The organism is Anabaena cylindrica UHCC 0172, from assembly GCF_034931625.1.
Taxonomy (GTDB): Bacteria; Cyanobacteriota; Cyanobacteriia; order Cyanobacteriales; family Nostocaceae; genus Anabaena; species Anabaena cylindrica_A.
This window is the reverse complement of sequence record NZ_JAYGGY010000083.1, coordinates 1-57,671: the sequence shown is the minus strand read 5'-3', so window position 1 is coordinate 57,671 and position 57,671 is coordinate 1. Positions and strand designations below refer to the sequence as shown.

General features: G+C 41.1%; 40 protein-coding genes and 1 pseudogene (1 of these 41 running past the window's edge). 23 read left to right on the top strand and 18 right to left on the bottom strand.

From position 1 onward, the window contains the following. The 5 genes from VB713_RS17245 to VB713_RS17225 form a co-directional block, all read left to right on the top strand. Positions 1-545 carry the 3' portion of a class I SAM-dependent methyltransferase gene (locus tag VB713_RS17245; RefSeq protein ID WP_323312744.1) on the top strand. The gene continues 331 nt to the left of window position 1, outside the view, so only the last 545 of its 876 coding nucleotides appear in the window; its start codon lies off the left edge, out of view; the stop codon is at positions 543-545. Positions 546-702: 157 nt separating this feature from the next. After that, complete coding sequence (locus tag VB713_RS17240) at positions 703-2,091, top strand: aspartate aminotransferase family protein (protein WP_323312760.1); 1,389 nt, start codon at positions 703-705, stop codon at positions 2,089-2,091. Positions 2,092-2,251: 160 nt separating this feature from the next. Continuing rightward, positions 2,252-2,725 (top strand): hypothetical protein, encoded by a 474-nt coding sequence (locus tag VB713_RS17235; RefSeq protein WP_323312743.1) that lies wholly within the window; start codon positions 2,252-2,254, stop codon positions 2,723-2,725. After that, positions 2,722-3,309, top strand: a complete 588-nt coding sequence (locus VB713_RS17230; RefSeq protein ID WP_323312742.1) for a siderophore biosynthesis protein — start codon at positions 2,722-2,724, stop codon at positions 3,307-3,309. The genes VB713_RS17235 and VB713_RS17230 overlap by 4 nt, the downstream gene beginning before the upstream one ends. 17 nt (positions 3,310-3,326) lie before the next feature. Continuing rightward, positions 3,327-4,685: a pyridoxal phosphate-dependent decarboxylase family protein gene (locus tag VB713_RS17225; protein ID WP_323312741.1), complete on the top strand. Its 1,359-nt coding sequence runs from the start codon at positions 3,327-3,329 to the stop codon at positions 4,683-4,685. Between the two features lie 283 nt (positions 4,686-4,968). Here VB713_RS17225 and VB713_RS17220 read toward each other — a convergent pair whose 3' ends face one another. From VB713_RS17220 to VB713_RS17195, 6 genes are all read right to left on the bottom strand, one after another. After that, complete coding sequence (locus tag VB713_RS17220) at positions 4,969-6,261, bottom strand: MFS transporter (protein ID WP_323312740.1); 1,293 nt, start codon at positions 6,259-6,261, stop codon at positions 4,969-4,971. 117 nt (positions 6,262-6,378) lie between these two features. After that, entirely contained in the window at positions 6,379-7,380 is a 1,002-nt protein-coding gene (locus tag VB713_RS17215) for a sucrase ferredoxin (RefSeq protein WP_323312739.1), read from the bottom strand. Further along, positions 7,377-8,426 (bottom strand): iron-siderophore ABC transporter substrate-binding protein, encoded by a 1,050-nt coding sequence (locus tag VB713_RS17210; protein WP_323312738.1) that lies wholly within the window; start codon positions 8,424-8,426, stop codon positions 7,377-7,379. The genes VB713_RS17215 and VB713_RS17210 overlap by 4 nt, the downstream gene beginning before the upstream one ends. A 15-nt stretch (positions 8,427-8,441) precedes the next feature. Beyond that, positions 8,442-11,201 carry a TonB-dependent siderophore receptor gene (locus VB713_RS17205; RefSeq protein ID WP_323312737.1) on the bottom strand — a complete coding sequence of 920 codons (2,760 nt, stop codon included), beginning with the start codon at positions 11,199-11,201 and terminating at the stop codon, positions 8,442-8,444. 166 nt (positions 11,202-11,367) lie between these two features. Beyond that, complete coding sequence (locus VB713_RS17200; protein ID WP_323312736.1) at positions 11,368-12,381, bottom strand: AraC family transcriptional regulator; 1,014 nt, start codon at positions 12,379-12,381, stop codon at positions 11,368-11,370. A 202-nt stretch (positions 12,382-12,583) separates the two neighbouring features. After that, the gene (locus VB713_RS17195) at positions 12,584-13,552 is read right to left on the bottom strand and encodes an ROK family protein (protein ID WP_323312759.1); all 969 of its coding nucleotides are present in this window, start codon (positions 13,550-13,552) and stop codon (positions 12,584-12,586) included. A 202-nt stretch (positions 13,553-13,754) separates the two neighbouring features. Here VB713_RS17195 and VB713_RS17190 point away from each other — a divergent pair, with 202 nt between their 5' ends. From VB713_RS17190 to VB713_RS17165, 6 genes are all read left to right on the top strand, one after another. Then, positions 13,755-14,924, top strand: coding sequence for an IscS subfamily cysteine desulfurase (locus VB713_RS17190; protein ID WP_323312735.1), 1,170 nt, complete (start codon positions 13,755-13,757; stop codon positions 14,922-14,924). Positions 14,925-15,230: 306 nt separating this feature from the next. Continuing rightward, positions 15,231-17,699, top strand: coding sequence for an endonuclease MutS2 (locus VB713_RS17185; RefSeq protein WP_323312734.1), 2,469 nt, complete (start codon positions 15,231-15,233; stop codon positions 17,697-17,699). Between the two features lie 259 nt (positions 17,700-17,958). Next, on the top strand, positions 17,959-18,567 hold the full coding sequence (locus VB713_RS17180) for a DUF3038 domain-containing protein (RefSeq protein WP_323312733.1): 609 nt from the start codon (positions 17,959-17,961) through the stop codon (positions 18,565-18,567). A 59-nt stretch (positions 18,568-18,626) separates the two neighbouring features. Further along, the gene (locus VB713_RS17175; protein WP_323312732.1) at positions 18,627-20,210 is read left to right on the top strand and encodes a DUF4335 domain-containing protein; all 1,584 of its coding nucleotides are present in this window, start codon (positions 18,627-18,629) and stop codon (positions 20,208-20,210) included. 235 nt (positions 20,211-20,445) lie between these two features. Next, positions 20,446-20,730 (top strand): YiaA/YiaB family inner membrane protein, encoded by a 285-nt coding sequence (locus VB713_RS17170; protein WP_323312731.1) that lies wholly within the window; start codon positions 20,446-20,448, stop codon positions 20,728-20,730. Between the two features lie 166 nt (positions 20,731-20,896). Continuing rightward, a complete protein-coding gene (locus tag VB713_RS17165) occupies positions 20,897-23,731 on the top strand; it encodes an NACHT domain-containing protein (protein ID WP_323312730.1) in 2,835 nt (944 codons plus the stop codon). Between the two features lie 62 nt (positions 23,732-23,793). Here the strand turns inward: VB713_RS17165 and VB713_RS17160 are convergent, their stop codons facing one another. The 9 genes from VB713_RS17160 to VB713_RS17120 all read right to left on the bottom strand — a co-directional run bounded on the left by VB713_RS17160 (position 23,794) and on the right by VB713_RS17120 (position 35,431). Then, complete coding sequence (locus VB713_RS17160) at positions 23,794-24,249, bottom strand: ferredoxin (RefSeq protein WP_323312729.1); 456 nt, start codon at positions 24,247-24,249, stop codon at positions 23,794-23,796. Next, positions 24,249-24,635 (bottom strand): DUF1257 domain-containing protein, encoded by a 387-nt coding sequence (locus VB713_RS17155; RefSeq protein ID WP_323312728.1) that lies wholly within the window; start codon positions 24,633-24,635, stop codon positions 24,249-24,251. Before VB713_RS17155 ends, VB713_RS17160 begins: the two co-directional genes overlap by 1 nt. Before the next feature lie 39 nt (positions 24,636-24,674). Beyond that, on the bottom strand, positions 24,675-24,887 hold the full coding sequence (locus tag VB713_RS17150; protein WP_323312727.1) for a DUF2997 domain-containing protein: 213 nt from the start codon (positions 24,885-24,887) through the stop codon (positions 24,675-24,677). Positions 24,888-25,662: 775 nt separating this feature from the next. After that, positions 25,663-26,925, bottom strand: coding sequence for a bifunctional ornithine acetyltransferase/N-acetylglutamate synthase (argJ, locus tag VB713_RS17145; RefSeq protein WP_323312726.1), 1,263 nt, complete (start codon positions 26,923-26,925; stop codon positions 25,663-25,665). Positions 26,926-27,704: 779 nt separating this feature from the next. Beyond that, positions 27,705-29,180, bottom strand: a complete 1,476-nt coding sequence (gene gatB / locus VB713_RS17140; RefSeq protein WP_323312725.1) for an Asp-tRNA(Asn)/Glu-tRNA(Gln) amidotransferase subunit GatB — start codon at positions 29,178-29,180, stop codon at positions 27,705-27,707. 37 nt (positions 29,181-29,217) lie between these two features. Continuing rightward, positions 29,218-30,288: an agmatinase SpeB gene (gene speB, locus VB713_RS17135; RefSeq protein ID WP_323312724.1), complete on the bottom strand. Its 1,071-nt coding sequence runs from the start codon at positions 30,286-30,288 to the stop codon at positions 29,218-29,220. A 157-nt stretch (positions 30,289-30,445) separates the two neighbouring features. After that, positions 30,446-33,013 (bottom strand): CHAT domain-containing protein, encoded by a 2,568-nt coding sequence (locus tag VB713_RS17130; RefSeq protein WP_323312723.1) that lies wholly within the window; start codon positions 33,011-33,013, stop codon positions 30,446-30,448. Between the two features lie 95 nt (positions 33,014-33,108). After that, positions 33,109-34,266 (bottom strand): DUF1822 family protein, encoded by a 1,158-nt coding sequence (locus VB713_RS17125; protein WP_323312722.1) that lies wholly within the window; start codon positions 34,264-34,266, stop codon positions 33,109-33,111. 4 nt (positions 34,267-34,270) lie between these two features. Then, positions 34,271-35,431, bottom strand: a complete 1,161-nt coding sequence (locus tag VB713_RS17120; RefSeq protein ID WP_323312721.1) for a sigma-70 family RNA polymerase sigma factor — start codon at positions 35,429-35,431, stop codon at positions 34,271-34,273. Between the two features lie 223 nt (positions 35,432-35,654). Here VB713_RS17120 and VB713_RS17115 point away from each other — a divergent pair, with 223 nt between their 5' ends. The 9 genes from VB713_RS17115 to VB713_RS17075 all read left to right on the top strand — a co-directional run bounded on the left by VB713_RS17115 (position 35,655) and on the right by VB713_RS17075 (position 51,775). Next, positions 35,655-35,921, top strand: a complete 267-nt coding sequence (locus VB713_RS17115; RefSeq protein ID WP_323312720.1) for a mersacidin/lichenicidin family type 2 lantibiotic — start codon at positions 35,655-35,657, stop codon at positions 35,919-35,921. A gap of 104 nt (positions 35,922-36,025) precedes the next feature. Beyond that, the gene (locus tag VB713_RS17110; RefSeq protein ID WP_323312719.1) at positions 36,026-39,322 is read left to right on the top strand and encodes a type 2 lanthipeptide synthetase LanM family protein; all 3,297 of its coding nucleotides are present in this window, start codon (positions 36,026-36,028) and stop codon (positions 39,320-39,322) included. Positions 39,323-39,360: 38 nt separating this feature from the next. Further along, on the top strand, positions 39,361-41,589 hold the full coding sequence (locus VB713_RS17105) for a peptidase domain-containing ABC transporter (protein ID WP_323312718.1): 2,229 nt from the start codon (positions 39,361-39,363) through the stop codon (positions 41,587-41,589). 20 nt (positions 41,590-41,609) lie between these two features. After that, positions 41,610-43,106 carry an HlyD family efflux transporter periplasmic adaptor subunit gene (locus VB713_RS17100; RefSeq protein ID WP_323312717.1) on the top strand — a complete coding sequence of 499 codons (1,497 nt, stop codon included), beginning with the start codon at positions 41,610-41,612 and terminating at the stop codon, positions 43,104-43,106. A 668-nt stretch (positions 43,107-43,774) separates the two neighbouring features. Beyond that, positions 43,775-44,011 (top strand): hypothetical protein, encoded by a 237-nt coding sequence (locus tag VB713_RS17095; protein ID WP_323312716.1) that lies wholly within the window; start codon positions 43,775-43,777, stop codon positions 44,009-44,011. 70 nt (positions 44,012-44,081) lie between these two features. Further along, positions 44,082-47,627, top strand: a complete 3,546-nt coding sequence (locus VB713_RS17090; protein WP_323312715.1) for a filamentous hemagglutinin N-terminal domain-containing protein — start codon at positions 44,082-44,084, stop codon at positions 47,625-47,627. Between the two features lie 18 nt (positions 47,628-47,645). Beyond that, complete coding sequence (locus VB713_RS17085) at positions 47,646-48,506, top strand: Rpn family recombination-promoting nuclease/putative transposase (RefSeq protein ID WP_323312714.1); 861 nt, start codon at positions 47,646-47,648, stop codon at positions 48,504-48,506. A gap of 92 nt (positions 48,507-48,598) precedes the next feature. Next, on the top strand, positions 48,599-50,953 hold the full coding sequence (locus VB713_RS17080; RefSeq protein WP_323312713.1) for a CHASE2 domain-containing protein: 2,355 nt from the start codon (positions 48,599-48,601) through the stop codon (positions 50,951-50,953). A gap of 33 nt (positions 50,954-50,986) precedes the next feature. Beyond that, positions 50,987-51,775, top strand: a complete 789-nt coding sequence (locus VB713_RS17075) for a DUF928 domain-containing protein (protein ID WP_323312712.1) — start codon at positions 50,987-50,989, stop codon at positions 51,773-51,775. A gap of 123 nt (positions 51,776-51,898) precedes the next feature. Here the strand turns inward: VB713_RS17075 and VB713_RS17070 are convergent, their stop codons facing one another. The 3 genes from VB713_RS17070 to VB713_RS17060 all read right to left on the bottom strand — a co-directional run bounded on the left by VB713_RS17070 (position 51,899) and on the right by VB713_RS17060 (position 55,886). Continuing rightward, on the bottom strand, positions 51,899-53,383 hold the full coding sequence (locus tag VB713_RS17070) for a sensor histidine kinase (RefSeq protein ID WP_323312711.1): 1,485 nt from the start codon (positions 53,381-53,383) through the stop codon (positions 51,899-51,901). Continuing rightward, the gene (locus tag VB713_RS17065) at positions 53,380-54,063 is read right to left on the bottom strand and encodes a response regulator transcription factor (protein ID WP_323312710.1); all 684 of its coding nucleotides are present in this window, start codon (positions 54,061-54,063) and stop codon (positions 53,380-53,382) included. The genes VB713_RS17070 and VB713_RS17065 overlap by 4 nt, the downstream gene beginning before the upstream one ends. Positions 54,064-54,179: 116 nt before the next feature. Then, positions 54,180-55,886, bottom strand: a complete 1,707-nt coding sequence (locus tag VB713_RS17060) for a pentapeptide repeat-containing protein (RefSeq protein WP_323312709.1) — start codon at positions 55,884-55,886, stop codon at positions 54,180-54,182. A gap of 279 nt (positions 55,887-56,165) precedes the next feature. On the opposite strand from VB713_RS17060, the gene VB713_RS17055 reads away from it, so the two are divergent. The 3 genes and pseudogenes from VB713_RS17055 to VB713_RS17045 form a co-directional block, all read left to right on the top strand. Next, positions 56,166-56,414, top strand: a complete 249-nt coding sequence (locus tag VB713_RS17055; protein WP_323312708.1) for a hypothetical protein — start codon at positions 56,166-56,168, stop codon at positions 56,412-56,414. A 12-nt stretch (positions 56,415-56,426) separates the two neighbouring features. Continuing rightward, positions 56,427-57,164, top strand: a complete 738-nt coding sequence (locus VB713_RS17050; RefSeq protein WP_323312707.1) for an intradiol ring-cleavage dioxygenase — start codon at positions 56,427-56,429, stop codon at positions 57,162-57,164. Between the two features lie 117 nt (positions 57,165-57,281). Then, positions 57,282-57,671, top strand: a pseudogene (locus VB713_RS17045) (hypothetical protein); the annotation flags it as partial.

The window sequence follows — 57,671 nt, the reverse complement described above, 5'->3', positions numbered from 1 at the left end:
ATTCGGCTCTTAATCATATCATGAGTCTTGAAGAACTTAAATCTGTTTTCCATAATGTGTATGCAGCTATGAAGGAAAACACCATATTCTTTTTTGATTTAGGTTTAGAAAAACGATATCGTAATATACCCGTTAATGATGGTGAACTCCAAGAGAACTATGCCTGGAGCGTTGGCGAAACCTATAATTCAGAAACTAAAACAGGTACGTTCACTATCACCGTTTTTCAAAAAAAACATGGACAATTAGATAAAAGTTCTACACTCATTGACTCAATTTTACCGCAGATAAAACGCTTGGTTTACAATAAATTTTTGCGTTTTGTCAAACCCTCATTATTATTACCAATCCTAGCTAATCAATGGGATCATTATAACATTACTTTTTCAGTGCATCCCTATTCTCAAGCAGAAATAAAATCAGCATTATCAGAAATTGGTTTTACCAATATTAAAGTTTATAACTATTTTGGTTTTGCTAGTGAGAAAGAGAACAAATATGGCTATTTTGTAGCTCATAAATCTAAAACATTGATAAATGAATAGCTTCAGGAGGCAGGGGGCAGGAGTTAAGAGGAAGAAGGATATTTTTTTCTTCTGTTTCCTGCTAGATCAAATATTCTGTATCCTTACTTCAGAACTATTTAAGCTTTGATACCAGAATTATTTTTTTATTTGAAATAACTACAAGGATAGTAATGTGATGCAAGTAGAAACACCAAACCTTCAACAGCAACATTTGACAGCATTAATTGAGCGTTACACTAAACGGACAAAAACTTCAAAGCAAATGGGACAAGCCTATCGTTCAGTACTAGCTGATCCCAGAGTCCCAGAATGGTTTAATCTGGCCACAAAAGAAATGTGTTATTTAACTGTTGGCACAAAAGCTAAAGGTTCTCGAATTTGGGATATTGATGGTAATGAATATATAGATATAATCATGGGATTTGGCTCCAATCTTTTGGGTCATAATCCATCTTTTATTCAAGCAGCAATTATAGAACAACTGGAAAAAGGAATACCTCTTGGTCCTCAATCTGAATTAGTTGGAGAAGTAGCCCAATTAATTAGTGAAATGACAGGGATGGAAAGGGTAGCTTTTAGTAATACAGGTACAGAAGCCGTAATGACATCAATTCGTTTGGCTAGAGCGGCTACAAAGCGCAGCAAAATTGCTATCTTTTCTGGTGCTTATCATGGTCATTTTGATGGTACTTTAGCTCAAGCCCATGAAAATTCTCGTGCAGTACCTATTGCGCCTGGAGTTTTGCCCGGTATGGTTGAAGATGTCTTGATTTTAGATTATGGAAGTTCTCAGTCACTAGAGATTATCAAAGCTTATCAAGATGAATTAGCAGCAGTCTTGGTTGAACCTGTACAAACGCGCCGTCCAGATTTACAGCCTCAAGAATTTCTACAACAACTCAGACAACTAACAGAACAATCAGGCATAACTTTAATTTTTGATGAAATGATCACTGGTTTCCGTTTGCATCTGGGTGGCGCTCAGGCTTGGTTTGGTGTGGAAGCAGACATAGCCACTTACGGTAAAGTTGTTGGCGGGGGAATGCCAATTGGTGTTATTGCTGGCAAAGCTACTTACATGGATAAAATTGATGGTGGTATGTGGAATTATGACGATGCTTCTTTCCCCCAAGTAGAAAGGACATTTTTTGCTGGTACTCACTGTAAGCATCCATTGTCTATAGCTGCGGCCAGAGCAGTTCTTAAGTATTTAAAATTGCAAGGCTCCTCGCTACAAACAGAATTAAATCAACGTACTGCACAATATGTAGAACAACTAAATATCTTTTTTGCAGCCAAACATTTACCTATCCGTATGGGTAACTTTGGCTCATTTTTTGGCCCGATTTTTTTACCAGAATTTTCAGGTGCAGAAATTTCTTCCTTCATGACAGGTCTGAATTTATTACGCTATCACCTGTTTGACAGAGGAATTTTGTTGCGAGGAGAGGGTGGAGGTTTTTTATCCACCTCTCATACAGACGAAGATATTGATGACATTATTCAGGCTATGAAAGATAGTATCAATGAAATACAAGCAGCAGGTTTTTTCCCTAATTTGTAGTGATTAAAAACAAAATACGAAACTTTTTTTCCTAGATCAATACTGCGGATAAAAATTGAGTGCTTTTAGTTAAGGTGCAATACCAATACCTGATTAACAGTAATCTTTTCAGTCAATAGGGCTATGAACTCATCAACTCTAAAATAAACTCTGCCCTGACATGGACAAAAATGATTTTGCTGTGAAATTACATTTACTTGTTCCTTGGGACTTGCCCATTGAGCAAGAATTGAATGAAGTTGATAAAACTAAGTTATACAAGGCACTTAATCAGTTGTTACTGGCTCTCAAACAACCTGGAAATATAGAGGCGCTTATTACCATTAATCAAGCATTAGTAAACTTGGAAATAACAGATGTGATTACGGCAGAGATATCCTCTACAGAGACTTCTCTGAAAACTGTTGAGGTTGAAGATTTTGATAATTATTTTGGCGTGATGCATATAGAAAGTCAGGAACCTGCTATCTGCTTAGTGAGGAGTTTACTTTTAGCATATAGAAATTTTCTGGAACTCAGTCAAAATTTTGATGATTTCGACCCTATTTATATAGAAATGCAAAAGAGAGGATTTGAAACTTATACATATTTGTTATCAAGAGTTTTTAGTTTATGTCTGGAGGAAATTTCATGATTGATATTAAAAATGAGCCGCAACAAATTTGGGAAGGATTTCACTGGTCATTTTTTATCAATACTCAAGGTTTGATTATTTGTTTGAGCCGCTTTGAAATGAATCTGGCATTAGGTAATATTTCAGAGGCACAAATTGAGTTAGAAACGGCGGCTGAATTGATGATGGCATCGGGGGCAGCGATGGAGCTTGCTGGCAGTTTTAGTAGGCAAGAATATGAAAGCGAAGTGCGGCCAACGATGGCTCCTCCTTACGTTCAATCTAATGATTTTAGTGGACTTATGTCTTGGGAGCATTCTTGGCTGGTGAAGATATGGAAAAGACTCCGACCGGTGTTTGAGCGATTACCTGCTGATCTTGAGCCTCAACATCACAAATTAGTAGCTGCTTATTTTAGTTTGGCTAAGTCCCATAAGGCTGTTTGTGAAAAGTTTGGTGGTGGTGAAGCTGGTAGCTTAAGATGTGACAATAGTACTGCTGTGGATGTATTGGATCGATTTTCTCAAAATCGCTGGCGGTTGATTGATCCGAATTTTAAAGTATCTGCTGGTTGTCCGTTTCATCAAAATGAAAAAGCAAATTAATCAGTATTTTGAAATTGATGCTAGAAAAAGAAAGTTTGAAATTACTGTTTGAGGCACTTGAGGAATTGGAATTGGGTTTTCAAGGAATGCCAGAATTCAATTCTCCATGCCAATTAGATGCTATGCGGACTGTTTTGTTGGCAGTGGCGAAGCGGATGCAGGATAATTTTCCCTATCCTCATCCACTATATGTGGGACAAATGCTAAAACCGCCTCATGCTATGGCTCGTTTGGCTTATATGCTGTCGATGTGGATTAATCCGAATAATCATGCGTTAGATGGAGGACGAGCTAGTACTTTCATGGAAAAAGAGGCGGTTAAGGAAATTGCTCAGATGTTTGGATGGGAAACTCATCTGGGACATCTTTGCGGTGGTGGGACGATCGCTAATTTGGAAGCTTTGTGGGTGGCTGGAAAGGTTAAGCCTGGTTTGAAAATTGTCGCTTCACAGCAATCACACTATACACACGAACGTATTTGTGGGGTGCTAGGTCTGCCTTTTGCGGCTGTTAAGAGCGATCGCTCTGGTCGAATGGATGTTAATGCTCTGGAAACTCTGCTCCAGGCTGGTGATATTGGCACTGTTGTCGTCACTATGGGTACTACTGCTACTGGGGCTGTAGACCCTCTACCAGCTATTTTGGAGTTGCGATCGCATTACAATTTTCGCATCCATGCTGATGCTGCCTATGGTGGTTATTTTACTTTGGCAAATAACCTCGCTGATGCCACCAGAACCGCTTTTAATTGTCTGTCTGAGGTTGATTCTCTGGTGATTGACCCACATAAACACGGTCTTCAACCCTACGGTTGTGGTTGCGTGATTTTCTCCGACACCGCTGTGGGGGCTTTCTATAAACATGAGTGTCCTTTTACTTATTTCACTTCAGATGAGTTGCATCTAGGGGAAATTAGCTTAGAATGTTCTCGACCTGGGGCTGCGGCTGTGGCACTTTGGGCTACACAGCGTTTGCTTCCCTATACTAGAGACGGAGAATTTGCAACTGAACTGAGTAAATCGAGAACGGCTGCATTAGCTTTGTGGCAAAAAATTCAAGCTGATGGTAGGTTTGTTGTCCCATTTGCACCAGAACTAGATATCCTAGTTTGGACTCCCAGAGCGAAGAGTGCTAGTGTTGCTTCCCAGTTGGCGAAAGATATTTTTACTGAAGCAGCCAAAAAAAATCTACATTTAGCGATCGCTCATCTTCCCATAGAATATTTTATTGATGCCCATCCAGAAATTGAGCCTGACCAAGACCACCTGACTTGTCTGCGTTCATGCTTAATCAAACCAGAACACCTTGACTGGGTAGAGGATATCTGGCAAATATTGCAGCAAGTAAACAACCAAATACTACCCCCTACCCCCTAACTCCCAGGGCTGTTTCATTCCCTAAAAGGCTTGCAAATGCAAGAGTCTAGAAGATGAAAAATAAGCTTGGCATTCAATCTTAGGCATCAAAATGGTCACCAATTTATGACTTTTGCTCTGATATTTATTGCCAATCATATTGACAAAATACATACCTTATCGAATGAAACAGCCCTGCCCTAACTCCTGCCCCTGCTCCCTGCCCCCTGCCCCCTGCTCCCTGCTCCCTGCTCCCTGACTCCTGCCCCTGCACCCTGCCCCCTACCTCCTCCTACAGCAAACCCTACTTAGCATGATGATCAGGCAGAATATCCTCCACATTCCGCAGTTTTGGAAAAAAATAGCCACCAATTCCAACTGACACAACGCATAATGAAGTAATTACATACAAAAGAGCCATACCACTACCAGTTTCTGTACCAAAAATGGGACTCAAAGTAGATGACAACAGTCCTCCTGGTTTCATCGCTGGTTCAAAAAATTTGTCAGCTAGTGGTCCAGCAATTAAACTGGCAACTGTACCAATAATCATGCCCATTGTATGGTCAGCAGCAAAAATTCGCCCTTGCACATTTGGCTCTACTTTGGCATACCAGATGGCATTACTGGAACTAAATAATAGGGGCAGGTTGAAAGCAGAACAAAAACTAGTACCCACCCAAATAAATGGTATTTGAGCTATACCGAAAACAATTTTACTCAAGCCAGTCCCAATAAAACCAAGCAACATCCCGTGAATTCGCCGCTTAAATCCCCCCCAAATACTTAAAAATGAACCGCTAACTACACCACCCACTCCAGCCGCAGTCATAATAATACCTAAAATCTCGGTGTCACCACCTGTGCGGGCGAGAATCATCGGCTGAAATATAGTTTCTGCTATTTGGTGAGCAAACCAAAAACAGGAGAATGCGATCGTCATGGACAACAAACTCGGTTTTGACAGGATGTAGCGAAAACCAAACCCTAACTGTTCCCAAATTGTTTTCCCTTCTTTGTTGCTTGTCTCTGTAATAGCAGGTTGAGGTATGGAGAGAAAAATAACTGTTCCTGTGGCTATAGCAAAGGTAGCAATATCAATCACAATAATGCCTAATAAACCGATGGATGGATAGAGACTACCAGCAAAGGCTGGAGCAAAAATTTCCGAAGCATGAACAACCAAGGCACTCATACTACTAGCACGAGTGTAATGCTGTTTTGCCACTATCAAAGGAATAGAAGCGGAATAGGCCAGATTTTGGAGATGTCCAAAGCAACCAGAAAGGGCAATCAGAAAGTAAAGATGCCAAATTTGTAAATTGTTATTAGCGCACAACAATCCAATGATGATGGTACAGAGAATGGCGCTGGTGTCGCCCAAAATTATCAGATATTTACGACGATAACGGTCTACAAGAACCCCAGCAAACAAGGAAACAAAAATGAGTGGGAGTTGGTAAAAGAAACTGAATAAAGCTATGCTTGTGGCTTCTCCAGTTAATTGCCAAACCCAAATAGTCAGAGCAAAGCGAGTCATGGCGCTGCCGATCGCAGAGACAATCTGACCGCACCAAATAATCATGAAGGTACGCACGGCAAATATGGGGAATTACTAATCAGGCAGGGGGCAGGGGGCAGGAGGCAGGGGGCAGGGGGCAGGGGGCAGGAGGCAGGGGGCAGGGGGCAGGGGGCAGGGAGCAGGGGGAAAGAATTAGACAGTCATCAGTTGCTTAATGGCATACTGTTTGACAGGTTCTAAAGGCTGCTCTTTGCCAGAATTCAAAACAGTCATGACCTGACCGCAAGCTTCCACTCTTGCTAAATAACTACCTTGTCTGCTGTGATCTGGAGATGTGAAATCAATACGAACTTCTGCCCAATCTGCATTCCACTCATCGTTTGTTGTATCTTGAGCTAATACTTGACCAGATTTGTGGTATTCAAGCCATTCCCAGCCATGTTGCATCCAAATCTCGCGTTCGACTATTTGCTCAAATTTTGTCATTCCTGACCAACCTCGATAAAACTGACGCAGTTGTTTGACTGGGGTGTTACGCCAAACTAAGGCATCTAAAATATCTGGTTCAATATGTCCCCAAAACTGTCCTGTGGGTAGGTCAAACAGAGTTGGTGCAAATTGATGACCACCAATGTGAGAACAGCGCCAGACTCGCAACTTTCCCGCAGATGCGGCTGCATACTTATGGCGTAACTTTTGATAAATAGGATAGCCGAACCGAGAGCAAGCAACATCTACATTCCCGTGGGTACAAACCAGAATCTCACGGATCTGATTTTGAGGCTGTTGGTATGGTTGAAATTGATCTAGGTCATTGGGGTGTTCTAAAAAACCGCCAGTAAATTGACCAATTTGGCTTTCAGGGATTAAATATTCCTGCTTTTCAAACTCAGCAAAGTTTGTTGTAGGGCGTTTGTAATGTAGAGCGCGGACATATCCTGGTACAGAATATTCTCGGTCAGGTGCGATCGCAATTGGCATCACTGGTATGTGCCGATTTTCTAATTCATGAAATAAATCGTGAATTGGACTGAGAATTGGATTGCTGTGTAAGTTTTCTTCTGTCCAAGGTAGTAGCGCCTCTAAAACTAGCCAAGTATCGGCTGTATGCGCTGTACCAATGGGGTCTTCACCGTTGTTTTTAGAAACAACAGAGCAAAATTGACAATCGGATAAGAGTTTTTGAGTTGTCATGGGGAGAGTAATTGTTTTTGTAGTTCATTGACGTAAAGTTCTGTACCAATTGGCCCTGGTAATCCTAAACAAAGATAGCCGGGGATGAAATATACTCGATTCTCCTGACTCGCTGGCATAGTTTGAGCGATCGCATTTTCTGACCACTGTTGCTTGAGCTTTTTCACTTGAGGATCAAAGTAATTCTGACCACTAATTTGATGAAAATCACTAAAGTTAGCTCCTAGCAAAATAATTAAGTCTGCATCGTTGAATTGGGATAAGGTTTCTATAGAAAGTGGCGGCGGGAGACTCTCATGAGACTGAGACAAATTTTGAGGAAGTAATACTTGAAATCCCAAATTAGCAACCAGAGAAGTACAAAAACTTTTGGTATTGGGAAAACGCAGTTGTTGCTGAAGCGACTGACCCGCAGAGACTAAAATCAGCACTTGAGGATGAGCCGCAACAATGGGAGAAAATGCTTTCTGAGCAATAGCTAATCGCTGGTCATTATTAGCTAGTATTTGTTCTGCCTGAGCGGAACGTCCTAACACTTGAGCAATTAATCGCAGATTAGATTTCGCGTCAAACCATTTCAATAACAGCGTTGGTGCAATTTTAGAGAGCATCTCATACTGAGTTGTGTTAGCTTCAGTACCTAAAATTAAATCAGGTTTAATTTTCAGTAATGCCTCAATAGAAGGACTGTAAGCAAGACCTACATTAATCGGTTGACCAGTTATTCGCTCTCCCAAATAGGGAATTTGTTGACTAGGATTGTTATAATCACCATGATGAAATGGAAGTTGGTCGGCAAATCCTGCTGGCTGAACATCAAGAGCCAGTAACAGTTCCAGGATATATGGGCCAAATACCACAATTTTTTGAGGGCGATCGCAAATCTTAGTTTCCCCCATTTCATGTCTAATAACTTGACATTCGCTTGTGGGAGAAAATTGTTTACTAACAGGATGCTGAACAATCTGATTTCCACAGGCTGTAATCATGTAAGTAGTAAGCATGGCCAGCACAAACAGCTTGAGTATGCGACGTATCCACGACATAGAAAGCATAATCATCTAAAATGTCAACGAAATTGAGCCAACCACCGTAAACGGTTCACCTGGATCATTTCCTCTCTCAGTGGCAGTCGATACACCTGAAATGTAATCAATGTCAAAAATGTTTTTAAAATTGAGTCCAACTCGCCACCTATCTTTGCGATAAAAAATTGCGGCATTCGTCAGCCAATAACTGTCTACCTCAAAGCTATTTTGCAAATCACCCGCCCTGCTACCCACGTAATTTAATCCCAGTCCAAGACCTAATCCTTGCAGACCACCTTTTTGGATTTCGTATGTTGTCCAGAAATTGGCACTGTGTTTGGGAATACCTGCCAACTGATTACCAATTGGTGTAGTATTGTCCTTTGTGACCTCAGCGTCAATATATGCGTAAGAAGCAATGACATTCCACCCAGGTATAATCTCTCCTACAACATCAAATTCTATACCTTGACTTTTTTGCTCACCAGTCGCTACAGAGAATCCAAATCCAGGCGCATTTAAATCTGAGTTAGCTACATTTTGTTTAGTGATATCAAAGTATGCCAAAGTTGTAGACAGTCTACCTCTGAGTAATTCGGCCTTGACACCAACTTCATATCCTTCACCACGTTCCGGTTGCAGAACATCATTATTGACCGTAATCCCTGCATTGGGACTAAATGAGCGTGAATAACTGGTGTAGAGAGAAACTTCTTCAATTGGCTTATAAACAATACCGATACGTGGACTAAAGGCATCACTATACTGAGTCTGCTCAGAACCAAACTGATTGTTTCTATTGGTTTGGTTGACTGTGTCATAGCGAAAACCTGCCAGCACTATCAAATTATCAGACAAAGAAAGCTGATCTTGGAGATAAAAACCTAGTCTATCTGTCTTTGTTTGACTATCATTCAGTATAGGTAAATCTTCAGGTCTTGGTCTAGCAAATGCTCTGTATACTGGATTGAAGATGTCTATGGGTATAGACGTGGCAAAATCAAATCTGGTAAAGAAAAACTGGTCAACTCGACTCAAATCTATGCCTGTTAAGAGTTTATGCTTGATAGGTCCTGTGGTAAATTCACCTGCTATATTTGTTTGGAAAGAATAGTTGCGAGAATCGTCTGTTTGAATAGCCCAATTACGTTCGGCAATACCATTTGTTTCATTCACTGAGCTAACATAAGCTACATCAGCCAAGATATTTTGCTGCAAGTATCTAAAAGCATTATTTAATTTCCAGTTTTCGCTAAAACGATGCTCCAGTGTATATCCTACTTTGAAAAAATTCTCTTTCACCACATCATCAGGTTCACTAATAATGCGATCAAACGGGATATTGGCAACTCTGTTACCGAAAGCAGGTACACCAAAAGATGATGGTCTTCGATCATTTAAAGATTCCACTTCTAAAGTAAAATCGGTATTATCACTGATTTTCCAACTTAGAACCGGTGAAATAAAGAAACGATTGACATTATTATCGACATTTTGAAAACTTTCACTGGTTTGATAAAGGGCATTTAACCGATAAAGTAAATTCCCATCTGTGGTTAACGGACCGGAAACATCAATACTGGGTCTAAATAAACCACGGCTACCAAACTGAGTTTGAATTTCGTAAAAAGGTTCTGATAAGGGCTTTTTCGTGACTAGGTTGATTACTCCTCCTGGTTGAATATCACCATACAAAACAGAAGCTGGTCCTTTGAGAATTTCAATTTGCTGCAAATTTGCGGTTTCTGGAATTCCTCCATTGCGAAATTGATTAAAACCATCACGCAAGACTTGAGTGCGTTCAAAACCCCTGACATTAAACAAAAGGTCTCTACCAAAACCTGTGCCACCAAAGGTCACACCGCTAGTATTTCTTAAAGCTTCATCTAGGCGGGTCACTTGCTGATCTTCAATCACCTGACGAGGAATGATTTGAATTCCTTGCGGAATATCACGAAGAGGTGTATTAGTTCTAGTTGCTGTTGAGCTATTTGGGATGAGATATCTATCTTGCACACCTGTCACCACCAATTCAATTGGCTCTTCTGCTGCCGCTGATGGCTGTTCTGGTTGGGTTTCATCCTCTGACGGAGTTGCTGGCTGTTGGGGTGGTGATGAAGCTACAACAGGTGCCAAACCAAAAATTAATCCTTCCTCACTATCAAACAACTCGGCACTTGGTAAACTTGTTTCACCAATTATGCTGACTCGGATAGTATTAGCATCTTGATTTGTGACGGTAATCTCAGTAATACCTGCAATTGGTTTCTCAGAACGGAATGTGAAAGCCTCTCCACTAGGTAAAAGTAGTTGTGCATTAGCGATATCAACAATATAGCTATTACTAGTACTGCGATTTGTAAGTTGTAATTGGTCTCCTTGGGAAGTTTCTAGAAGTATCTCTACACCTTGATCGGTGGGATTAGCTTTCACACCAGTTACCTGTATAACTGCTGAATTTGCTTGAGACAGCCATCCTTTTACAGTCCTGGTGGGACTATATTGCCAACGGGTGAAATCTGGACTTATGTCATACTGAGCGTAACGTAGTGCAGCGAAGTATCTCGGAGATTCTTCACTTCGTTCAGAATGACACTTTTGACCCGTTTTTAGTATAACAAAGTCGTTGAGGTAGGGAATATTGTCTACTTGCCCTTCTACAAATTTATGTCGTTTTTTGGCGGGAGTGAGGGATTTTTTTCCTTCCACTTCCATCTGGCTGATACTTTCAGCCCATACAGGTTGAACAGCGACAAGGGCTAATGCTCCTGCTAGAAAAATTGAGATCTTCATATTTTACGTCCTGACAAATCCTGCCAACTAAACCCCGATCGGGTTAGTTAGCTATTAATTAAGAATCTTTTGCAAAAGTGAGTGAAAAAATTATACGAAGTTAACCTCTAGAATTTCTTTGTGAAACGGACTTTTTTCTTTGTGAAACGGACTTTCTTAAAAAAGGTTAGTAATTTTCACTCATTTGATAGGCTTTAGGACCGACTGCAAACTTGCGTCGGAATGCCACGCTAAATGCTTCTGGATTGGTATAACCTATGGCTGTGGCAACTCTGGCAATTGACATATCCCGTTTTTTCAGCAACTGTTGGGCTTGTTGTAACCGATAGTCTTGTAGGTAGCCGAAAACTGTTGTCCCAAAGACTTGGCGAAATCCCTGTTTGAGTTTGCGCTCGTTAATTCCTACCTGTCGGGCTAACTCTAATAGGGTTGGGGGGTTGTTCATTGTCCGCATCAAAATATCTTTGGCTGCATTTAGTCGCTCAATGTCATCTTTTCGTAACTTTGCAGCAGCTGACTGATGTGAGGTTTCTGCCCAATTGGTAAACTGTAAAATCAATAATTCCAGAGCTTTAGCTTCAAGATACATTTGCCTGGTAATTCCTTGATACGGACAATGCAGGATTTGCTGGAGGACTTGTTCCATTGCCATAGTGTTTTTACCAAGGCATTGATGAAACTGTGTTGGTTCACCAACTTTAATCATCTGCCGCAAGGTTTCCGGCAAAAATTGATCATCTAAATTAAACAATCTGAAATAGTCGATGTCTCCATAAATCATTACCAACTGGATTTGTTCTTCCGCTCGCCATTCCTCGTATTCTAAGATATTGGGCAGGCAGTAAATGTAGTTATAACCGGAGGTTTCTTCATAGTCATCTTTGATAGCTATAGCACCAGGAGTTTTGATTCTAGAACTACTGGATAGATAAAATTTTGCCGTGAGTGGAAATGAAGACTCATGCTGTCGTTCTAGTATTAAGGGTTGCCGCAGTTGGGTTTCTTGAATGTGAACAATCAGTCCGTTACGCAGCTTGGTGATGTGATCAACTCCTCTGCCAAAACACTTTGGCAATCTATAGATTCTTTCAAAACCAGTTTGATGATGGATGATCTCACCATTATGTTGAGCTTCTTCAACCAAATCTGCATAAGCCTGTTGTGAAACTGAAACTGTCATGGCGATCCTACTCGATAACTAATAATATTATTTCTCAATAATGTATTTAATGCAGATATTTTAGCTAAAACAAAAAGAAGCTTCTCACTCACTTACTAGGAAGTGATATAATATACTTATTGAGGGAGTGGACGACAAATCGCCCAACTCTATTAAAATCATAGGGAGTCGGATAAAGACGAGTCTAAATCAATAGCATTCTTCACCGGATAAGATCTAAACCCAAGGCCACAGCCCCCCATAATGGCGCATCATCACCCAACAACGATCGCACTACTTCAAAATTAACTTCAGGTAATGCTGTTTCCTGTGCTACCTTGCGTACTGTTGCCCAAAAACTATCCCCCGCTTTGGTGACACCACCACCTAAAACAAAGCGTTGAGGATTCATCAAGTTAGCTACATTGCCAATACCCACACCTAGCGCCCAAGCGGCTTTGTATAAAACTGCCTGTGCTAATTCATCCCCTTGGGCAGCTGCTGTACTCACCACTTGCCCTGTGATTAGGTTTAAATCATTACCTACCAAATCCCTGAGTATTTCTCCTTTGGTGCTGGCTGGGAAATTATGAGCTTCTTTCTCTAAAAGTTCCCGTGCATTTTGTGCCATATAGGGGCCAGAAGCTAAACGTTCAACACATCCTCGTTTTCCACACAAACATACTGGCCCAGCGGGATCTACAACCATATGACCAATTTCCCCAGCCATACCTAATGCACCCCGCCACGGCTTACCATCAAGTATCCAACCTCCACCGACACCAGTGCTGATAGTGATGTAAAACAGACTATCGTATCCCTGTCCAGCCCCAAACCGATGTTCGCCGATAGCAGCTACATTAGCGTCATTATCTATGCTGACAGGAGCATGATATTCTTCTTCTAGGAGTATTTTGAGAGGAATATTTTCCCAGCCAGGGACATGATGAGAAAGCCTGACTAGTCCGGTGGCTGCGTCTACTGGGCCACCAAAGCTGACACCAATGGCATCAGGTTTACTTCTATCTAGCACAGAATCAATGAGCGATCGCATAATTTCTACATCACTCAAAGCATCCGCATTTGCAGGTGAGAGGCGATTTTCATGGCGCAACCACTCTCTAGAACCAGCTTTCACCGTTGCTGCTGCCAGTTTAGTTCCGCCAAAGTCAAGAGCTAATATTAACGTCATAGCATTTTCCCAATAGGGCATTGTATATTGGGCATTGGGTATCGGATCGCCAAAACTATCCCCCAATCCCTATTCCCCATTACCTATTATCACGCCAATCAACCCTTGCAATCGTGCATGATGTCATCCTTTACAATAAATTTAATGAACTTGATCAAGTTCTAAGAAGTTTAAAAAAAATAGGTCAAACTTTGAGTTAATTATGTCTAATCGTCCTATCTATCTCGATAATCATGCAACCACTCCCGTAGATGAACGAGTATTAGCAGTAATGATTCCTTACTTTACCGAAAAGTTTGGTAATGCCGCTAGTATTAGTCATGTTTACGGTTGGGAATCAGAAGCTGCTGTTAAACAAACAAGGGCAATTTTAGCAGATGCAATTAACGCCACACCAGAAGAAATAGTCTTTACCAGTGGTGCAACAGAAGCCAATAATTTAGCAATTAAAGGTATCGCAGAAGCTTATTTTCAAAAAGGTCAACATATTATTACTGTTGCAACCGAACATAAAGCAGTTTTAGATCCTTGTGAATATTTAAAAAGTTTAGGTTTTGGCATGACAATCCTGCCAGTTCAACAAGATGGATTAATTGATTTAAATGAATTAGAAAAAGCTTTGCGTCCTGATACTATTTTAGTATCAGTGATGGCAGCAAATAATGAAATTGGGGTTTTACAACCTTTAGCAGAAATTGGCAAAATCTGCCATGAACGCCAAATCATTTTTCACACAGATGCAGCCCAAGCTATTGGTAAAATTGACCTAGATGTGGAAGCGATGAACATTGATTTAATGTCTCTCACTGCCCATAAAGTATATGGGCCAAAAGGTATTGGAGCGTTATATGTTCGCAGACGCAACCCTAGAGTTAAAGTTACTTCCCAGCAGCACGGAGGTGGACACGAACGAGGAATGCGTTCTGGTACGTTGTATACACCACAAATTGTCGGTTTTGGTCAAGCGGTGAAAATTGCTTTGGCAGAAAAAGACACAGAAAATCAGCGGCTAATGGAATTAAGAGAAAGATTGTGGCATCATTTAGCTACTGTAGAAGGAATTCATTTAAATGGACATCCTCAAAAACGATTAGCAGGAAATTTAAATATTAGTATTGAAGGTGTAGATGGTGCTGCACTTTCTCTGGGTTTACAACAAGTAATGGCCGTGTCTTCTGGTTCTGCTTGTTCTTCAGCAAATACTGCACCTTCCTATGTTCTTACAGCCTTGGGAAATTCGGAACAGTTAGCGTATGCTTCGATGCGGTTTGGAATTGGCAGATTTAATACTGTTGAAGAGATAGATACGGTAGCACAACAGGTAATTTCTACTGTTCAAAGTTTACGCAAGCAGGTAAGCAAGGTTGGGTAGAAAGATTGGCTCCAACAGTGAATATGCAGGATATACACGAAAATCAAGCCCTGTTACTATTTTGATAACAACAAGGCTAAATAAGGTCAAAATGGTTTATCTGTTAGCTTCCACACCCGCCCAGAAATTAATTTCCGGGCTAATAACCAAAGTTTACTTTAGTAAACTGGCTATTTTTTCAGATTTTTAGTCATCTTGAGATGACTTTTGCTATGAGACTGGGAATTAATTCCCAGGCGGACTTTGAAAATATCGCTTTCTGGTGGCTAGAATTGTTACTATATCTTCAGATTAGACGTTGAAGCCTTGATCCAATCTGAAACCCTAGAATTATTAGAATGGCAACGCCTTTGCCAGCACCTTTCCACCTTTGCCGCGACCAAGTTGGGATCAATAGTTGCGCGTAACTTGCCCATCCCGGAAACCCAGACAGAAAGCCAAAAGTTGTTAGCTCAGACTAAAGAAGTCTATCAACTGGAAAGTCATCTTTCCCCTGGTTTGTCTTTTGAGGGGATTCAAGATATTGGTGATGCCCTAGAACGAGCCGAACTGCAAGGAATTTTATCAGGTGAGGAACTGTTAGCGATCGCTACTACTCTCTCTGGTACGAGAAATTTACGGCGTGTAATTGATAACCAGGAAGATGTACCCATCCTGACTGAGTTGGTTTCCGAATTACGGACTTACCCAGAATTAGAGCAGGAAATTCACCGTTGTATTGACGAACGTGGTCAAGTTACTGATCGCGCTAGTCAGAAAATGGGCGAGATTCGCATTGATTTGCGGCGGATACGCAGTCAAATTACCCAAAAACTGCAAAACATCATTCAAGCTAAATCGGGGGCAGTTCAGGAACAACTGATTACTCAACGGGGCGATCGCTTTGTTATCCCTGTCAAAGCACCGCAAAAAGACGCAATTCCCGGTATTGTTCACGACACCTCAACCAGTGGCGCGACTTTATATATCGAACCTCATAGCGTTGTCCCAATGGGGAACCAACTCCGGCAAACTCTCAGAAAAGAACAAACCGAAGCAGAAGCTATTCTCCGCACTTTAACGGAACAAGTAGCCGCAGTTAAGCCAGATTTAGAAAGGTTATTAGTCATTGTGACAACATTAGATTTGGCAACGGCTAAATCTCGTTATAGTTTCTGGATTGGTGCTAATCCTCCCCGCTTCATTAATCGCGAAGACCAGGAAATTATCACCTTGCGGCAACTGCGTCACCCGTTGTTAGTTTGGCAACAGCAGCACGAACAAGGAAATCCCGTGATTCCCGTCGATTTGCTGATTAGTCCCAATATTCGGGTAGTGACAATCACCGGGCCAAACACAGGTGGAAAAACAGTAACTTTAAAAACCTTGGGATTAGCTGCTTTGATGGCCAAAGTAGGTTTATTTGTCCCTGCCCGCGAACCAGTGGAAATGCCTTGGTTTGACAAGATTTTAGCTGATATTGGCGATGAACAATCTTTACAACAAAGTTTATCGACTTTTTCAGGACATATTCGCCGGATTAGTCGGATTTTAGAAGCATTAGAGGATGAATCAGGAGAAGAGGCAGGGGGCAGGGAGCAGGGAGAAGGGGGAGATGATTTTTCCCAATTACCCAATCCCCAGTCCCCAGTCCCCAGTCCCCAATCCCTCGTCTTACTCGACGAAGTTGGTGCAGGTACAGATCCGGCAGAAGGTAGTGCATTAGCGATCGCACTTTTGCAATATCTCGCTAATCATGCCCAACTGACAATTGCTACTACCCATTTCGGCGAACTCAAAGCCCTGAAATACGAAGATGAGCGATTTGAGAACGCTTCGGTAGAATTTGACGAAAGCACTCTCTCGCCTACTTATCGGCTGTTATGGGGGATTCCAGGACGCTCTAACGCTTTAACTATCGCCTTACGCTTAGGACTAAAACCGGAAGTAGTGGCAGAGGCTAAAACCCAAGTGGGAGAAGCCAGCGATGAAGTGAATCAAGTAATTGCTGGTTTAGAAGCCCAACGCCGTCGTCAAGAAACTAAAGCTGCTGAAGCCCAAGAATTATTGCGACAAGCGGAAAAGCTATATAAAGAAGTTTCTCAAAAAGCCACCGCGTTAGAAGAAAGAGAAAAGGATTTACGTGCCTCTCAGGAAGTAGCAGTCCAAAAAGCAATTACCCAAGCTAAAGGAGAAATTGCCCAAGTAATTCGCCGTTTGCAAAAAGGTACACCCACAGCCCAAGATGCCCAGCAAGCAACTAGTGCGTTAAATCAAATCGGACAGAAGTACGAACCAGCACCACCACCTAAACCTAAACCGGGATTTATGCCCAAAATAGGCGATCGCATTCGTATTCCCAAATTAGGACAAACAGCAGAAGTAATCACCGCGCCTGATGCAGATGGTGAGTTAACTGTCCGTTTTGGAATCATGAAAATGACGGTGCAATTACCAGACGTAGAATCTTTAGATGGGCAAAAACCAGAACCTATTTTCAAACCCAAACCAGCCCCAGCCGCAGTTACTCCCCCACCAGCACCAGTCCCAGCTATTCGCACCTCCAAAAATACCATTGATTTGCGCGGAAAACGGGTATCCGACGGCGAATATATCTTAGACAAAGCCATTTCTGAAGCTGATGGGCCTCTCTGGATTATTCATGGACATGGAACTGGTAAACTGCGACTAGGTGTTCACGCTTATTTGCAACAGCACTCCAGAATTAGCCACCACGAACCAGCAGAACAAGCAGATGGAGGTAGTGGTGTCACTATTGCTCATATAAAGTGCTGAGTAACGAGTTCTGAGTGCTGAGTTCTGAGTGCTGAGTGCTGAGTGCTGAGTACCAATGACCAATGACCAATGACCAATGACCCATTACCAATCCTCATTAACTTCTCATATTGAGAAAAGAAATTTTCATTTAAAGTAAAACAAAGACAACCGCTGTTTACTAAACCGATTCAAAGCTACCTATGGGAAACCAACTTTTATGCTTCAGGGTCTGTTTCAAAATGGGTAACAGCAACAGCCTCCATTCGCCTGATCACCTATGCTAAAAGTTATGCACTCGGTAACCGATTCAGTCACACCAAACTCCCAGTGGGAGGATTTAAACCAGCTGCCAACACCCACAACAGTTGAATGGGACAATATCAAAACCCAGTTAGATTTGGTGCTGTTAGCCCTAGAAACTTTAGCTGGTATTGGTTCTGATGCTATGCTTTCGGCGGCAATTAATCTCAATTTAGAGTCAAAAGTACCAGATCGGGTAGCTTTATGGCGATTACGCCAATCAAATCCCTTACGCAAAGGTCAAGGAGGTCGAAAAAAGCTAGATGTAGAGGAAGCGCGATCGCTAGTTCTCATTACCTGTTACCTCGCTAAACAGCACCAAGAATTAATCCGTCGTGCTGTTGGTCTATTAGAACAAATAGCCGCAAAAAACCAGGAACCTCATCAAACGGCTTTACTGGGAGACTATATTGATGCTTTCTGCAACACCTATCAAGAACGGATGGAAGAAGATGACAAAATTAGTACAAAGTTGCTGAAAAACTTAGCGCTAAAACTGCTAGTAGATTTACTTTTTTATAGCGCTCCTCATGGACACCGTCGTTTGTGGTTAACACTCATAGACCGTTCCACAAAACAATTTTAGATTTTAAATTACTAATCCAAAATTCCTAGTTACTCTTTGTCCCCATTGCAATTCTTGCTATGCCTCGCTCAAATTCTGTTATCCGTCGCTATACTCCCCCGACTTGCACGCTAGAAATCTTGGCGCAAAGCTCACCTTTATCACGTTGGATGGGGCAAACTGTCCTCAAACAACTACATTTTGAACTACACTTTGATGATCCAGGACTACCAGACGACCGCCAAGTGCCAATTCAAGGCGATCGCGATCAACTAGAAGCTTTGTGTAATGCAGTCACAAACTACGTTCAAAATCTTCTCCAACAATCAGCAGATAGCTTTTGTCTGAGTTTTTTAAAACCGCAACCATCAAACCCAACATCTGATGAACCAGAATTAGATGATTTTGCCTCCACTTCATCCTCACCTAAAACTGTTAACTCTTTTAACATGGGGATTTTAGAAGCAACAATTTACTTAGAATCAAGCGATCGTTTAACTCATAAACTATTTCTCGGTTCCCTGTCCAACCCCACATCTGGACCCATAATTCAACTCACTCTATTGCAACTATTTGATTTAGCAACTGCCTTAGAGGAATACTCAGCCGATGTTTTAGTATTACCTGAGCTAAATAACGAGATTTCAAATTCTGTTCGCTATTTGCCTACTTGGACACCTGTTGCTGCAACCTTAGCATTGGCTTTAGGTTTAACTCCCTTAACCTGGCAATATGCCAACAACATCAAACAGCAGCAAAGGCAGGTCGCTAAAACAACAACTTCATCATCAGAAAAAGTTGCCCTCGAATCCTCACCCTCCCTTGACTTTACTACTCCTCAAGCAGGACTTGCTTCCCCAGGTAATTTGCCTTCACCCCCAAGCAATAGTGCTTCCATACAGCTACCCAACTTAGACACCACCCCTCCACTTACTGATACCAGCGTAGATCCAAAGCCTTTATCTTTCCCCAATTCAACTGTCCCATCCACAGCTAACACATCGCCAAACATCCCACTGACCATACCCCAAACAAGAAGGCCAGTCATTCCGGCAAATCTGCAAATTCCATCACCAACAACACCCAATAGCCAACAAAACTCTACAGGGGTGACTAATCAAAGTGGTGGTAATCTGGCCACAGGTCAAAATTTGCCTACTAGAAATAGCAATAATATCTCCACACCTGAATCTATTGCTACTTTACCTCCAACTTCTCCGCAAATAGCTCCTCAACCCGATTCACAGCAATTAAATAGAAGTACTAATTCTCCTGCCACAAGTGCTTCTTTTGCAAAGGATGAGAATTTAGTGGCAAAATTGCGAGAAGCAAGAAAAACAACCTTACCTAAAGAGGTTGCCGCCTCAGACAACACATTATTTGATATACCTCAAGTAGCAGAAGCCAGACAATATTTACAAAAGAATTGGCAACCACCTGCTGGATTTTCGCAAACACTAGAATACAGTTTGATGTTGGGTGTTGATGGCTCTATTGAACGTATTTTGCCATTAAATCGATCTGCTAGAGAATACTTTGATAGCACTGGTATACCCGCAATTGGTAAAGCTTTTGTTTCTACTAATAAATCCGGGCAAAATCTCAGACTTCGAGTTGTCTTCAGTCCAGATGGTAAGGTGCAAACATTCCCAGAAACGCCATGAGGAGGCAGCATGAAGATGATTTGTAATTAATTTGGCGTAGCCTGCTGGAAGCACTATTACGAATTATTTATGCCACTTGCCAAACTGGTACAAAATTTACACCAGTATTTGCTGAAATTGCTGAGTTTCTAACTACTCTTATTAAGTACAGTTGCGGAACTGGTCAGTTAATATTACCACTTTTGTGACCGCTTCTTAAAATTGTGTTGATAGTACTTAGTTAGAGGAGGGAGATATGCAAACATTTAGCCCACAAAAAGATAGTAATGCTTGGATTATTCAAACCTGGGCAGCTTTTATTATGTCTATTTCTATGACGGGTTTTGGTATTGTAAATTTGCCTGTGGATAATTGGGTAAAAGGCTTTATGGGTATGGGTTTAGTTTTTTCTGTCGGTTCAACTTTCACCTTGGCAAAAACTAGCAGAGATTTACACGAATCCAGAAGGCTAACTTCTAGAATTGACGAAGCAAAAGTTGAAAAGTTGCTTTCACAGCATGATCCTCTAATTCTTAAATAAAGGCACAACAATTTTAGATTTGAGTATAGTAGGGTGCGTTACGCTATCGTTAACACACCCTAAAAATTTGCTTAGTTTTTTAAACTTATTTTTATAATTCGGTGCAGCGAATTAGTAGTAAAATTAATTACTAAATATTTTTACTACAGCAAATTTGTATAACAAAATGGCAATTCCTAACATTAAGCATATTTGGCAAAGAGTAACAGACAATGGAGAGAAAATTGAATTAGTTACAAATATTACTACAGCCGCTGCGGGGTTAGTCATAGCATTGGGTGTAGTTCCTACTGCTATTGCTACTGCTTCTGTGACAACAGTAACGATGGCTAGTATCCCATTGATTGGACTGGGAGGAAAATGGTTACAGTCAATCTCAAATAACAGCAAGAGCAAGTTAGAAGAATGGGTAGCTCTTGCTATTCCTATTGCCTATATTAGCAGTTTTGATAATTTAGTGAGAAAGAATTATTGGTTAGAGAAAAGATTTAATAACGTTGCATCAGGTGTAGAGATACAACAAGAAATTACTGAATTAGGAAAGCTGGAATTAGATGCAGAACTAGCAAAACAGGCATTAACTGGTTTTCTCGAATCGCATTTAGGCTTAATTTTAAAACGGCAGTTATCTATTTATTTAGAAAAAGCTGGAATTGATAAATTAACAGCAGAAATTATTACAGGTTGGGTTGGTTGGGGAACTCTAGAATGTATCGAAGAACTAATCAGCCAAGAAATCAAGAGTAAATCAAGTTTGTCTGAGATTTTAAAACAGAATCTTATTGCAGCACAAGAAAAAATCAAAAATACTAAATATAGTAAGATTAACTTTTATCTCCAGGATCAAATTTCACCTGAGTCTAGCAATACTGTAATTAAGGAACGTTGGCAAATCTTAGGTGAAAAAGACTTGACTATTCCCGAACTCTATGTACCTCTGCAAGCTGAATTACTAGATAGTAACGGGAAAGTGATAGAAAATGCCAATCCTAAACAAAGTCCAGTGATTTTAGAAAAATGGGCTAAGGATTTATTAATTAATCCTGATTCTCAGCAACAAAATCAGGTGATGTTTATCCAAGGGGGACCAGGTAGAGGTAAAAGTGTATTTTGTCGGGTGTTTGCGGAATGGGTAAACCAAAACTTACATCCTATTTGGACACCAATTTTAATTAGATTAAGAGATATTAACACTTTTGAAAACGATATTAAACAGACCATCCGCACATCTGTCAATGCAGATTTTGCTCAGGGTGATGATAGTTGGTTAACAGATGCTAATACTCGATTTTTATTTTTATTGGATGGGTTTGATGAGTTAAGAATGCAGAGAAGTTCGACGATGGGTATAGAAGCATTTCTTAAACAAATCGGTGATTTACAACAAAGTTGTCATAGTAATTCCCAAATGGGACATCGGTTTTTAATTACGGGGAGAGAATCAGCTTTACAAGGAATTGAAAGATTTATTCCCCACAATTTAGCCAGGGTAGAAATATGTTTGATGAAAGAAGACGATCAAGAAGAATGGTTAAAGAAGTGGGGAAATAAATTTGGTGAAGATAAATCTCTAGCTTTTGGGAATTTTCTGAAATCCAATAACTGTCCAGAACAGATAAACACCTTAGCACAAGAACCCTTATTACTATATCTGTTAGCAGCAATGCACCGAGATGGAGAAATAACAGATTCAATGTTGGCTGGAGTTAGTAGTAATCAAGCCAAAATTATAATATATCAAAAAACTGTAGATTGGGTATTAACAAAACAACGTTCTCAAGAATTGAATAAGGAAATTACTGCATTAGAAACAGAAGCCTTAAAAAGGATTTTAGCTGAAGTTGGGTTATGTGTAACTCAAACCGAAGGAGAATATACTTTAATTAAACATATTGAGGAAAGGCTAAGAAGTGATGAAGATGCAAAAGAAATCCTCGAAGATGCACAAATAAAATTAGGTGATAACCCACTACGAAATGCTCTCGCAGCATTTTATTTAAAACCAGCTTCTGCTAATGGAGTTAAAGAAGGCGCAGTAGAATTTGTTCATAAAAGTTTTAGTGAATTTTTATTTGCTCAACGTTTACAAAATAGTTGTAAACAATGGATTGCAGGAGAAGAAAAAAATCAACGCTGGCGGTTTAATGTTAGCAAAAACCAATTTGACAAAGAAATTTATGACTTATTAGGTTATGGTGGACTTACAGGAGAAATTGTCCAGTATTTAATAGGGTTAATTCTGCCTGATAGCGGTGAGCAATTGACATCAGAGGAATTGCTAAGATTATTTACTAGGTTGCAAGATTTTTATTATGACTGGTGTGCTGGTAAATTCATCAATGCATACAGAAATAACTTAATTGATGAAGAATATCAAGAAAATTTGCCCCAAAATAAAATGATGCAGTTGCACCGATATGGTAAAAAAATAGGACTGCGAGAAGTTGATATTTATACTGGGCTAAATGTTTTAATTCTCCTGTTTAAATTACATAATTATGCTCGCGCCAAAGATGAGTTAAAAGACAAAATCTCATTTCATCCTGGTCAGCAGTTAGATAGATTCGATGAGAATTTACTAAATCGCATCATTAGCTATAGCAACATAATTAAAATTGGTGAATTCCTCATAATAGTAGGTCAATACCTCAGAAGCGCAAACCTCTGTCGTGCATATCTGGGTGGAGCATTCCTCATTGATGCAGACTTCAGTGGCGCAAACCTCAGTCGTACAAACCTCAGTGGCGCAAACCTCTGGCGTACAAACCTCAGTGGCGCAAACCTCAGTGGTGCAAACCTCAGTCGTACATACCTCAATGGCACAGACCTCAGTGGCACAAACCTCAGTGATGCAAATCTCAGTGGCGCATACCTCAGTGGCGCAGACCTCAGTGATGCAAAAAACCTACTTCCAGACCAAGTGAAATTAGCTACCGACTGGCAAAAAGCAATTTATGATGATGATTTTCGTCTTCAGTTGGGTTTAACTTCAGTTGACTAAATGCAAAAAAGGCTGGTAATAGCACCAGCCCCATAAAATGTTAATTGCTTGATATTTAAATTTTAAGATTGTTTGTTTTTTAACTTTTGTTTCTTCCGGCGTTTTTCAGTAGTGGCTACAGCATGATCAACAGGATAACCAACTACAGGAATTACCTGATATCTGCGGTCTTCTTCTAGATTTCTTAAATCAGTGTAATCAACCCAGTGAATACAATCGACTGGACAGGTGTCTATAGCTTCTTGAACTACCTCTTCTGCATCCCCATCTTGGCGAACTACACGCGATCGCCCATAATCTGGTTCAATATAAAAGGTATTCCGAGCAACATGGGCGCAATGTTTACAGCCAATGCAGGTAATTTCATCTACATAAACGCCTTTTTGCCGCAGCACGCCGCCTAATTCCGGTTCTAAACCAGAACGTTCTGGTTCATCCCTTAAAAAACCACCTAATTCTGGTTCTAAGCCAGAACGATTGTTTTCTAAATCTTCTGGCAACGGCTGCAATTGAGACATTATGAACTCCAGCGTTGTACGACTAAGCGAATGGAACCATCTGCATTTTTTTGTTGTTCAGCAACCTGAAAGCCGACTTTAGCGGTTTCTTTCACCACTGCTTGGTAAGCATAGCGCTGAGTGACTTGGCGCAAAAATCCATCTACAGATAAATCTTGCTGCCAATATTGTAGATCAGCTACCAATTCGTATTCCTTACCATTCCATCTAAAACCGATATCATAGCCATTTTCCTGTTCAATAGAAACTTCCGCAGGATGAGTTTGACCGTGATAGCCACGTACTTCCTGTGGGCCAGGCTTCCAGTCTATGCCCAAGTCAGTCAGTGCGTCTTTTAAGGATTCTAGGTTACGGATTTGAGTCTTGATTTGGCTAAAGTGTGACATGGTGGTTGTGAATCTATGACAATAAACTAGTTTGAAAACTTACCATTCGCTGAATGCAGTTTGCGTATTTACTACAGCAGATTCTGGGATATTATTGTTGGCGAAAAACTCTGAGGTTGGCTCTTGATTCAGTACTTGTCCTAATTGCGCTTCTATGGCTGCTGTTACTTCAGCACAAGAGTTGCCTACCATACCAGTAACTGTTTCTTTTACCCTACCGTCTGGATAAATTATGAATTCTAATGTTTCCATGAGATAAAAGCCAACCTCGATAATACGCTTGAACTTTACTGCTTGAGCAGAACTGGTCAAAATCTAGAAGCAGAACTTAGATACAAACTTGCCATTTGTTAACTAATGTTCCATCTTTCACCATAAATATCTCAGAATCTTTACAAAAATTATTATTTTTAGAAGCATACACTTTTCTTATTAGAAAGCTTCTCCTAACTTGGTTAATTAGTCAAGGTCAAAATTACTTATAAAGTTTAAGTATAAAAACTCCTAAATGTTAAGATTGCAAGGAGTAGAGGTAGGAAGGAGAATATAAGAAAATACATACAGCACTTCCCGGTGTTATGAAGTACAAGAACCCCACCCCCAACCCCCTCCCCCTTCGGGTTCACCAGTCGCCTACGGTGGGAAACCCGCCTACAGCGCTGGTTCACCGCAAGCGATGAGGGGGCTAAGATGCCAGCAATTCTCATTTTGGACTGAACCCATCTCAGTTGAAAAAACTCGAACAAGAGAATAGGCTTTCTAGGAAAGGCTATTGAGAAATATTTTTGATAGGTCGCGCAAAATTTCCAAAATGAGAATTGCTGTTAAGATGCACCTCATAAGAGCGGAAACCGCTGTATATGCTCATGATTGTATTGAGCTTATTTTTGTATGATGGTGAAGCGATTATTCAGAAGAAGCCCTGATGAGGGTTTAGCAATGCTAAACCCCTACACATCTAGGTTTTTCGCAATCTTGCAAAAATCCGTGTCCCAAACGTGTTTAGTATAGACCTAAGAGTGTCAATTCAAGTTGTGTATTCGGCATTAATTTTCACATAGTCGTAACTCAAATCACACCCCCAAGCTTGACCTATACCGTGACCATTACCGACTTTGACCGAAATTAATACTGTATCTTTTTTGAGATAGGCACCTGCTGCTGCTTTTTTTAAATATGCACTAGCTGAGGCTTTATCAAAAGGTAAGGGTTGGCCATTTTCAAAAAGTAAGAACTCCCCTAATTTAATCCGCAAATTATCCTGTTCAAAGGGTACTCCTGCACGTCCAGCAGCGCCAGCAATACGTCCCCAATTGGGGTCACGTCCAAAGATTGCAGATTTGACTAAGGAAGACCCAGCAATGGTTTTAGCGATTTGTCGTGCGGCTGCTTCATCTTGTGCGCCGGTGACTTGTACTTCTACTAAGCAGGTTGCACCTTCTCCGTCACGAGCGATCGCTTTCGCTAAATGCTGACATACTGCTGTTAACATGGCTTCTAATCTCTCTGCTTCTGCACCCATTTCTGTAATTGCTGGGGTGCGAGATTGACCATTAGCTAAAGCAATTAAGCTATCATTTGTGCTGGTATCACCATCAACGGTAATAGAATTAAAACTTCTATCTGCTGCTCTTGTGAGCATTTGTTGCCAAAGCGTGGGTGCAACAGCCGCATCACAGGTGACAAATGCCAGCATGGTGGCCATGTTGGGGTGTATCATTCCCGAACCTTTGGCAATGCCGCCAATTCTCACGGGGCGTTGGCGTAGCCCGCCGGAGGCATCGCCTATAGTTGTTTCTAGAGCAATTGATTTTGTGACTAAATCGGTGGTAATAATTGCTCCGGCAGCAGCATCTGAGCCTGTTTCTGATAGTGCTGCTACTACCTTGGGTATGCCACCACGCAGTATATCCATTTTAATTCTTTGACCAATTACCCCTGTAGAAGCCAGTAAAATCGCTTCTGGGGAAATACCCAATTCTTTGGCTAATAAATTAGCACTTTCCAGAGCATCTTTAACACCTTGGCTACCTGTAGCTGCATTAGCCTGTCCAGCGTTGCATAATATAGCTCTAGCACTATGTTTAGCTTGCAAACGTTGACGGCAATAATCCACACAAGCGGCTCTAACATGACTAGTTGTGAACACACCGGCTGCGATCGCATCCACATCTGACAATATTAGCGCTAAATCCGGCAATCCTGAAGGTTTCAGTCCGGCGGTAATTCCCGCTGCTCGATATCCTCTAGCTGCTGTCACCCCACCAGTAATTTCCTGCCAGTCTCCCATAATTTTTCTCACAAATATATATATTGAGTAGGTTGGTAGATTGCTGCTCCCAACTTTTTCTGCTTCCAGATCAGGTCAGCTATCCCGTATTTATCCTTATTGTGAGTTTATCTGTAAGATGGCAATCTTGCACCAGTTGAGTCGGTTTGATTGTAATGGTTTTTAACCGTATTTATAGTGACAGTGGTACACATCTAAGCATAAAATTGGGTGATAATATTTATTTGTAACTTCCAAAAAACTATTAAACTCAGTTTTCCTACTGTTACTGAGTAGGCTGACAAAACTAAAAAAGAGAGCCAATTAAATAGCTCTCCAAATCATCAGGGTGCATCTACTTATCACACTATAACATTTTTAGGGTGATGGGTGAAACCCCTTTTTCAGGATTTTTCTCAAAAAAGTTACAAAAATTACTTTCGTTTTAGCTCGTGTTCAATACTCTTTTTAGTGATTATTTGTCAAACTGATTTTGAATACTTCACAAAAGCAACGCTATAGCCCTACTTGTATTTCCCATTTTAGATAAATACTTGGGAAAAGGGAAACTCAGTGGCTTTAATGATCCGATACTTAATCTCAAAAATATAATTACGTAAATTCTCCGCAAGGAAGAGAGCCACTTAGGTAGCTCTCCAAATCATCAGGGTGCATCTAACTAGCAAAGTATAGCACTTAAGGGATGAGGGGTATCACCCATTTTTTGCTTTACTTACAAAAATCTGGTGTGAAATATTCAGAGAAAAAACTGAATTATCATCACTCAAATGAACCCATAACTAAGCATTAAGCTTCTTTTCCAGCAATTCGTTAGTCAGTTTTGGATCAGCACGTTTACCTGTCTTTTTCAGCACTTGTCCAACAAAAAAACCTTTGAGGTTAGTGTTACCAGCACGATACTTTTCTACCTGTTGGGTGTTAGCGGCTATGATCTCATCTATGATAGGTTCTAGGACAGTAGGATCACTAATTAACTCCTGACCTGCAAAAGCTTTTTCAGGAGTCACACCACTCAGTAAATCTGGGAGTTTTTCCTTTGCTTGAGCGTTGCTAATTTTACCAGTTTCAATGCGAGTAATCACATCAGCAAGATTAGCGGGAGTTAAAGCAATTTCTGCAATGACCAGTTTTTGCTTATTCAGGTAAGCAGCAATATCTTGGGTAATCCAGTTAGCAGCAGCTTTAGGATTTGCACCAGATTTGATGGAACTTTCAAAATAATCAGCTACCGAACTATCTTCTGTCAAGACTCGTGCATCATAAGCTGAAAGACTCAACTCATTTTCATAATGATGGCGTTTTTGCGCCGGTAATTCCGGTAACTCACTCAACCAAGCTTCTAATTGTTGCTCACTCACCTGAATTGGTGATAAATCTGGTTCCGGGAAATAGCGATAATCGCTAGAACCTTCCTTCACCCGCATACTACTTGTTCTTTGAGAACCTTCTTCCCACAAGCGAGTTTCTTGAATAATCTTTTCCCCAGCTTCAACTGCGGCAATTTGGCGCTCAATTTCATAGTCTATCGCCTTTTGGATAGCACTAAAAGAGTTCATATTCTTGATTTCTACCTTCGTCCCAAATTCCTCTCTTCCCACAGGACGAACAGAAATATTTACATCACAACGCAGAGAACCTTCTTGCATATTTCCATCACTAACACCAAGATAGCGCACAATCCGGCGTAATTCTTGAGCATATTCAGCTGCTTCTTGTCCAGAACGCAAATCAGGTTCAGAAACAATTTCCACCAACGGCACACCTGCGCGGTTGTAATCTACCAGAGAATAGGTAGAACCCGAAAGTCTCTCACTTCCTGCGTGTACGAGTTTTCCTGCATCCTCTTCCATGTGTAAGCGGGTAATGCCAATACGCTTGCGAGTGGGGTTGCCAGCATCATCCACTAATTCAATTTCTATCCAACCGTGTTCAGCTATGGGTAAGTCATATTGAGAAATTTGATAATTTTTGGGTAAGTCAGGATAAAAATACTGTTTACGGTCAAATTTGCTATATCTAGCGATTTGACAATTTAGCGCCAAACCCGTTTTGACAGCATATTCTAGCACTTTGGCGTTAAGCACAGGCAACACCCCTGGTAAACCCATACACACCGGGTCGATGTTAGTATTAGGGTCAGCACCAAATGCGGTAGAACTGTTGGAAAAAATTTTGGTGTTGGTACTGAGTTGACAATGGGTTTCTAAACCTATAATCGCTTCATATTCAGTTTTTACGGGTGTAGCAGTTGTCATAATTACGATTTTTCTGAATTTTCTTTAGGGTACTATTTTAGCTGAAAACAAAAGAATTTCTGTATGTACTGTTTTTCTGGGATAAATCCAATAAATTCGCCAACTTATAAACTATCCTCGCACCCACATTACCATCCCATTCAGCATCACCAACTTCACACAAATCAAAACCAATAATTTTTCTACCGCTATTTACCAATTCCCTAAACAAACAATAAGCTTGTTCTAATTCCAACCCCCCAGGAACCGGAGTTCCAGTATTTGGACAAAGTTTAGGATCTAAACCATCCACATCAAAGCTAATATAAACATTTTCAGGTAAATGATTGATAATTTCTCGACATAGATCAATCCAAGTCTTTCCAGAATATAACTCTTGTTTAATCGCAGGATCATAATAAGCTATTATCCGCCCATCATAATCATTTATTATATCAACTTCATCTTGACAAATATCCCGCAAACCTACTTGCACTAACTTAGAAATTTGCGGTATTTTCATCGCATTGAACATAATAGAAGCATGGGAAAATTCAAATTCCTCATAAGAATCGCGCAAATCTGCGTGTGCGTCAATGTGCAGAATTCCATAACTATCATATTGAGCAGCTAAGGCTTGGAAATAACCCAACGGTGAGCTATGATCACCACCAATAACAGCGACTTTTTTACCCAGATTCATTGCTGCTTGACAATGTTTAAACAGCCATTGATTCACCTGTTCACTTGCTTGATTAATCTCTGTTAGTAAAGATGTTAAATCAGGTGTATTTGTTAGCGCTTTACCTTCCGCTTGTCTTTCGATAATTTTGGCTGCTTGTTGACGGTAGTAATTATTTTTATCTAAAATATCTTGGGGAATTTCCACCATAAAAATTCCCTGTTTCCAACCATCAGGATTATCAAAATCGAATAAATCTATTTGGAATGACGCATCTAAAATCCGTTGTGGTCCCTTAGCTGTACCAGCACCATAGGAAACAGTAACTTCCCAGGGGACAGCAAAGATAATCAAGTTTGCAGACTCGTAATCATAAGGTAAACCTAGTAAATTACCATTGATTTCAGCTATACCGCTGGGATTGTAGTCTTGGATTTGATTACTCATCACTTATCTTTTGGATGTATATCAGCAGACAAAAACTGCTTGGTTGATATTTACATTGTAGCTTACGGATAAAAGGGTATTGAGTGTAGTGGAGTGTAATAAAACCTCTTTGTTGCCCCCTCAAGTACGAATGTTGAGTAGGCGAAAAGAATCGTCCTTAAAACCAATTACCAACTAATATATAAGCACCCCAGTAACTAGGGTGACTATAGTTAGGGTATTTGGTTAATAATTTTACTTGAGCGCGACGCAAAGCTTCTGCTTTAGTTACTTTGCTATTGACTAATTCATTGTAAAATTCACCAATTAAGATGGCAGTAGATTGATCATTAATATGCCACAGTGAAGCGACTGTGCTACGCGCACCTGCTTTTATAGCTGCACCTGCCAAACCTAATGTAGCACGATTGTCACCACTGGCAGTCTGGCAGGCACTCAAAACCAATAATTCTAAAATTTGCCTACTAGTGTCACTCTGACTACGGAGCAAGTTATCGAACTGTAAAATATTGATAGAACCATCATTGGCTAGAATAAAAGTATCTTCCGGACGAGAACTAAATTGTCCGTGAGTTGCCAAATGTAAAACATTAACAGGAAGAGTATTAACATTTTTTTCTAACGTGATGCTAGTAAAGTCTTCATCTAATAGTTTTTTGGTAAATGCTCCTGTTTGAGCAATGAGGTCAAATTCTAGTTTGATTCCTGGTAAAGGTGAGAATCTTGGGAACTCAGAAGGTGGTTTTACTAAACCAGCAGCAAGTATTTTTAGTGGTGTTTGCGCCAGAGGTTGGGGAGCTAATAGTTGAAGCCCTAAACTAAGAGCAATAGCATATTTTTCTACTAAATATTTCTCACCATCATAAAGAGCAGCTAGTGGTATATTTCTTAATGCTCCGTCTAGTACGAATACCAAAGTATTAACTTCATTTGTGGTTAAATTAGATTCAATAGGTTTAATTAACCAGTTATAGACTTTTTGAGAAAGGACTTTTACTTCTTCTGTTCTATCCGGTTCTAAAATATATTCCCGCAGTTGTGTTAAGGTGCGTTCAATTTCCACCTGGGATTTTTTTACTGTATGATAACGGAGTGGTTGTTGAGGAATTTTGACAATTACGTGGAGTTGTTCTGGCAGAATAATGGGGTAGAGTATGGCAGTATTGGGATTTTCCTTATCTACTAATTGATCTAAAAGTACTTTCTGCCCTTGTAAACAAGCTTCTCTAAAAAAGTTATCGAGTTCTGCTAACTGCAATGCTTCTATAAGTGTTCTAGCTTTATCTAATTTTTTAATATCGGTTTTTTCACCAGAATTTTGCAGCAGTAACGCCACTAACTCACGATAAACTGGCTCTACATTGTCGCGGAAATTAAATTGGATATCTTGATTGACTGCTACTAAATCAATACGTAGTAAATTCAATGTTTCTACTGCTGCATCATAGGATGCGATCGCTCCTATAATATTACCTTGGGCTTTTAATAATCTACCCATCTGCCATTGCCACAAATAAGTAATTTCCGGAGCGTTGCTGGTTTGTGCTAATATCAAAGCCTGTTGTGTGAGGTTAATAGCCTCAGCAAATTGTTGGGTTTTTTCATACAAGTTACCCAAATTCCCTAAAGCATAGGCTTCGGCACGGATATCATCCAAACTCCGGGCTTGTTGTACAGATGTAGCCAGGAGTTGAGCAATTTGGGGTTTAGGAGTATTCAAACTACCCAAACTATGGGCAAAGTTAATCTGGGCGTAAATAGATGGACGTGAAGGTGGAAGTTTTGCAAGCAGAGATTGAATGTCTGGGATTAATATTTGCGCTGCTGTGAATTTTTTCTCCTCAATTAATAAATTAAGATGATTGAGTCTTGCTTGAACTTTTGTGAGGGGTGAAGGTGAGGTATCAAGTGCTTGTTGATAGAATGCGATCGCTTGGGGAATTTTTTGTTGATTCCGAGCATTATTTCCTAAACTAAGCAGACTTGAAGCAATATTTTCTGTTGATTTTAAACTTTGATAAATTGCTAAACTTTGTTCTAAAGCCAGCCGAGATTTTTCTGATTCCCCTACATTTTCTAATGTATCACCAAGGGAAAGTAAAACTGCTGCCTTTGCCAAAGAATCACCTTGAGATGCTAAGGTTTGATTTACCTGCTCTAGTTTTTTGATAGCTTGCTTATTAAAACCTCGATTTCTTAATGATTGAGCTTGATAAAGTAGTGCCAAAGCAATACCGTTTTTATCTCCCAGCTTGTTGTAAATATCTTCAGTCTGTTTCCAAGTACTAAAAGCTGCTTCTGGCTTACCTGTTAAGAGTTGTAAGCGTCCTTGAATATCTAATGTTTGAGCTAAAACTGCTAAATTTTTATTAGTTGTACCTTGTGCTTTAAATCCTTGTAAATCTAAACTATTGGTAATAGCAATTTGAGCTTGTTGCCAATCACCAAGTTGTTGATAAGCCAAAGATAGATTACTTAAAGCTACAGATTGTTTTAAAGTATCTCCCTGCTGTTGATATGCTTGGATTGCTTGCTGTAAAACTTGCACCGCCTCAGCAAATCTACCACTTTCATATAATGTTTGGCTTTCGACAATTTGTGATTGTGAATCTTGATTAATTATTCTCGTTTGAGAAATGTTTGCGATCGCTGGATTTATCAGAATACATATAAGTACAGTTAACACAACTAGCAAGCAAAAATTAATAAATTTTTCTTTCAACATTCCCCACTTCCTTAAACTTCTCTGTATTTTTGTGCCTCTGTAGTTAAATAGATTATCTCTAAACCATAGAGACACAAATAACAAGCCCCCTGCAACTAAAAACGTAAAATTTCGCGCTCATATTCTGCTGGTAAAGGTATGACTTCCCAAACCAAACCTTCACCTGGTTCTAACATCACTTCTAGATATAATTTTTCTACAGGTGTTGTCGCTATATCTTGATTATTAGGAAATGGCTGTAAGTCTTCCGTTAGTAGCCTGAGTTCCAATCCTACAGGAATCATACTTTCTGGATTTGCACTGAGTAATTCAAAACGCCAAATTTGTTCTTCTGGATTACTTTTAGGGAAAACTCGTAACTCATAAGTATTCCCAGCTACTAATAATCGCCGAGATAAACCTAGATTAGACGTTAGGGTTTCTCGACTCCTCATTCCTGAAGACAAGGCTGTAAACTGCTGTAATTCCCAACCGAGTTGTTGAGCAAAATTTGACACCCCTTCCTCAAGCCATTGCCTTATTGATGCTGGTTGGAAAATTCCTTGACGCAATTCATACAAACGTTGTCGCCAACCACCGTGTGCTATTAATGCTCCCCAAAGGCTAAAGGGAACTTCTAAGCGAGGAAACTTGATATCTGCGTTACTTAATCTTTGCAGTAAATTCTCTGCTTGGGTTTGGGGTAAATTTTGTAGAGGAGGAATTGCCGCACGGGTTATTTCTTGAGGAGATAATTTGCGAGTTACCCAAAGCACATTCAGGTCTGAGGTTAGCTGATCAGATTCTAAACTGTAAGTGCGATCGCTCTCATCATAAACCCCCAAACTTTTAATTTGTTGATGAGTTGTGTAACCAAACACTCTCATCCAGCCTGCATCTGAATTTACCTGCACTGCCAAATAATAGTCAGCTACCCATTCGGGAATATCCACCCATTCTTGAGGTATCCGTAATTCATCTACATCCATCGCTAAGGTAGGAATTAACACCAAGCGCGAGTTATCAAAACTCATAGCTGTACCATTAACGAATTCCCAAAAATTCGGTAAAGCAGCCAGATTGGGATGTACTCTAGCATTGGGTGTAATTTCTGCTTGCAACCAATCTAAAAACGTAGTTAAACAAACTTGATTAATCCTAGCACGCTGAAAACCACCAGGCGTAGAAAAGTTATGCTCTAAATTTGGTGATATCGGAATCACTTCTAGAACCAATTCATTATCAACAGCGAAAGACACAGCAGAATCAAACATAATCTCAGGCGGTTCTATAGTAATTATTAAGCCATTCTTCTAGACTTTGACTTACAGCATCCACTACGACAGATGTAGGGGAGATATGCAAATGAATTTGACTCCACTCCGTTAGGGTAGTGAGTAATGAGCGTTTAATGCTGGTAAGGCGGCGAGAAACGGAATATTGTTTAATTTCTAGCTGTTCAGCTATTTGTTGTTGAGTTAGCTTTTGCTGATAATAAATTTGAAGTAATTTTTGAGACTGAATATCTAACCTAGCTAAAGCATCTATTAAAACTTGATTTAATTGTGCTTGTTGTGTTTGTCTGGTGGTAGCTTCTTCATGGGCAATAATTTCTGTCAGTAAAGATGCTGGTAAATTTGTGGGTAATGTATCTAATAAATTACCTGATTCTTGCCCATGAATAGGAGCATCAACAGACACAAACTTCGGGTAAAGAAAATCTCGTACAGCTTTAGCGCAGGTACTTAGCCATTTTTCCAAAGTTTCTGGAGTCACTTGGCTCAAGCTTTGTCTATTATATAGCTGAGTAATTGCTTGCCATGTCGCAGTATCTGGTTTTCCTAACTGACGGATAGATTGGCTGTCACTACTATAAAGCTCCTTAAAACATTCCCAAGCTAAGGCGTAACTATTAATAATTTGACTATTAAAACCAGCATTCTCTAAAGCATTTATCAACCGCTTCCGGCTAATTTTATGCAGCAAAGCCCAATCTGTACATATATCTGCTTCCTTCCCTAGACGTAGTGAATCTTTGAGAAAACGCTCAAAAGCATATTCTGCATAGCTTTTTAAATTTGTACTGTATTCAGGATTAAAATTTTTGAGAATTTTATGAATGCAGGAAATAGCTATCTGAAAACAATCAGCAACAGAAAATTGACTCGTAAAATTTACAGCTATTTTTCTAGCAACCCAGAAACATACCTCCTGTAAATAAGCAGAAATATGTCCCACCGCTAAAGGACTAGATTCTATTTCCCAGATTTTGTACCAGTACAGCACCCAAAATTTATCAGATGTCTGTTGTGGGTATTGTTCTAAGCACTTTTTGATACTTCTGTTAAGTTTGCTGTCTGTCACCCAAAAACTAAACCTATCTGCATCAAACTGCACAAAGGTGGAAAAGGTTTCAATCATGCCCTGTCGGGGTTGCATAAAATTTTTGTGCGTATAGAAGATTTAGAGCTTACGAATTTCTACTTAATTGTAATACATAGTATTCCAGGCACTGCCTACATTTTTTCCAAAAAATCTTTTCACTAGGTGCATAAAGACAAAAAGCCATCGTAGAAACACACAGGAAGGCAAAAGTACAGGTAAATTCCTGAAGCTAAAAGTCTATTCCTAAAAAACATCAAATAAAGAAAAGAGAAAAATCATGTCCAATATTGACATTATCCGCGCTTGGAAAGATGAAGAATATCGCAACAGCCTGAGTGCAGAACAGCGATCGCAATTACCTGAAAACCCGGCTGGGATGCTTGAGATGGAAGATCACGAGATGCAAAGCCTAGTTGGTGGCGAGGCATTGTCTAGCAGTCCATCCCAACCTGTTCAGTTAAGTCTTTGGTCGCACCTTACCAATTGTCGGAATATTAGCAACGCCATGTCATCAACCGCAAAATGCTGCTGTTACAGCATCTAACGATGAGAGAGGCATTTCATTTTAGACAAAGCCCCTAATGACCAAGGGTGAGCAATCACAGCTCACCCAAATTTACGTATCACGACTGGTAATGGAGGTACAAAGTGACACTATCAGAAAATATAAAAGCATCTAACTCTCCCCCCTCGACTCAATCTGAAGCTTGGTATCATGCCCTGACTTTAACAGAACGGATAACATTCCTAAATGGTGATACCTGTCATACACCCAACAAGAATATAGATGGGAAACTGGCAAAGCATCTTATAGAACGCTGGCGTTCCCAGTTTTCCACAGGGAAGTTGTTCGAGCAGCGTCTGACAGTTGATGGCATTAATGAAAATGAATTCTTGGAGTTACTGGGTGAGCCTATTAATGCAGTGCGAGATCGTTGCTCTACAACTCCAGCATGGCTCGAATGTCTTAGCCAAGCCTATGCTCGTCCTATGTCTTTCGATGCCGTAGCGCTACTCCAGCAATGGGACAAACAACCAGAAGTAGGATTTCTGTATGTCATTGAGCCTTTGCTCCGCCAAGGCATCGATCATCTTCGCCAAGGCATCCAGAAACTAGAACAAGCCCACTCTTCCCTACCTTTTGACCCAAACACCATCGAAGCCATACTTTTGACAGATTGGTCTCAGGAATTGCTCCACCTCTTGAATCGCACCCTAGTCCTGGAACTCAACGTGGCTCGACTACAGGGACTTCTGGAAGGAGATACGCCCCAAGAACGCTTTGAGAGCTTCATCCAACGGTTACGCCATTCGGATGTAGCCTTTGCCCTGCTAGAAGAATACCCAGTTTTAGCTCGTCAACTCCTGATCCATATTCATCATCTCAGTAGTTTTTGTCTCGAGTTTCTCACCCACCTTTGTCAAGATTGGCCTACTCTGGCAAATACTTTAGGAACGAAGACAACATCGGATAAATTGTTGCAGTTAGAGGGAAATTTAGGAGACAAACATCGGGGTGGCCGGTCAGTACTCATGGCCACATTTTCTTCTGGCTGGAAAGTAGTTTATAAACCGAAATCATTAGGAATTGATGTACATTTTCAAGAACTCTTATCCTGGTTAAATCAACAAGGTGATCACCCAACTTTACGAACTTTAAAAGTAATTAATCGTGGTTCCTACGGTTGGGTTGAGTTCATCAAAGCAGAGGATTGTCATACAACTATTGAAATAGAAAGATTCTACGAGCGACAAGGTGCATATCTAGCAATATTGTATGCATTGAGTGCTACTGATTTTCATTTTGAGAATCTGATTGCGGTGGGAGAGCATCCTGTGCTGCTTGATCTAGAAGCAATGTTTCATCCACCCAGGGAAAGGAGAGACGAAAGCAATACCGAGCAACTTGTTGTTAATAAAATTCTTCAGTCTGTATTGAAAGTCGGGTTACTACCAATGCGCCTTTGGTTTAATTCCGAGTCAGAGGGCTTAGATATCAGTGGCCTTGGTGCCACAGGCGGTCAGCTATCCCCCGAACCCCTGCCCTACTGGGAAGGAGCTGGTACAGACCAAATGCAACTCAAATCCAGTCGATTCCCTTTGAAAGAAGGTGATCACCGTCCCAAGTTGCCAGGAAAGGAAGTTCGTCTGCTAGATTACATTCCGTCGCTGATCAATGGTTTCACGGTGATGTACCAATTGCTCATGAAACATCGGGATTATCTGCTCTCAGACTCAGGACCTCTGGCTGCTTTTCGTGAAGATGAGGTGCGAGTCATTCTCCGTCCTACACGGTTCTATGGGATGTTACTTCATGAGAGCTTTCATCCGGACGTTTTACGCAATGCTTTAAACCGCGATCGCCTGTGGGATCAACTCTGGAGTGAGGTCAAAAATGATTCCGATTTGATTCGGGTTATTTTTGCGGAGCGAGAGGATCTTGACCAAGGAGATATTCCGGCATTTCACACCTATCCTGGTTCATGTCACTTGTGGAGTAGCTCAGGGAAAAGGATTGCCAACTTTTTTGACGCATCAACAATGTCCTCTCCAGCACGGCGTTTGCATCAGTTTAGTGGTAACGATCTCGCTCAACAGACTTGGTATATCCGGGCAACGTTGGCAACCACAGTCACCGGAGACGAACTTAAACACGATTCAGTCTCTCGACCAACAATTTCTCATTCCTCAAATACTGTTGCTGTTCAGAGTCAGTTTCTAGCAGCTGCCCTAGCAGTCGGAGATCGACTAGAGTCGTTGGCAATCCAAGGTGGAGGAGATGCCACTTGGGTGGGAATAGAACTGGTTGACCAACGTAATTGGATGCTGGTTTCTTCAGGGATAGACCTTTATACAGGGCTACCAGGTATTATGCTTTTCCTTGCTTATCTTGGGGCGGTAACACATCAAGAGCGATACACGGTCTTGGCTCAATCGGCAATGAAAACTCTACGCCAACAAGTCCAACAAGTCCAAAAAGTCCAGTCCGTGGTTACATCAATTGGTGCTTTTACCGGATGGAGCGGATTGATCTACACCCTCACTCACTTAGGAGTGCTTTGGGAACAACCAGAATTAATTGCTGAAGCGGAGCAAACTGCGGCATTACTCCCCAGTTTAATTGAGTACGATCAGCAGTTCGATGTGATCGGGGGTGCGGCAGGCTGTCTTGTTAGTCTGATTAATCTTCATCACCATGCCCCTTCTGCCTTAACTTTGCAAACTGCTCTCCAATGTGGAGATTGGCTTCTGGCTCATGCTCAACCGATGAACCGGGGTTTAGCTTGGGTTGCGAATGGATTCAGTAAAAGTCCGCTTTCAGGCTTTTCACATGGTGCAGGAGGTATCGCTTGGAGTCTCTTGAAATTATACCAATTCACAGGTGAGGAACGATTTCAAACTGCTGCAAGGCAAGCAATTGAATTTGAACGCTCTCTCTTTTGTCGAGAGGAAGGTAACTGGTTTGATCGGCGTGAAGCTGAAGTTCCAGAACAGGGGACAGAGAAAGTATCGCCCAAGTTTATGACAGCTTGGTGTAATGGTGCGCCAGGGGTTGGGCTGGCTCGTTTGCATTGTCTTCCCTATTTTGATGATTCTCAAATTAGAGGAGAAATTAATACAGCCCTGAAAACCACGCTGGATCATGGTTTTGGTGGCAACCACTCCCTCTGTCATGGAGACCTGGGCAATCTAGAACTACTGTTGCAAACCAGTATCACCCTTGATGATCCTCAGTGGAAAACTGAAGTTGACCGTCTGGCTGCCATGATTCTCGCAAATATTGAAAAAGAGGGCTGGCTCTGTGGCGTTCCCTTCCAAGTTGAGACACCAGGACTGATGACAGGACTAGCAGGTATTGGTTATGGATTATTGCGCCTAGCAGCACCAAAGCTGGTTCCCTCGGTACTAGCACTAGAACCTCCCAAGGTTAATAGCCGAGTTTAGAAAGCAATCGAGTATGCAACACTACCCAATAACTAACCATGAAATTCCAGCTTATTCAACAGCATAGTGAAGAAGACTGTGGCGCTGCAAGTCTTGCTTCCATTGCTAAACATTATGGCAAAACCTTTACCATTTGCCGATGTCGGGAAGCTGTAGGCACAGGACAGCAAGGAAGCACCCTATTAGGATTAAAACAGGGTGCAGAAGCCCTTGGTTTCAATGCAAGGGCTGTGAAAGTAACTCTAGAAACTTTCAACGAAAAAGAAATTCCTCTACCAGCTATCATTCACTGGAAAGGTTATCACTGGGTGGTTTTATACGGCAAGCAGGGCAATAAATACGTTGTTGCTGACCCAGGTGCAGGCATACTTTATCTCACAAAAAAGTCGCTTCTCGAAAGCTGGACAAATGGAGTAATGCTCCTGCTAGAACCAGATCCAGTCCGCTTTTTTGCTCAGGAAGATGAACAAGAGAAAGTTGGCGGTTTGGGACGCTTTATGCGGCGTGTTTGGCCTTATCGGGCCATTCTTGGTCAAACCTTATTACTCAACTCGGTTTTAGGTCTGCTTTCCCTCGCTTCCCCTTTCTTGTTGCAAATCCTCACCGATGATGTGCTAGTTCGTGGAGATACTCAACTTTTGACTAGCGTTGCTATTGCTGTTATCGTTATGCACCTAGTTAGTAGTAGTTTGCGACTAGCACAATCAAATCTTGTTGCCCACTTTGCTCAACGTCTGCAACTAGGATTAATTTTTGAATTTGGACGACAAATTTTACGCTTACCTTTAAGTTACTACGAATCTCGTCGCAGTGGCGAAATTGTCAGTCGCCTCGAAGATATTCAACAAATTAACCAGTTAATTTCTCAGGCTGTTGTGAGTCTGCCTAGCCAGCTATTTATTGCTCTAGTTTCCTTAAGCTTGATGCTGTTCTACAGTATAAAACTCACAGTTGCATCTGGTGCGATCGCACTTTTGATGACTCTTTCTACAGTCGCTTTATTACCCACTTTACAGCAAAAAATTCGCAGCGTTTTGGTCTTATCAGCCGAAAATCAAGGCGTTTTGGTGGAAACCTTCAAAGGTGCGATTACTCTCAAAACTACTAATGCTGCTCCCCAATTCTGGGAAGAATTTCAGGGTCGATTTAGTCGCCTAGCTAATCTCACCTTCCGTACTATTCAAATTGGTATTGTCAACGGCATCTTTTCCAACTTAGTATCCAACATTGGTAGCATCGCCCTACTCTGGTTCGGCAGCACTCTAGTAATTCGGCAGGAATTATCCATTGGGATGCTCCTAGCATTTAATAGCATGAATGGCAATTTTACCGGTTTTATTAAAACTACTATCGATTTTGTTGATGAATTCACCCGTGCCAAAACTGCTACCCAACGCCTCACAGAAGTCATTGACGCTACTCCAGAAACTCTAGATAATAGCCAAAAGCCTTGGGCAAAAATTTCTCCCAACGCAGATATCACCTGTACCGACCTCAATTTCCATCATCCTGGCAGAGTGGAACTGTTGCAAGATTTCTCTCTAACTATTCCTGGTGGTCAGGTAATTGCTCTCATCGGCAAATCTGGCTGCGGTAAAAGCACTCTGGCTAAATTAATTGCCGGTTTATATCAACTTCAATCTGGCAATATTCGCTTTGGTAATTATAATCTAGACGACCTGGCTCTAGACTGCTTCCGCCAACAAGTGATTTTAGTCCCACAAGACGCACACTTTTGGAGTCGGTCGATTATGGAAAACTTCCGTTTAGGTTCGCCTGATATTAGTTTTGAGCAGATTGTGCAAGCTTGTCAAATTACTGGGGCTGATGAGTTTATTAGCAACCTCCCGGATAAATATCAAACTGTCTTAGGGGAATTTGGTGCTAATCTTTCTGGTGGACAACGGCAGAGATTAGCCATCGCGAGAGCGATAGTTAATGACCCACCAGTGTTGATTTTAGATGAATCTACCGGCGCACTTGACCCGGTTAGTGAAGCCGAAGTATTAAACCAATTACTAACTCACCGTCAAGGTCAAACCACTATTTTAATTAGCCACCGTCCCAAAGTTATCCAGCAAGCTGATTGGATTGTGATGCTCGAACTTGGACAATTAAAAATTCAAGGTTCTCCAGAGGTTCTATCTCATCAACCTGGTGAGCATTTAGATTTTCTCGATGGGGTTGATTTATCGAGAGTCAATGGTTTTGCCAAAAATCTCTCCAACTTGTATCTAAATGGAAACTCCCCAAGCAACATTCGTTAATCTCTACCCAAAAAACTGTCATGGTTAACCAAATTAATGCAGACTCTTTACCCGAAGTTGAAAGCAATGAATTTCTCCCACCGATTGGTAATTGGGCGAGATTAGGCAGTTTGGTACTCGTTGGTGCTGTTGGGGGAGCGATCGCTCTATCTTCTATCATCGAATATAAAGTAACCGTTAAAGCACAGGCGAGTGTCCGTCCCACAGGAGAACTGCGGCTCGTGCAAGCAGCCACAGAGGGTCAGATAACAAACATCTTTTTTCAAGAAAATCAGGTAGTGAAAAAGGGAGATGTGTTAGCCACTGTCGATGATTCCCGCTTGCAAACTCAAAAAAGTCAACTGCAAAGCAATATCCGCCAAACACAACTACAACTGCTGCAAATCGATGCCCAAATTACAGCTTTAAATCGTCAAATTAAAGCAGAAACAGAACGAAAAAACCGTGTGGTAACTTCGGCTCAAGCGGCCTTCAATCGCGCCCAGCGTAATTATCGAGACCAGCAAATTACTGTCCAGGCGGAAGTAGAAGAAGTTGAGGCGAATTTAAAAAGAGCGCAAAATGAATTGTCTCAAGCACAGGTGGAACTACGTTCATCTCGTGCTAATCTCCAGTCAACTGAGGCAGCGATGAAGGCGGCTCAAGTCAAACGCGATCGCTATCAAAAGGTCGTTGAAGCGGGAGCTTTATCTTTGAATCAACTAGAAGAAGTGCAGTTAGATGTTGTCCAACAGAAACAAGGAGTTGAGGTGCAACGAGCTAATATGGAGGCGCAACAGCAAATTATTGCCCAGCAAAAACAAGCTGTAGCCGCCGTCAGAGCTAAACTCAAACGCTCCCAAACTGCTCTTAATCCTAGTGATTCCGAAGTTGCGATCGCTAAAGAGACGATTGCTCAAGAAAATGCTAGCGGTCAAGCAACTCTCGCCACCCTGAATCGAGAATGGGAAGCTCTGTTTCAACAGAGGATTCAAACTAAAAATCAAATCCAGCGTGACACCAGCGAATTACAACAAATAGAAAGCGACCTCAGCCAGACCAAGATTACAGTACCAGCAGACGGAATTATCTCTCAACTCAACCTGCGAAACCCTGGTCAATTGGTGAGTCAAGGTGAAAAAATTGCTCAAATTGTCCCTAGCAATGCTCCCTTAGTCATCAAAGCCGCAGTCTCTCCTGATGATGTGAGTAAATTAGCAAAAGGTCAGGAAGTACAGATGCGGGTTTCTGCCTGTCCTTATCCCGATTATGGGACTCTTAAAGGTGTCGTTAGTCAAATTTCTGAAGATACAATCCAATCTCAAGGGAATCAGCTGGTATCCAATGCTTCTAACCCGCAGAGTGGCGCGAGTTCTGTTTACGAGGTAACGATACTTCCAGAAAGCTTATTTTTAGGTAGGAGCAATCATAAATGTACGATTCAACCAGGAATGCAAGGAAGAACTGATATTATTTCCCGCAAAGAAACAGTCCTAAAATTCCTACTTAGGAAAGCTAGATTAATTGCGGACTGGTAATATTGTTTTCGACAAAAGACTTATTTTTGTTAGAGATGATCAAGTTATAGATAATAAATTTACAACTTAAATTTTTACACAATTAACTGGATTTAAAAAAATTGCTTGTAAGAGGATGTTTTAAAAGTTTCGAGTGGTGTTTTAGACACTCGATGATAGCTTGCGTGGCGAAGCCATTCCCCTGCCCTAACCCCCAGGGCTGTTTCATTCGATAAGGTATGTATTTTGTCAATATGATTGGCAATAAATATCAGAGCAAAAGTCATAAATTGGTGACCATTTTGATGCCTAAGATTGAATGCCAAGCTTATTTTTCATCTTCTAGACTCTTGCATTTGCAAGCCTTTTAGGGAATGAAACAGCCCTGCCCTAACCCCCCCTTAAAAAGGGGGGAATTAGAGTCAAAGTCCTCCTTTTTAAGGAGGATTTAGGAGGGTCTAAAGTTTTTAATACATCACTAACCACTTTTCAAACATCCTCTAAGATTATTGGTCAACACTGAATTTTTGTAAAAATAATCTACATTTCCGTAAAAGTTTCAACTTAAGTTGAATAATTAAATATAGGCGTTTTCACTAATCTATCGGTGCCATAAAGTGTTACAAGATGCTGATGGTTTTGTAAACTGCATCTGCTGGTAAGACACTGAAACAACAAAAAAGGTAAAAATGAAAGACAAACTGAAAAACCTGAAAGATATAGATTTTCTCACTGAACTTACTCCCAGTGAACAAGAACAAATTAATGGAAGTGGTATCGAACTTACCTCACCTCTGCCGGCTCCTGTGCCTAATGGTCGTTCAACGAATGGGATGTTGCCACCACCACCAGAACCAACACCACCACAAGAAGATGACTCAAACTGGTATCCAGGTAAAAGACATCAAGACTTCCTAAAAGTTTGATTTCAATTTTTCATTAACATATGCCGATTTATGCAAAAGTGAAGTTCTAATATTGTTGAGGATGGTAATCATGGGTCTAAGCTGTTCATCTTGGTGCTGGCGATTTAGGTTAGCCAGTTTAATAGCCGTATGTGCAGCATACACTGCATCCGCAGATTTAGCCAAAGCTCAGATTACCTCTGATTCCTCCTTAGGCACTGAAAGTTCTATGCTAACTCCGAATGTTAGTATAGATGGTCTTCTTGCTGATCAGGTTGATGGCGGAGCTATTAGAGGTACAAACCTATTTCACAGTTTTCGAGAATTCAATATTGGGAATGGACAACGAATCTTTTTTGCTAATCCTGGGGGAATTGAAAACATTTTCAGTCGAGTAACTGGAACTAACCCATCAACTATTTTGGGGACACTTGGTGTCAATGGTGGAGCGAATCTATTTTTATTAAATCCCAATGGCATTATTTTTGGATCTAATGCGAGGCTTGACCTCCGTGGTTCCTTTTTGGCCAGTACAGCCCAAAGCATCACATTTAATGATGGTATAGAATTTAGCACTACTAACCCCTCTACTCCTCCTTTGCTAACTCTCAATGTTCCCACTGGCTTGCAATACGGACAAAATCCAGGCAGAATTCTCGTTCAGGGGCAGGGTAATGAACTAAGAATTAATCAAGATACTGGTGAGGTACTTGAGGTCAATCGCACTGGTGGTCTAGAAGTCAAACCAGGTCAAACCTTGGCTCTGGCTGGTGGTGAAGTTGTGCTGGAAGGCGGAAGTTTGAGCGCCGAATCAGGGCGAGTTGAAGTTTGGAGCGTTCAAGGAGAGGGTTTAGTCGGTCTTACACCAATTAACCCCGGCTGGGAATTGAGCAATCAAAGCGTGCAGAACTTCCAAGAAATCCGCCTCTCTCAAACTGCTGCTATTGATACTAGTGGTGCTGGAGGTGGCAATATTCAAATGCAAGGACGGCGAGTGCTACTACAAGATGGTTCATCGATTTTATCCCTAACGAGGGGTCAAGGAAGTGGAGGAACTATCAGCATCAGAGCTTCTGACTCTATCGAAGCTAGTGGCACCGCCTCCAATGGCGAGGCTAGTTTATTTTTAACAGAAACAACAGGTCTTGGAAAAGCTGGTGATGTAGAAATCAACACCGGAAAATTGATTCTCCAAAATGGAGCGCAAGTCTCATCTAGTACTTTTGACCAAGGCAGTGGAGGAAAAATTATTGTCAACGCGTTAGATTTAGTTTCAGCGACAGGAGTTGCTGAAACTGGAAGTTTTGCTAGTGGCTTATTTTCTGTTGCTAGTGATAGTACTGGCAATGGCGGCAGTGTGGAGGTAACAACTAAACGACTGATACTCCAAGAAGGGTCCCAGGTAAGTGCCACAACTTTTAGTCAGGGACGTGGAGGAAATGTACTGGTGAATGCTTCAGAGTCAGTGGAAGCTATTGGTATTGCGCCAATTGGGCCTAGTGGCTTATTTGCTGCCAGTGATAGTACTGGTGAGGGCGGCACAGTAGAGATTAATACAGGGAAACTGATACTCCAGGATGGTGGACAAGTAAGCGCCACAGCTTTTAATCAAGGTAATGGGGGCGATGTATTAGTCAACGCGAGGGAATCAGTAGAAGCGATTGGCATTGATCAAAATGGTATATTTTTTAGTGGATTGGGAGTACAGACTCAAGGTACCGGAAATGGCGGTAGATTAGAAATTAATACAGGGAAGCTAATACTCCAGGATGGCGCACAGGTGAGTGCCGCCACGTTTAATCAGGGTAATGGAGGCAATATACTCGTCAATGCAAGGGAATCAGTAGAAGTGATTGGCATTGACCAAAATGGAACATTTCCTAGCAGATTGACAGCACAGACTTTTGGGACAGGAAACGGCGGTAGAGTAGAGATCAATACAGGGAAACTAATACTCCAGGATGGCGGACAGGTAAACTCCAGAACTACCAGTGCGGGGAGCGGGGGCGATGTACTTGTGAATGCGAAGGAGTCAATAGAAGCCATTGCTCAAAAAGGTCGGTTTATCAGCAGTTTGGAAGCACAAACTTCTGGTATTGGCAAGGGTGGTACTGTAATAGTCAACACAGGAAGCCTAGTTCTACTAGATGGGGCAAGGGTAACTGCCTCTACTTCTAATCAGGGTCAGGGTGGTACTGTAATAGTCAACACAGGAAGCCTAGTTTTACTAGATGGGGCAAGGGTAACTACCTCTACTTCTAATCAGGGTCAGGGAGGCAATATACTCGTTAATGCCTCAGAGGTAGTGGCAGCAGGTTTTGGGAGTGGTTTGAGAGCGCAGACTCAAGGATCTGGCGACGGTGGGACTGTGACAGTAAATACGGGAAGGTTTATCGCTAGCCAAGGCGCACAAACTTTAGCTGCCGTCTTTGAGAACAGTACAGGCAAGGGAGGAAACATTAATATCCAGGCTACTGAGATCCAATTAACTGGAACTTCTGATAATGGTGATCCTACTATTGTGTTTGCTACTACTCGCGGTGAGGGCAACGCAGGTGAAATCACCATTGATACGGCTCAATTAATTGTTCAAGACGGAGCGCAAATAGGAGTTGGGACTTTTAGTAGCGGTCAAGGTGGAAATCTTTTTATCAAAGCTTCTGATTCAGTTGAACTAATTGGCACAGTTCCACAGGTTCCCAATCGACCCTTTTTTCGAGATCAGTCGGGTCAGCAGTTTCCTAGTGGTTTGTTTACTGGCTCTCAAGGTATTGGTACAGCAGGAAACTTGAGGATTGAAACCGATAATTTAACACTGCGAGATGGAGCCACAATTGGCGTAAACAATCAGGGATTAGGAGATGCAGGTAATCTAGAAGTGGAAGCTCGTAACCTGTTGCTAGACAATAAAGCGGTTCTCTCAGCCACAACTACATCAGGTCAAGGTGGAAATATTATGCTCCAAATCGACGAAATCTTGTTATTACGCCGTAACAGTCAAATCTCCACTACCGCAGGTATTGATCAGGCTGGTGGAGATGGTGGCAACATCTTGATTGATAGTGGTTTTATCGTTGCCGTCCCTAATGAAAATAGCGATATTACTGCCAATGCCTTTCAAGGGCGAGGTGGCAATATCAACATCAACGCTCGTAGTATTTTTAATTGGGAACAACGCCCATCAATACCGGCTAATAATACTAACGATATTGATGCTAGTTCCCAGTTTGGCTTAACAGGTACAGTCACAGTTAATACACCTGATGTAGACCCTAGTCGTGGCTTACTAGAGTTACCAGATAATTTTATAGATGTGTCACAACAAATTGTCTCTAGTTGTAACCCCGGAAATGCCGCTAGACGTAGTTCTTTCACTGTCACAGGAAGAGGAGGAATTGCCCGCAGTCCCATAGAACCATTCCAAGGTGAAGTATCTACAGCACGATGGATAACATTAGATGCGATCGATGTTCATCAAAATAATAACGTGATCAATGAAAGTCTTCAATCTCCTCCACCTAAAATAGTCGAGGCGCAAGGCTGGATTGTCGATAAAAACGGTACTGTATCTTTAGTAACTCAAGTCCCAAATATTAACCCTCGTGGTTTGTCTATCTCTAGTGGTAGTTGTTTCTAAGTAAAATGGGAATTTTTCATGCGGCGAGACTCAATTTTTTACAAACTATTTCAACAATATCCCACTCTTTTATTTGAATTACTAACAAATCCGCCAACTAATGGTGATAGTTATCGATTTGATTCAGTAGCAGTCAAAGAACCTAAATTTGAAATTGATGGTGTATTTCTGCCACCGGAAAATGCAGGTGCAGGAGTGGTGTATTTCTGTGAGGTACAATTTCAAAAAGATGAAAGGCTTTATGAACGGGTATTGGCTGAGTCCTCACTGTATTTTTATCGCAACCGTGACAGATTTAGCGATTGGCAAGCAGTAATAATTTATCCATCTCGCAGTCTTGAACAAAGTGATATTAATCCCCATCGCTCATTCCTGAATGGCGGACAATTACATCGAGTTTATTTGGATGAATTGGGCGATATTCGTACCTTACCTGTTTGGGTTGCACTGATGGTATTAACTACAGTACAGGAAGAACAAGCTCCAGAAGCAGCAAGATATTTGTTAACTAGAACTCGTCAGGAAGTATCATCTCCCACGAGTCGAGCCATAATAGAGATAATCACCACAATCATGGTGTACAAATTTGAAGAATTAAGCAGAACAGAGGTGGAAACAATGCTAGGGATAACTCTCAAGGAAACACGAGTTTACCGAGAAATTAAAGAAGAAGGACGCGAAGAAGGGCGCGAGGAAGGGCGCGAGGAAGCAACAGTCAATTTAATTGTGCGACTGCTAACGAAGCGATTTGGAGAAATTTCCCCAAAAATGCGCTCCATAATTTCTGATTTACCTTTGCCTATTCTTGAAGATTTGAGTGAAGCACTGTTAGATTTTACTAGTGTGGCTGATTTACAGTCATGGTTAGGAGCCTGTTGACGGCTTGATTCACTGCATAGACCCTGACAACAGTCGTATATATTAGCGTAGCATCCTGTACTAAAGTAAGTTACGTCGCCATATCTGGGGTAATGGTGTTGGGCAAGTTAATAGTTTTAAAGTTAGGCACAGGTAGTTTTGAGGCAGGATTTCCTGTAACACTGCAAATTGGTGATGAAAATGTGCGGCCAATTGTAGAAATTAGTGGCGAACTACCACCATACCCAGAAATTGCCCTTTGTTACCATCAATGGCAGTCTATTTACTGTCAACTCAAATTTTCTGGTCGCCCTATCGGTATTCCTAAGCAATCGACACAAACCCCTTCCTTTGAAGATTGCGAAAAAGCGGCGGATAATTTGAAATTTCACTTAAATACTTGGCTATCATCGACTAATTTTCGTCCTATCCGCGAAAAATGGCTGGAAAAACTTTTACCAGAAGACCATATCCGCGTACTCCTCCAAACTAATGACCTGAGATTACAAAAACTTCCTTGGCATTTATGGGATTTATTAGAACGCTATCCCAAAGCGGAAATTGCTCTGAGTGCGCCTAGTTATGAACAAGTTAGCCGACACTCACTGCCTCAATCACAGGTGAAAATTTTAGCAATTTTGGGTAATAGTCAGGGAATTGATATCCAAACAGACAGTCAAATATTGAAAGAATTACCTCACGCTAATACTACCTTACTAGTCGAGCCATCAAGTAAAGACCTGACTGACCAATTATGGGAACAAGACTGGCAGATTTTGTTTTTCGCGGGACATAGTGCTACTGACGGAAGTGGTAATCAAGGGAAAATTGATATTAATCCAACGGAAAGCTTGACAATTACTCAATTAAAGTATGGCTTGCGGAAAGCGGTAGAACGAGGTTTACATTTAGCAATTTTTAATTCCTGTGATGGTTTGGGTTTGGCGCGAGAGTTTGCAGATTTGCATATACCCCAAATCATTGTCATGCGTGAACCAGTTCCTGATATGGTGGCGCAAGAATTCCTGAAGTATTTTTTAGAAGCTTTTGCCAGTGGTGAATCTTTATACATAGCAGTCAGAGAGGCGAGGGAACGTTTGCAAGGACTAGAAACTCAATTTCCCTGTGCTACTTGGTTGCCTGTAATTTATCAAAATCAGGCAATGATGCCTTTATTATGGCGAGAATTATATGTCAACCAGAATAGTCAGCAAATAAAAACCATATTATCCAAAAACCCAAATAGAGGAGGTATTAAGCTACGACAAGCTTTATCTGTGGTTATGCTTACCAGCATAGTGATAACACCATTGTTAATGGGAGTGCGGTATTTTGGTTTACTGCAATCATGGGAATTAATGGCGTTTGACCACTTACTGCGTCTGCGTCCCCAGGAACAACCAGATTCTCGTATACTGATAATTGAAATTACAGAAGAAGACGTACAAGCTCAATCTCCCAACAGGCGGGGGTCTTTGTCAGATGAGGCTTTGGATAAGTTATTAGCCAAATTAGAGGCGTATCAACCAAGGGTGATTGGGTTGGATATATATCGAGATTATGCTGTACAGTCGGCTTATCCAAAGTTAGCAGAACGCATAAGAAAAAGCGATCGCTTTGTGGCAGTATGTCAAGTTAGTAACCCCCAAACTAACAAACCAGGTATCAAACCACCGCCAGAAGTCTCTACTGATGCTCTTGGCTTTAGTGATATTGTGGTCGATGCCGATAATGTGGTACGCCGTCATCTCTTGGCTTTAACTCCCCCTCCCACATCTCCCTGTACTGCACCTTATGCTTTAAATGTACAGTTGGCTCTTCGTTATTTATATCGAGAAGGAATTAAGTTACAATTTAGCCCTGATGGAGCATGGCAATTAGGTAAGCTGACCTTAAAACCAATTGAGGCTCATACCGGAGGATACCAAGGTATTGACGCTTTGGGACACCAAATTTTACTTAATTATCGCTCCTTTCCCAACTTAGAAGCGATCGCACCCCGCATCACTCTACAAGAAGCATTAGCTGGTAAACTAAAAACCGATGCAGTGAAAGACAAAATAGTTTTGATTGGCACAACAGCCGAAAGTTTTCGTGATTATTCATTGACTCCCTACGCTTCCCCTCAAGGTAAACCGCAAGAAATAGCAGGAGTTTGTTTACAAGCACAGATGGTGAGTCAGTTGTTGAGTGCAGCTTTGGATGGAAGACCTCTATTATGGACTTGGAATCTCTGGGGTGAAGTGATTTGGTTTTGGGGTTGGGCTATCACAGGGGGTTTACTTGCTGCATATGTGCGACAATCTAATTATTTAGGATTGGTAGTTGGGGTAGCACTCCTGAGTTTATACGGTTTGTGCCTGGTATTATTAATACTATACAGTTCTTGGATTCCCTTTGTACCTGCGGCGATCGCTTTAGGAGGTAATGCTGTCATTGTAATAGCTGTCATCAAGCCTATCAAATAACCATAAAAATATATTTTTGCTTGACTACAAATTATGAAAAATCTTCAATTAACCATACTCTTAGGGATAGCATTAAGTAGTAACATATGCTTCCCTCTACAACTTCAAGCTTTACCAGTTAATCATCATTTTACCTCAGTCAAATTTATCCCACCACCACCACCACCAGACCGTAGTGCAGCTGGTTCTAGAAGTGGGGCTGCAAGCCGTGGATGCACCGCAGGTAGTCAAACGGTAACAGCCTTAGTACCAACCTATCAACAGACTCTTAGCCAAGGTAAACAGGAAGCGGTTACTATAACTCAAGTTTGGGGTTTAACAAACACCGAAAATCCTGATTTCTTCTTTTTTGTTCCCTACAATGCCTCATCTATAGCCAACATAGAGTTTGTTTTGCAAGAGCAAACCCATAACAAAAGTAAAACTTTATATCGTACCTATCTAACACCACCAGAATCACCAGGAATTATGAGCGTTCATTTACCTCCCTCTGAAGCCTCATTACAGGTGGGGAAAATGTATCATTGGTTTTTTAAGGTGCGGGTTCAATGCTATCAAAAAGAACCGACAAAGCTGGATTATACAGATGGTTGGGTGCAAAGGATTAACCCAAATTCACAATTAACTGAACAACTCAAACAAGCAGAACTCGAACAAAAGGCAACGCTCTATGCCGAAAACGGTGTTTGGTACGATGCTATTATGAGTTTAGCTGAATTACGCCTGACCAATCCTCAAAATAAGACTTTAGTAGAAAAGTGGACAACTTTGCTAAATTCAATTGGCTTAGAAGAAATAGCCAATCAACCACTGATTCACTGATTAATTATGTAGATAATTTAAACCTACTTGAATTTTAATTAATCTACCTATAGGATGTGTACAAATATCAGATAACCCGTTAATCATTTATCATGTTAAATTTCAATAAAATATTTATTTATCCTAATTTGTTACCTGTGTAATTTGAGTTATTTGCAAAGTAAATGTAAATGCAGTTTGAGCGTCAGATATGGAATTTAGGGTAAGATCACCACGATGGGCGCGAGCAATTTCACGAGCTAAACTGAGTCCTAGTCCAATTCCTTCAACTTGGCGGGTACGTGCCGGATCGCCGCGATAGAAGCGATCAAAAAGGCGATCGCGATCGCTTGCGGGAATATCTTTTGATGCATTGACGATAGTGATGTGGATATTTGTTTGCATTTGCTGTGCATAAATCTTGATCCAACCGTGGGTAAGATTGTATTTGATGGCATTACTCAACAGGTTGTGTAGAACTTGCATGAGCAAATCGCGATCGCCCTGTACCTTAAGTCCAGCAGGAATGTCAGTTTGTAAGCTTAAATGAGGAGCCAGCAGTTCTACGTCCTCTACCATCTCCATCAGCAACTGTGACATATCCACCTCAACCAAATACAAGCTCATTTGTCCAGCATCTGCTAGAGATAGCAGCAAAAGTTTCCGCATAATTCCACTGAGGCGGCGTACTTCATCCAACAAATTGCTGAGGCGTTGTTGCACAACACTTCCGTTGTCTACCTGTTGCAGGGTTCTTTCTAGTTCGCCTTGCAGAATGGTTAGTGGAGTTTTTAGTTCGTGGGCTGCGTCTGCACTGAAGCGGGAAGCTTGGGTAAAACTGCGTTCCAGGCGTGACAGCATTTGGTTAAACACCTCAATCAGTTCCACAAACTCAATATCCGTTGTCCCAATGGGAATTCGCTGATCTAGCCCTTTGACTGTTACCTGTTGAATAACACCGGTTAATTGAACGATAGGACGCAACGCCCCACCAGAAATTAACCACGCTCCAACCGCAACCAGTAGCAACGCCACTGGAATAGAAACAAGGAAGATATTACGAATTGTAGCCATCTCTTGATTGACCAATTGTAGGCTCACAGCGATCGCAATCTGAGTATTGGGAAATTTAGCGGCACCAATCCGCCAAGTTGCTGTTGTTGTCTGTGCAGTGACAAATTGCAGAGGACGTGGGCGAAAAGGCAATGGATTTGGTCGTTCTCTAGGAGGGGGAGGTGGTAGAGGTGTTAATTGAAGACGCTTAACCAACAGATTGTTCACCTCAATATCAGCAGGTAGAGAGTTAGATTGAGAGACTGTGTTGCCGTTTGCGTCAAGTGATAACAGCGCGATGGGGGTTTTGGTATTGGTTTCCAAACCAAAGAATAGCAATTCTGGGCGCAGAGATGGGCTGCGCTCCCTTTCCATGCGTTCTGGAATAGGCGATCGCTCTTTTATAGGTGGACGACTTGCTCGCATCAACTGATTTAGCAATTCTGCATCGAGTCGGCTAATCTTGGCATTGTAAATCTGAAACCAGGAGACTGCACCAAATCCTACTAATGTACTGCCAGCTAGAGCCGCAGACAACAGAGCAATCCGGAGTCGAAACGATCGCAGTTGTTTCATAATGAAGATTCTGGTTTGCGAAACCGATAGCCAACACCGCGAATACTTTCAATCCAACTAGCTTCATCAATAGGGTCAATTTTTTTGCGAATACGCTGGATACATACATCTACAACATTGGTATTGGGGTTAAAGTCATAGCCCCAAATGTGTTCTAGGATTTGGGTACGGGTGAAAACTCTTCCCGGAGAGCGCATCAGATATTCCAAGAGATTAAACTCGCGGCTGGTGAGTTCTATCGCTTTTTGATTGCAAGTAACTTCTCGTGTAATGCGATCGAGTTTAATTGACCCCACAATCAGGAGATTTTGGCGTTCTCCTACACTCCGGCGCACAACCGCATGAATACGAGCTACTAATTCTTCTACAAAAAACGGTTTAGTAATGTAATCATCTGCGCCTAAATTTAGACCTGCCAAGCGATCGTCTAGTTCATTGCGAGCCGTCAACAAAATCACCGGAGTATTGCGCCCTTCTCGCCGCAGTTGTTTGAGAATAGATAAACCATCTTTTCCCGGAATCATAATATCCAAAATAATCGCATCATATTCGTTATCCAATGCCCGCAGATATCCTTCATCACCGTTATCGCAGTAATCTACGACAAATCCTTGCTCCTTCAATCCAGCCCGGACAAAGTTAGCAATTTTCGCTTCATCTTCGACAAATAGAACATTCACAAGTCTTTACTACTTCAGTTATTTTTTCATTATATATTTGTCATCTTTTTACTTAAATTACAAATCTGTAATTTATTAATTAAGTGGGCTATGATTTACTTTTTGTGAGCGTTTATCTAACAATGGTTATTCCTCACACTACCGTCAGGCATAATAGTTCTACAAAATATAGCTCCTTCTAGATTTGTATCTTCTACAATAGCACCCTCTAGATTCGCATATTTTAAATTTGCATTGCTCAGATCAGTGAGAGTTAGGTCAATATGTCGCAAAATTGAACCACTCAAATTTGCATCTGATAAATTTGTACCACTGAGGTTAATTCTGCTAAAATCAATCTTGGATAAATTCGCGCCAGCTTCCAAATATTTAGCCTTTAATAAATCAGTCCCGACAGGAAAGATAGTCTTTGAATTATAAAAACAACCTTCTAATATTGCATTAGTCAGGGTAGTGTAACTCAAATCAGCATCACTTAAATTGCAACTACCTAAATTTGCCTTGCTAAGATTTGCTCCTATTAAATTTGCACCTTTTAAATTAGCATAAATTAGCTGAGTATTCCTTAAATTTGCTCCACTAAGGTTTGCGCCACTTAAATTCACATTATTCATACCTAGTCCGCTAAGATTAGCTCCACTTAAATTAAGATTATGTAGGTCTTTACCTGACAAAATATACTTGTGATAGTTAGAAAGATTTACTGCCGAAGCGACAAGGATAGCTTCGGATAAGTCGATATTTGGAGGAAAAATTGTTTCAGAACTGTAGAGAACTTCATTAACGTTTACTCCTTCTAAATTAGCTTCACTAAAATTCGCATGAATTAAATCAGCTTTGCTAAGATTTGTATTTACTAAAGTAGCTTTAGTAAAATTTGCATTGCTTGCTATCACTCTTGTTAAATTAGCGTTACTTAAATCAGCACTCTCAAGGTCTGCATCTTCAAGGCTTGCTAAAAAACCTCCAGAATTACCTAAATCAAGCCTAACTCCTCTTAAGTTTGCTCCTTTCAAATTAGCATCTTTGAAAGATGAACCTCTCAGGTCACTTTCTTCTAGATTTATACCTAACAAATTTGCATTACGTAAATAAATTTCTAATAAAGCTCCTCTGCTAAGATTTGCATTGCTTAAATTAATATTTTTTAAGCTGCCATTCCATAATTTGATACCAGGAAGCTGTATCCCATTTAAATCAGTTCCTTCTAAATCAGAAAGCCTCAGTTCAACGTAAGCAAAATTATTGGTAAAATCCCTTTCTCCAGCAGCATAGCGTTGCAACAAATTATCTTTAGTGGTTGTGGGATTACAATTATCGTTGCGAATATTACCGCCTGGCATAATAGTATTGCACAAAATAGCATATACAAATTCTGGAATTCCAGAAGTTTCACAAGCTTCAGCATTCCTGAAATTAGCATTTTTCAAATTCGCATCCTGAAAACTAGTATCAACTATTTGTGCATTCTCAAAATTTGCACCTTCTAGATTAGCTCCTTCCAAACTACTCTCTAAGAAGTGACAATTTTTTAGCTTACCTCCCTTGAGACTGGCATATTGTAAATTACATTCGGTTAAATTAGCATTAGTTAAATCTGCTTCATCTAAAATTGTGTAGCGTAGATTTGCATTTTCTAAATTAACTCCTCGAAGAATAGTCCGCCGCAGATTCGCACCATGTAATTCGGCACGCCTTAAATTCGCATTACTCAAGTCAGCTTCACTTAAGTTAACACCCAATAGATTGGCATCCCCTAAATTAACGCCAATAAAGCTTCTTTCGCCACTAGCATATAGTCTGAGTAACTCTTCTGTATTCATAAATCAAATAAGGTTCTGATTAACACTACTAATAGTATCTCCGCACATACATAGATCCTGCCACTACCACGCAAAAATTGTTGGAAGAGGTAGGAAAGTAGCATGATGTTAGCGTTCAAATTTTACCTGAGTGAATATTTCACAGAAGCCAAGAGTTGCGATCGCTCTTAGCATTCCTTCATTAAATTACAAAAGTGTAATTAACAAACTAGGCAAGCTGTCATTTTCAGGTGAGTTAATCAGAAATGTCAGCAACAGTAATTTTCGAGGTTAATGATCATGAATATTCGTAGAGTTTTAGCCGTAGCAGCAATTCCTTTTGTGATTGGTACATTCGGTTTTGTTGCACCCAATCAAGCTAGTGCAGAAATTCCTTCTCATCGCCACCCACCGGTTGCACAACAGCAAAGACCAAATAAAAAACCACAGGTAAAAAAGCACCAACCCCGTCCACAACAGAAAAAGCGTCTTCCTCAACCTCATCATCAGGAGATAGATCGCAACCAGGTAAGACCGAATAATCGTTAAAAGTAGAAGATTATGAACCATAATCACCAATTAGGTCGCATTCTCACTCGCAGAGAAGCACTGGCTTTATTTAGAGCCGCTGGAACTGCAATATTTGTGGTGGGATGCGTATCCAGAAAATCTGATGTCACCGTTTTGGCATCATCTACACCTGTCTGTGTCATCAGTCCAGAACAAACTGAAGGCCCCTATTTCGTAGACGAGAAGCTTAATCGCTCCGATATCCGTTCCGATCCGGTGGATGGTGCGGTGAAAGAAGGCGTACCACTGCAACTGAAGCTGCATATTTCCCAGGTCGGTAGTAATGGGTGCAGACCTTTAGTCGGTGCGATCGTCGATGTTTGGCATTGTGACGCATTAGGTGTCTATTCTGGCGTAACAGACCGCAGTTTTAATACTGTTGGCAAAAAGTTTTTGCGCGGCTACCAAATTACCAATGCTCAGGGAAATGTCCAGTTCACAACTATTTACCCTGGTTGGTATCCAGGAAGAACTGTGCATATCCACTTTAAAGTCCGCACGAATAATCAATCAGGACAAAGTTACGAGTTTACGTCCCAATTATATTTTGATGATGCCATTAGCGATCGCATCTACAGCCAAGCACCCTACGCCAGCAAGGGACAACGCATCCAGAAAAATGCTGATGACGGAATTTTTCAAGATGGTGGCGAGCAAATGTTACTCAAGCTTACTAAGAATAGACAAGGCTATGCAGCAACCTTTGATGTTGGGCTTCAGACAGCATGATTTGAGCAGTGTATTAGGTACAAAAATTACAAAACTGTAATTCAGACGCAGGGCGAACTGTAATTTTGAGTCGGTTAAATCAGAAATATCAACGATCTAATTTGTCGGAGGATAACCATGAATCTTAATAGAACAGTAGTCGTAACAGCAATTTTCTTTCTGGCTGGTACATTTGGTTCGATTTCGCTGAATCAGGTAAATGCTGCTAATCCATCCTATCAAATTGCCCAGGCTTCACCACAGCCTAACCAACGACCACCACATCCCGATTTTCAAGCAGCAGCAGCGAAGTTGGGTGTCACTGAACAACAATTAAAGGCTGCTCTGGGCGTACCTGCCAATCCTCCCAGTCAAGGGAACGGAAATCAACGACCACCACGCCCCGATTTTAAGACAGCAGCAGCGAAGTTGGGTGTCACTGAACAACAATTAAAGGCTGCTCTGGGCGTACCTGCCAATCCTCCCAGTCAAGGGAACGGAAATCAACGACCACCACGCCCCGATTTT

Bases quoted from the DNA above. Each gene is read 5' to 3' on its own strand.
- VB713_RS17240 (WP_323312760.1), top strand. From the start codon at position 703: ATGCAAGTAGAAACACCAAACCTTCAACAGCAACATTTGACAGCATTA.
- VB713_RS17235 (WP_323312743.1), top strand. From the start codon at position 2,252: ATGGACAAAAATGATTTTGCTGTGAAATTACATTTACTTGTTCCTTGG.
- VB713_RS17230 (WP_323312742.1), top strand. From the start codon at position 2,722: ATGATTGATATTAAAAATGAGCCGCAACAAATTTGGGAAGGATTTCAC.
- VB713_RS17225 (WP_323312741.1), top strand. From the start codon at position 3,327: ATGCTAGAAAAAGAAAGTTTGAAATTACTGTTTGAGGCACTTGAGGAA.
- VB713_RS17215 (WP_323312739.1), bottom strand. From the start codon at position 7,380: ATGACAACTCAAAAACTCTTATCCGATTGTCAATTTTGCTCTGTTGTT.
- VB713_RS17210 (WP_323312738.1), bottom strand. From the start codon at position 8,426: ATGTCGTGGATACGTCGCATACTCAAGCTGTTTGTGCTGGCCATGCTT.
- VB713_RS17205 (WP_323312737.1), bottom strand. From the start codon at position 11,201: ATGAAGATCTCAATTTTTCTAGCAGGAGCATTAGCCCTTGTCGCTGTT.
- VB713_RS17200 (WP_323312736.1), bottom strand. From the start codon at position 12,381: ATGACAGTTTCAGTTTCACAACAGGCTTATGCAGATTTGGTTGAAGAA.
- VB713_RS17195 (WP_323312759.1), bottom strand. From the start codon at position 13,552: ATGACGTTAATATTAGCTCTTGACTTTGGCGGAACTAAACTGGCAGCA.
- VB713_RS17190 (WP_323312735.1), top strand. From the start codon at position 13,755: ATGTCTAATCGTCCTATCTATCTCGATAATCATGCAACCACTCCCGTA.
- VB713_RS17180 (WP_323312733.1), top strand. From the start codon at position 17,959: ATGCTAAAAGTTATGCACTCGGTAACCGATTCAGTCACACCAAACTCC.
- VB713_RS17175 (WP_323312732.1), top strand. From the start codon at position 18,627: ATGCCTCGCTCAAATTCTGTTATCCGTCGCTATACTCCCCCGACTTGC.
- VB713_RS17170 (WP_323312731.1), top strand. From the start codon at position 20,446: ATGCAAACATTTAGCCCACAAAAAGATAGTAATGCTTGGATTATTCAA.
- VB713_RS17165 (WP_323312730.1), top strand. From the start codon at position 20,897: ATGGCAATTCCTAACATTAAGCATATTTGGCAAAGAGTAACAGACAAT.
- VB713_RS17160 (WP_323312729.1), bottom strand. From the start codon at position 24,249: ATGTCTCAATTGCAGCCGTTGCCAGAAGATTTAGAAAACAATCGTTCT.
- VB713_RS17155 (WP_323312728.1), bottom strand. From the start codon at position 24,635: ATGTCACACTTTAGCCAAATCAAGACTCAAATCCGTAACCTAGAATCC.
- VB713_RS17150 (WP_323312727.1), bottom strand. From the start codon at position 24,887: ATGGAAACATTAGAATTCATAATTTATCCAGACGGTAGGGTAAAAGAA.
- argJ (WP_323312726.1), bottom strand. From the start codon at position 26,925: ATGGGAGACTGGCAGGAAATTACTGGTGGGGTGACAGCAGCTAGAGGA.
- gatB (WP_323312725.1), bottom strand. From the start codon at position 29,180: ATGACAACTGCTACACCCGTAAAAACTGAATATGAAGCGATTATAGGT.
- speB (WP_323312724.1), bottom strand. From the start codon at position 30,288: ATGAGTAATCAAATCCAAGACTACAATCCCAGCGGTATAGCTGAAATC.
- VB713_RS17130 (WP_323312723.1), bottom strand. From the start codon at position 33,013: ATGTTGAAAGAAAAATTTATTAATTTTTGCTTGCTAGTTGTGTTAACT.
- VB713_RS17125 (WP_323312722.1), bottom strand. From the start codon at position 34,266: ATGTTTGATTCTGCTGTGTCTTTCGCTGTTGATAATGAATTGGTTCTA.
- VB713_RS17120 (WP_323312721.1), bottom strand. From the start codon at position 35,431: ATGCAACCCCGACAGGGCATGATTGAAACCTTTTCCACCTTTGTGCAG.
- VB713_RS17115 (WP_323312720.1), top strand. From the start codon at position 35,655: ATGTCCAATATTGACATTATCCGCGCTTGGAAAGATGAAGAATATCGC.
- VB713_RS17105 (WP_323312718.1), top strand. From the start codon at position 39,361: ATGAAATTCCAGCTTATTCAACAGCATAGTGAAGAAGACTGTGGCGCT.
- VB713_RS17100 (WP_323312717.1), top strand. From the start codon at position 41,610: ATGGTTAACCAAATTAATGCAGACTCTTTACCCGAAGTTGAAAGCAAT.
- VB713_RS17095 (WP_323312716.1), top strand. From the start codon at position 43,775: ATGAAAGACAAACTGAAAAACCTGAAAGATATAGATTTTCTCACTGAA.
- VB713_RS17090 (WP_323312715.1), top strand. From the start codon at position 44,082: ATGGGTCTAAGCTGTTCATCTTGGTGCTGGCGATTTAGGTTAGCCAGT.
- VB713_RS17085 (WP_323312714.1), top strand. From the start codon at position 47,646: ATGCGGCGAGACTCAATTTTTTACAAACTATTTCAACAATATCCCACT.
- VB713_RS17080 (WP_323312713.1), top strand. From the start codon at position 48,599: ATGGTGTTGGGCAAGTTAATAGTTTTAAAGTTAGGCACAGGTAGTTTT.
- VB713_RS17075 (WP_323312712.1), top strand. From the start codon at position 50,987: ATGAAAAATCTTCAATTAACCATACTCTTAGGGATAGCATTAAGTAGT.
- VB713_RS17070 (WP_323312711.1), bottom strand. From the start codon at position 53,383: ATGAAACAACTGCGATCGTTTCGACTCCGGATTGCTCTGTTGTCTGCG.
- VB713_RS17060 (WP_323312709.1), bottom strand. From the start codon at position 55,886: ATGAATACAGAAGAGTTACTCAGACTATATGCTAGTGGCGAAAGAAGC.
- VB713_RS17055 (WP_323312708.1), top strand. From the start codon at position 56,166: ATGAATATTCGTAGAGTTTTAGCCGTAGCAGCAATTCCTTTTGTGATT.
- VB713_RS17050 (WP_323312707.1), top strand. From the start codon at position 56,427: ATGAACCATAATCACCAATTAGGTCGCATTCTCACTCGCAGAGAAGCA.